This is a genomic window from Paramagnetospirillum magnetotacticum MS-1, assembly GCF_000829825.1.
In the GTDB taxonomy this organism is placed as follows: domain Bacteria; phylum Pseudomonadota; class Alphaproteobacteria; order Rhodospirillales; family Magnetospirillaceae; genus Phaeospirillum; species Phaeospirillum magnetotacticum.
In genome coordinates this window covers 1-56,283 of the sequence record NZ_JXSL01000009.1, presented here as the reverse complement: position 1 = coordinate 56,283, position 56,283 = coordinate 1, and the positions used below count along the sequence as shown (strand labels likewise).

Here is a 56,283-nt window from a genome sequence, read left to right as displayed (position 1 = left end):
ATTTCCGACGCCGATCTGACCTCCACGACCCTTTCGGACGCCGATCTGTCGGCCCTTCTGGCCGAAGCGACGGAGGAGGAGGAGTTCGACGCCCAACTGGACGTGGACGAGACCGCGCCCAAGCCCGATTTTTCCTTCAAAACGGCCATGAGTGATGACGACATCGCTGCCCTACTGGCGGAGAGCGAGGAAGACGGGGACGATGAGGCCGGGGACGATGAGGCCGGGGACGATGAGGCCGGGGACGATGAGGACGGGGGCGATGAGGATTTGACCCCGGCCGCCGACCTGCCCGAGATCGGGACGGGGATGGGGTTTTCCGATGATGACTTGGCGGCCCTGTCGGATCAGGCGGCGCCCTGTGAACCCGATGGCCCGCCGCCCTCCTTATTCGATCTGGGCGGCGCCATGAGTGACGACGAAATCGACGCCCTGCTGGAAGAAAACGACGAGGAGCCGCTGGCCGAGGAGGATCTGCCCGAGATCGGCGGCAGCGGAACCGGCTTTTCCGAAGACGATATGCGGGCCATGCTGGCCGAGGCCGAGGAGGCCCCCGCTGTGTCCTCCGACGCCGAACTGGCCGAAGTGGCTGCGGCGGTCGAGGCCGCCATGGCCAAGCTTGAGGCCGAGGACGATTCGGATATCTCCCTGGCGCCACCCCGGCCAGCTCCCCCGGTCCGGCCCTTCACTGGCCGGGTGGAAATCTCCCTGGCTCCGCCCAAGAAGTAGGACGCGTCCCTATTTCTCCATTCCCGGCAGCGTGACCGTCACCCGCAGCCCGCCACCCGGCCGGTCGCCCAGCGTGATATCACCGCCATGGGCGCGGATGGCGGCGCGGGCCACGGCCAGGCCTAGGCCGGTGCCGCCAGTCTCACGCGAGCGAGAGGTCTCCAGCCGTACGAAGGGGGCAAAGACCCTTTCGCGCGCCTCTTCCGGGATGCCCGGCCCCTGATCCTCGATGGTGATCCGGGCGTCTTGCCCCAGGCTGGTCAGGGAGAGCGCGGCCGAGCCGCCATATTTGACGGCATTGTCCATGAGATTAGCCAAGGCCCGCTTCAGCGCCACGGGCCGGGCATCCAGCACCAGGGATTGCGGCCCGTCATAGCTGCATCGCCCTCCCAATTCTTCCATATCCTCGACCATGCCCTGAATCATGGCGGCAAGGTCCAGGCGGATGCTGGGCTCCCTGGCCGCGTCGTCGCGGGCGAAGGCCAGGGTCGAGGCGATCATGGCCTCCATCTCTTCCAGGTCGCAAAGCATTTTGGCCCGCTGGTCGTCGTCTTCCATGAACTCGGCCCGAAGGCGCAGCCGGGTGATGGGCGTCTTCAGGTCATGGCTGATGGCCGCCAGCATCTGGGTACGGTCCTGGACGAAGCGGGTGATGCGGCCTTGCATGACGTTGAAGGCCTGGGCGGCCTGGCGCACTTCCCTGGGCCCGGTCTCGGCCAGAGCGGGGGCGGAAACATTTATCCCCAGCCGCTCGGCCGCCTGGGCGAAGGCGGCGAAGGGCCGCGTGGCGCGGCGCACCGCCAGAAGGGCGAACAAGGTGACCAGCACCAGGGCGATGATCAAGGGCGCCACGAAGCGCGGGCGCCACAAAGGATCGCCCAGATCCAAGGGCGCCAGCACGTTCAGCCAGGACCCGTCCTTGAGATGGACCGAGACGCGCAGCGCCGGGCCGATCACCCGTCCGCCGCCACCCGGACCGCCTGCGGGTGGGCCGCCAAAGCCCGGACGACTTTCGCTGGGGGGGCCGAAGCCGGGCCCCGGCCCCTCGCCGGGGCCGCGCATATGACGCCCGCCGCCACCGCCGCCGCGCCCCATGCCGGTATTGGGGCCGTAGCCCAGAGGGCCGGGGCGGGTGGAGACCTTGACCTCGCGCCCCTCCAATCCCTCTTCCAGGGCCGAGCGCACATAGGCGGTCAGCCCGAAATTCTCGTCGTCGAGCGCCACCGGCTGGGTGCCCCAGCCGACACGGAAATTAGCCGTGTCCTGGCTGGAGAGCGTGTCCTGGCGTTGTTCGGGGGGCAATTGCTCGGCCAGGGTGACCAGGGCCGCCACCCGTTCCGCCGCGTTGCGTCCGCCGATGGTTTCCAAGGCCTCCTGGCGTTGGATGTCGAACAGCACCACCGCCGTTGCCGCCGAGATCATCAGGGCGGCCACGAGAACCAGAGCGGTGCGGCCCACCACGCTGTCGGGCAGAAACCTTTTGAGGAGGGGGCTCATAGATGTTCCACTTCGGGCGTGAAGAGATAGCCTCCGCCACGCACCGTCTTGATGATCTGGGGATCGCGGGCATCATCGCCGATGCGCCGTCTCAGCCGGCTGACCTGAATATCGATGGAGCGGTCGAAGGGCACCGCCGAGCGCCCGCGCGCGAAGTCCAGCAACTGGTCGCGTGACAGCACGCGGCGGGGATGCTCGACAAAGACCTGCAATAGGCCGAACTCGCCCGCCGACAGAGCAACCATCACGCCGTCGGGAGACAGCAGGTCGCGGCTGGACAGATCCAGGGTCCACCCCAGAAATCGCAGTCTCGTACCACCGGGCTTTGCCGGTGCGTCCTCGGACGCCTGGGTCCGGCGCAGCACCGCCTTGATGCGGGCCAGTAATTCACGGGGGTTGAAGGGCTTGGGCAGATAATCATCGGCGCCCATTTCCAGGCCGACGATGCGGTCGGTGTCCTCGCCCATGGCGGTCAGCATGACGATGGGCACGCCCGAGCGGCTCTCGCGCATGCGGCGGCACAGCGACAGGCCGTCCTCGCCCGGCAGCATCAGGTCGAGGACCACCAGATCGATGCGGCGCTCGTCCAGCATCTTCATCATCTCGACGCCGTCCTTGGCGGCACTGACCCGAAGATTGTGCCGCATCAGGAACTTGGTCAGGAGATCGCGGATTTCGCGGTCGTCGTCCACGACCAGGATATGGGGATTTGTCACGTCCATGGCTTCTTTATACCCTTTGCGGGGCGTGCCGTCGGTTGCTTTTCGGTAACCGAAGGTAACAGGCCAAGCATCGTTTCTGGGCACTGGAACGGGGGACGGAAACCGGGTAAACAGGGCTCCCCGGAAGATAAGAGTTTCAATCGCCGTGAGCCCGCAAGACAAACTGGTCATCGCCCTGCCCAAGGGCCGCATCCTCGACGAGGCCATGCCCCTGGTCCGCGCCGCCGGTATCCTCCCCGAACCCGCCTTCGATGATCCGAAGAGCCGGCTGTTGCGCTTTGCCACCAACCATCCCCATATCGACATCATCCGGGTACGCTCGTTCGACGTCGCCACCTTCGTGGCCTTCGGAGCCGCCCATCTGGGAGTGGCTGGCAACGACGTGCTGATGGAATTCGACTATCCCGAAATCTATGCGCCGCTCGATCTGGGCATCGGGGCCTGCCGCCTGTCGGTGGCCGAGCCCGATGATCTGGCCGCCTCGGACGATCCGACGCGTTGGAGCCATGTGCGCATCGCCACCAAATATCCGGAAGTGACCCGGCGTCATTTCGCGGCGCGCGGCGTCCAGGCCGAATGTGTCAAGCTTAACGGCGCCATGGAGCTTGCCCCCTCGCTGGGCCTGTGCACCCGCATCGTCGATCTGGTGTCGTCGGGGGCCACCTTGAAGGCCAACGGATTGAAGGAAGTCGAGGTGATCGCCGAGGTGACCTCGCGCCTGATCGTCAACCGCGCCGCGCTCAAGACCCGTCCCGACGAGATGACCGGCTGGATCGAGTCTTTTCGCAAGGCCTGTGGCAGCAAGGTTGGCGGAGGCTGATGGTGCAAAGCCTCGATTCCCGCTCTGACGACTTCGAAACCGCCTTCCTGGCCCTTTTGGCCATGAAGCGCGAGGTGGACGAGGACGTGGATCAGGCGGTGGCCGCCATTCTGGCCGAGGTCCGGACACGCGGCGATGCCGCTTTGATCGACTACACCAAGCGTTTCGACCGGCTGGAACTGACCCCGGCCAGCTTGCGCGTTACTGCCGCCGAGGTGGAAGCCGCCTATGCATCATGTGATCCCGATCTGATCAGGGCCCTGGAACTGGCCGCGGACCGCATCCGCGCCTTCCACGCCCGTCAGGTTCCCGCCGACGATTCCTTCACCGATGCCGCCGGGGTGCGGCTGGGTTTGCGCTGGGGTCCGGTTTCGGCAGCCGGTCTTTATGTGCCGGGCGGCACCGCCGCCTATCCTTCCTCGGTGCTGATGAACGCCATTCCCGCCAAGGCGGCGGGCGTGCCCCGGCTGGTGATGGTGGTGCCCAGCCCCGACGGCAAGCTCAACCCCCTGGTCCTGGCCGCCGCCAAGGTGGCCGGGGTGGACGAGATCTATCGCGTGGGCGGTGCCCAGGCGGTGGGCGCCCTGGCCTATGGTACCGAGACCATCCGGCCGGTGGACAAGATCGTCGGGCCCGGCAATGCTTTCGTCGCCGCCGCCAAGCGCCGGGTGTTCGGCACGGTGGGCATCGACATGATCGCCGGGCCGTCGGAAATCCTGGTGGTGGCCGACCGCTTCAACGATCCCGCCTGGATCGCCGCCGATCTGCTGAGTCAGGCCGAGCACGACACCGCGGCGCAAAGCATCCTGATCACCGATGATGCCGATTTCGGCCGCCAAGTGGCGGCGGCGGTGGAGTCTCATCTCAAGACCCTGCCGCGCGCCAAGATCGCGCGGGAAAGCTGGGACAATCACGGCGCGGTCATCGTGGTGCCCGATCTGGACGTCTCGCTGCCGCTGATCGACCGCATCGCGCCCGAGCATCTGGAACTGGCGGTGGAGGACCCCGACGCCCTGGCCGCCAAGGTCAAACATGCGGGCGCCATCTTCCTGGGCCGCTATACCCCGGAAGCCGTGGGCGATTATATCGGTGGCCCCAACCATGTGCTGCCCACGGCGCGTTCGGCCCGTTTCTCCTCGGGTCTGGGCGTGCTGGACTTCATGAAGCGCACCACGCTTTTGGGCTGTGACGCCCAGTCTTTGCGTGCCATCGGCCCGGCGGCGGTGCGTCTGGCCGAGGCCGAAGGGCTGGGGGCCCACGGACTGTCCGTGGCGCTCCGGCTCAATTCAGGGGTGGGCTGATGCCGCACCGCCAGAAGCTGGTCAAGATCGAACTGGTGGAAAAGCATCTGGTCCGGCGCGCCGCCGAGGTGGAGCACGAACGCGCCGTCGCCCTATACGACCTTTTGGAAGAGAATTATTTCGCTCCCAACGGCGATTTCGTCGGCCCCTATGCCCTTTACATCCGGCTGGAAGACACGCGGCTGATTTTCGACGTGCGCAAGGAGGACGAAACCCCGCTGGTCCAGGTGCCCTTGCCGCTGAAAACCTTCCAGTCCATCGTCAAGGACTACTTCCTGATCTGCGAGAGCTATTTCGCCGCCATCAAGAAGTCCACCCCCAGCCAGATCGAAGCCATCGACATGGGCCGCAGGGGTTTGCATAACGAGGGCTCGGAACTGCTGCGCGAACGCCTGGGGGGCAAGATCGATATCGATTTCGATACGGCCCGTCGCCTGTTCACCCTCATCTGCATCCTCCATATCAGGGGGTAGGATGGGGGATCTGCCGTCCGCCGTTCTGTTCTGCTGCACCATGAACGCGGTGCGGTCGCCCATGGCGGAAGGCATCATGAAGCGCATCCACGGCAAGCGCATTTATGTTTATTCCGTGGGCGTGCGGCGCGGCGAACCCGATCCTTTCGTGGTCCAGGTGATGGACGAGATCGGCATCGACGTTTCCAAGCACCGCCCCCGCCTGTTCGAGGAATTGGAGGATGACAGCTTCGACGTGGTGGTGTCGCTGTCGCCCGAGGCCCAGCACAAGGCGGTGGATCTGACCCGGCACAATGCCTGCGAGGTGGAGTTCTGGCCCACCTTCGATCCCACCCTGATCGAGGGCAGCCGCGAGGTTCGTCTGGATGCCTATCGGGCAGTGCGCGACGAACTGGAGCGCCATATCCGCAAACGCTTCCCGGCCTCGGGCATGGCGCGGGAATAATAACCGCTCCCATGCTCGAAAAGGCTTGACCAAAACCTTAGCTGCGCTCACTTATCTTCGCGCGCGCAAAACCCAGTTCGGAGGCCAAATGGCGAAAGAGGATGTGATCGAGTTTTCTGGGACGGTGACGGAATTGCTTCCGAACGCCATGTTCCGGGTGAAGCTCGACAATGACCATGAGATTCTTGCCCACACGTCCGGCAAGATGCGCAAGAACCGCATTCGCGTGCTGGCTGGTGATCGGGTTAACGTCGAAATGACGCCCTATGACCTGACCAAGGGCCGCATCACCTTCCGCTATAAGTAATCTCGGCGGGCCAACCCATTGACCCGCCTTGAGCCCTCAATCGCCGGGCGCTTCGCTCGGGCTTCGCGGCATAAGCCGCGGCGCGCTTCGCGCTTGCCTCCGGTCCAACGAACCGCCAAGCGGTTCCTTGTTCCGTCGGAGTAACATCATGGCCGTTCTGGTGTTGGCGTCGGCTTCGCCTCGGCGCCTCGACCTGCTTCGCCAGATCGCCATAACGCCCGAAACCGTCGATCCCGCCCATGTGGACGAGACGCCCCTCAAGGGCGAATTGCCGGTTCCCCATGCCCGCCGTCTGGCCGAGGCCAAGGCCCTGGCCGTGGCCGCCCGTCATCCGGGGGCCTTCGTCCTGGCCGCCGATACGGTGGTGTCTTGCGGGCGGCGCATCCTGCCCAAGGCCGAGGACGAGGCCACCGCGCGCCAGTGCCTGGAAATGCTGTCGGGACGCCGCCACCGGGTGGTGGGCGGCATCTGCCTGATCGCTCCCGATGGCCGCATCGGGCGCCGCACCGTGACCACCTCCGTGACCTTCAAGCGCCTCTCCCATGCCGAGATTGCGGACTATCTGGCCTCGGGTGAGTGGGATGGCAAGGCGGGAGGTTACGCCATCCAGGGTCTGGCGGCGCGCTATGTGCGCGATATCCAGGGCTCCTATTCCAACATCGTCGGCCTGTCGCTGTTCGAGACGGCGCAGTTGCTGGACGGGTTCGGCTTCGCTCCGTGAGCGAATCGATCGACATTCTCGTCTCCTCCGGCCCGGGTGAGGCCCGCTATCTGGTGCTGGCCGAGGGCCGCCCGGTGGAACTGGTGGTGGACCGTCCGTCCCTCCTGCTGGGCTCGGTGTTCCGGGGACGCGTCACCGCCCTGGACAAGGGCCTGGATGCCGCTTTCGTGAATCTTGGGGCGGGGGCCTGTCCCGGCTTTTTGCCCGGCGCCAAAGCATTGGGCCTGTCCGAGGGCGCCGTTGTGGTCGTGCGGGTGCGGGGCGAGGCCCAGGGCGGCAAAGGGCCGCTATTGACCCCACAGGAGGGCTTTCCACCCGAAGGTGAAGCACCGGCTCTTCTGCGCCGATCCGAGCCCTTGGAGCGGCTGCGCGCGGCCTTTCCCCAGGCCCGCCTGGTGACCGAAGCCCATCACGAGGTGGACGAGGCTATGGCTGCCGCCCTGGACCCGGTGGCGCCCCTGCCCGGCGGAGGGCGTCTGGTCATCGAACAGACGGCGGCGCTGACCGCCATCGACGTGGATTCGGCGGGTGGCCGTCCCGCCGAGGTCAATGCCGCCGCCGTGACGGAAATCGCCCGCCAGATGCGCCTGCGCAATCTGGGTGGGCAGGTGGTGGTGGATTTCATCTCGGGCCGCGACCGCAAGCCCCTGTTCCGGCTGGTCGAAGCCCTGCGCCAAGCGGTGGCCGCCGATCCGGTTCCCACCCATGTCTTCGGTCTGTCGCCGCTGGGTCTGGTGGAACTGACCCGCGAACGCCGCGGGCCGTCTTTGGCCGAACTGCTCTGCCGCCGCTCGCTGTCCGCCTCGCCCGAGACCCTGGCCCTGGCCGCCCTGCGCTCGCTGCTGGCCGAGGTTCTGGCCCGGCCGGGAGCGCGGCTCGGCATCTGCGCCGCGCCCCCGGTGGCCGCCGCCCTGGCGATCATGAGTGCCGAGCGGACCGAGGCCGAACGCCTGCTGGGCCGCCCCCTGGTGGTGTGCGCCGAGGCGGACCGCCTGCCCGAGGACGTCCTGATCGACGAGGTGCCATGATGAGTGATGAAAAGACCGTCGCCTGCCCCATCTGCGGCAAGGCAGCGGAGGCCCGATACAAGCCGTTCTGCTCCACCCGCTGCGCCGATGTGGACCTGCACCGCTGGCTGAACGAATCCTACCGCGCGCCCGCCGTGGAAGACCCGGAAGGCCTGCCCGAGGAAGAATGAAGTTTTTGCCTCAGGGGGGCTTGACCGATACGGCGAAAGTCGCCTATAAGCGCCTCCTCTTCGCCGCGAGGCGTGCGAGGCCCAGGTAGCTCAGTTGGTAGAGCATGCGACTGAAAATCGCAGTGTCGGTGGTTCGATTCCGCCCCTGGGCACCACTTCAAGCCCCTGAACGGTAACGCCGTTCGGGGGCTTTCCATTTTCGGCGCCGAGATGAGCGGAAGGGCTGTGGCCCTGTCTGTGGTTTGGGGCGCGTCTCCACAAAAATGAAGGGCGCCAGTGGCACCCTTTTGGAGGTGTCCGGGAGGAGTGGGACGATCATGGTCGTCCGGCCCCGGCTGCCTGGCGACTTTCACAGACGCTGACAGTCTGCCGGTTCATTACATCAAAGACAGACCAGATGGTCAAATTAATTATTTATTGTGCCGCGATGTCGGCAGGAAGGAGGCTGTAGAAGTTTATTAACTATAGGAATAATAATGAGAAAAATCGACACGCCTCTTACGGTTTTGCGAAAATGAGGGTGTTGACAAAAACCGACCAGACGGACTATTAATTATGAGCATCTGATCGGGAGTGGCGGTGTTGGGTCTACGGGTGATCGATTTCAGCACATTGCTGCCGGGGCCCTTGGCCTCGCTGGTCCTGGCCGAATCCGGGGCCGACGTGCTGAAGGTGGAGCGTCCAGGCATGGGCGACGAAAGCCGCCATATGTCGGAGGCGCTCTTCGCCATGCTCAACCGCGGCAAGCGCAGCATTGCCCTTGACCTCAACACGCCTAAGGGGCGCGACGCGGCCTTGTCGCTGATCCGTGATGCCGATGTCCTGATCGAACAATTCCGCCCCGGTGTCATGACCCGGCTTGGCCTGGGCTGGGAGGATCTGCGCCAGATCAATCCACGCCTCATTTACTGTTCCATAACCGGCTACGGCCAGACCGGTCCCCTGGCTTCGGTTGCCGGGCATGATTTGAATTATCAGGCTGAGGCGGGGCTATTGGATTCCTGCCATGGTCTGCCTCATGTGCTGGTGGCCGATATCATGGGAGGGGCCTATCCGGCGGTGCTGAACATCCTTCTGGCCCTGGCGCGCCGGGATCGGGATGGCCGCGGCTGTCACCTGGACGTGGCCATGGCCGATAACGTCTTTCCCGCCATGATCCTGGATCTGGCCGAGCGGGGAGGGGCGGGGGCTTCCCAGGTGAACCGGGATTTCTTTATGGGCGCCTCGCCCCGCTATCGCCTATATACGACCAGGGATGGCCGCCGCATGGCTGTGGGGGCGGTGGAAGGCCGCTTCTGGGCCCGGCTTTGCGAGCTTGTGGACCTGCCGGAGGCGTTGCGCGACGACCGCCGGGACCCCAAGGCTACCGCCGACGCCCTGGCCCAGCGCTTAGCAAGCCGGGACGCCGCCCAGTGGGACGCGGTCTTCGCCGGTCATGACGTGTGCTGCAATCAGGTGAAGACGCCGGAGGAGGCCTTCGCCTCGCCCCATTTCGCCGGGCGCGGCGTCTTCTCACATTCCGTGCTGGCCCCTGGCCGGTCGGAGGCTTGGCCCGCCTTGCCATTGCCCCTGGCCTCCTCGCTTCGCGATCCGGAGCGCATCCGCAAGGCGCCGGCATTAGGCGAGGATCAGGGCCATGGCTGGCTCGGAAATGTTTGACCGCGCGGTCGAGGTTATGCACCCTGGCGGCAGCGTCCCGTCCGGGGCGCGTGATGGCAAGGAGAGGGCAAGGCATGGCGCGGACGCGGTCGCAGGATTACGAGTCCATCAAGATCACCATCTTGGACCGGGCGGCCGAGTTGTTCGCGCGCAAGGGTTTCGCCGATACCTCCATCGTGGAGATCTCCGAAGCCAGCGGGTTGTCGAAGTCGGGCATCTATCACTACTTCAAATCAAAGAACGACGTCTTGAACACCCTGGTGTCCGAGCATGTGGAGAAGGTCTTCGACGTGGTGGGCGCCGCGTTGCAGACCTCCCTGGACCCGGTCAAGCAGTTCGAGGCCCTGACCGCCATGCTGTTGGAGACCTACAGCCATTCCAAGCACCGGCACGCGGTGATGATGAACGATCTGGACAGCCTGAAGGAGCGCGAGCGCGAGCGGGTGGTCGATCTGGAGCGCCGGGTCGTGAAGTTCACCGAAGGGGTGATCGAGAGGGTCAATCCCGGCCTGCTGGCCGATCCCGCCTTCCGCCGTCCGGCGGTGATGCTGTTTTTCGGTATGATCAACTGGACCTATACGTGGTTCGACGCCAATCGGGGAATGAATCCCCGGCAATTGGCCGCAATGGCGTCCGGTATTTTCCTGAACGGCCTTCTGGCCACCAGACTCGAGGATATCAACGACGATAACTGACCCGTGACGCGCAGGCGTCCATTCATAGACACGCGACGCTAAAAACAAGACCGAACGGTCGGACAATCAATTTGCGGCGTCGACCAAGGCTAGGGAGGTAGACGTGTCCAAGATAGAACATTGCCATCCTGATGTGGAATTGCTGGACCGGGACGCGATCCTGGCGATCCAGCGCAGAAAGCTTACGGCCCTGGGTACGCGCCTGGCCGATTCGCCCGAATGGGTTGCCCATTTCGCCAAGGCGGGGATGAAGCCCACCGATCTGGTGGATCACGCCGCCCTGGCGGCGTCGCCGACCCTGGAGAAGGTTGATCTGCGGGATCGATACCCCTTTCCCATGTTGACCGCGAATATGGGCCAGGTCCGCCGCTTCATCGCCACTTCGGGCACGACCGGCCTGCCGGTGATGTTCGGCATGACGGCCCGTGATCTGGACCATCTCCTGGCCAGCCAGATGTGCCGCATCCTCAAGGCGGCGGGGGTCAATCCTTCCGACCGCTTTTACCAGGGCTACGGCTACGGCCTTTGGGTGGGGGGGCTGGCCTTGGACGTGGGGCTGAAGGCCTTTGGCGCCACCAACTTTCCCCTGGGGCCGGGACGGTCGGAACTGGCGGTGACCTATCTCAAGGATCACGGCTACACCGCCTGCTCCATGTCGCCCTTGTGGCTCATGACCCTGGTCAATGCGGCCCGCGACATGGGAATCGATCCCAAGACCGAGTGGAAGCTGCGTGTCGGGCTGTTCGGCGGCCAATCGGTTTCGGCCAAATTCCGCGACGAATTGGAGGCCGCCCTGCCTGCCGGATTCGCCGCCCAGAACATCTACGGCACGACCGAGGCTGGCGGCCCGGTTGTGGGCATATCGTGTCCCTATTCCCACGACCGCGACGAGATGCATCTGATCAACGAGGACACCATCATCACCGAGGTCTTGGACCCCAAGACCATGAAGCCGGTGGCGCCCGGCGAGGTGGGGGAACTGGTGGTCACCACCTTGGACAAGGAAGCCAGTCCGGTGGTGCGCTGGCGCACTCATGATCTGGTGCGCCTGTCCGACCACCCCTACGATTGCCCGTGCGGGCGCAAGGGCATGCCGCTCATCGGCCGCATCATCGGCCGCAACGACGACATGCTGAAGGTGCGTGGCGTGATCGTCTTTCCGACCCAGATCGAAGACATCATCGCCAATACCGAGGGCACCGTCAAAGAAGCCTGGCACATCGAGATCGACCGCGAGGACAAGATCCTCGAGGAGATCACCGTCGAGATGGAAAAGGCCCGGGGCTGCAACCTGTCCCAAGCCGATCTCGCCGCCAAGGTGCAACACCTCATCCATTCGCGCCTCGGCATCCGCGTCAACGTGGTCTGCCGCGACCAGGGAACCTTGCCCCGCTACGAGGCCAAGGCCGTGCGCGTTCATATCAAGAAATAATGGAACATGGAGGCTGGAGCATGCTGAAGAAACTGTTGGGGGCCGCAGGAGCGGTCCTGTGCACGGCTGCCGCCCTGGCGACGACCCAGGCCAGTGCCGCCGATCCCATCAAGATCGGGGCCGTTCTGGCGGTCACCGGGCCGGTGGCCTATATCGGCGATCCCGAGGCTAAGACCCTGGAAATGCTGGTGGAACAGCTCAATGCCAAGGGCGGGCTGCTGGGGCGGCCGGTCAAGCTGATCGTTTATGACGACGGCGGCGATGCTGCAATGGCTCGCGGCCATGCGGTGCGTCTGGTGGAAAGCGACAAGGTGGACGCCATCATCGGCGCCAGCACCAGCGGCTCGTCCCTGGCCATGATCCCCCTGGCCGAGCGTGGCGAGACGCCCATGATCTCCCTGGCCGGGGCCGAGGGCATCGTGCTGCCGGTAAAGAAATGGGCGTTCAAGACGCCGCAGACCGACCGCATGATGGTGCTGCGCGTCTTCGAGGATCTGAAGTCGCGTGGCCTGACCAAGATCGCCCTGATCACCGGGGCCGACGGCTTCGGCAAGTCGGGCCGCGACATCACCGTCGAGATCGCGCAGGCCAACGGCATCACCGTTCTCCTCGACGAGGTGTTCTTCCCCAAGGACGTGGATATGGGGGCCCAGTTGGCCAAGGTCCGCGCCAATGCGGATGTGCAGGCGGTGTTCGTCATCGGCGCGGGGCCTGGACCGGCCATCCTCACCAAGAATTACCGGCAGCTGGGCATGACATTGCCGCTTTACCAGTCGCACGGCGTTGCCTCGCAAAGCTTCCTCGACATGGCTGGGCCTGCGGCGGAAGGGGTGCGACTGCCCGCCTCGGCCATGCTGGTCGCCGAGGACCTGCCCGCCTATGACGGCCAAAAGCCGGTATCTTTGCAATACATCCAGGCCTATCAGGCCAAATACGGCAAGGTGCCCTCGCCGTTCGGCGGCTATGCCTATGACGCCTTCCATCTTCTGGCCGACGCCATCCGCCGCGCCAATTCGGTGGATCACGCCAAGGTCAGGGATGCCCTCGAAGAAACCCGCAATCTGTCCGGTACGGGCGGCATCTTCAATATGTCGGCGCAAGATCACCTGGGTCTGGACCTGACCGCCTTCCGCATCGCCGAGGCCAGAGGGGGAGCATGGCGGCTGGCGGGCACTGGCAAATAATCGTCCCATTGCCGCTTCCAAAGGTGGCCGCGTACCGGGGCTTCCCGGTTCGCGGCCCACCCGTTCAGCCGGAGTGAAAGCGGGCGAATTCCGCCACCGGAACCCGCTCACTGACCAGGGCGTTCTCGGGCGCCGAGGTATCGGCATGCCCCAGGGCCAGACCGCAGACAACCACCTCGGTCTCGGGAATGCCGAGAATGGGGCGGATCAGGCGATGGAAGCGGGCGAAGGCCTGCTGGGGACAGGTGTGAAGGCCGTAGCCTCGGGCCGCCAGCATGAGCGATTGCAAGAAGGCGCCCAGGTCGATCCAGGCGCTCTGCCCATGGCGGCGGTCGAGGGTGAGGATCATTCCGATGGGCGCGTCGAAGAACAGGTAGTTGCGGCCCAGCTGATCCTTCATGCGCTGGCGGTCGTCGCGGCCGATTCCCAGGCTGCGGTAAAGGTCGAGGCCCAGCTTGCGGCGCCGGGACAAGAACGGCTCGAACCATTCGGGCGGGTAGTAGGTGTAGTCGTCGCCATGGCCGGGTTCATCCTCCCGATGGGCTTGCAACAGGCGCTGACAAAGGCGGTCGCGGGCTTCGCCCTCCAGAACATGGACGGTCCAGGGCTGGATGTTGGAGCCGCTGGGGGCCCGCGCGGCCAGGGCCAGGATGGCTTCCACCGTGAGGCGCGGCACCGGGGTGGGAAGGAAGGCACGCATGCTGGCGCGGCTGGTCAGGGCGTCGAAGATGGTGAGGGGCGTGGAAGGTGAGGGTTCCATGAGACATCCTTATCGCCAAGCGGAAAGCACATAAAAAGTCCACGCGGACGGTTAATTCGTACCCGAAGCTGCGTGCGCGACGCAACCATGGAAAAGGGCAACCGAAGCGTTGACGGTAGGGCAGGGGGCCATTATAGTCAATTAAACGACCAATCGGTCGGACTATTAATTGGCTTATGGCTTGCCACCGGCGGCGTTGCGAAACCGGAGAGAGACCAATGAAGAGAGAAACCGACTATGGATATGCCCTGAAGGAGACCTATGGTCCCGAGGACATCGCCGGCTTCGACTACTCGAAGGATCTGGCCGATCCGGGGCAATATCCCTATACCCGCGGCTACTTCCCCAAGGGCTACCGCTCGCGCATGTGGACCCAGCGCATGACCGCCGGTCTCGGCACCTCGGTGGCCGCCAATCAGGTGCTGAAGAAGTACCGGGAGATGGGCCAGACCGGCGGCATCTGCGTCATCAGTGACCGGGTGTTCTCCGATTGCATCGATCCCGACCATCCTCTGGGCCGCCGTGAGGTCGGAGTGCTGGGCTGGCCCGGATGCTCGCTGCTGGAGTTCGAGGAACTGATGGACGGCATTCCGCTGACCGGCCAGTCCATCACCTTGCTGGGGTCTTCGGCGCCGTCGGTCCTGCGTCTGGCCTATATCGTGGCCCTGGCCCAGAAGCGTGGCATCGACCCGTCCGAAGTTCACGGCAGCTGTATGGAATCGCCGTTCGAGAACTATTTCGGCCAGACCGATGTCAGCCCGTTCGATCTGAACCTGAAGCTGTTTTTGGACGCGGGCGAATATGTGCTGAAGAACAAGATCCGCATGCGGGCCTCCATCATCTCGCAGCACTTCCAGGAATCGGGTGGCAATTCGGCTCAGGCGCTGGCCGTCTGCCTGTCCATGATCAAGGAGATCTGCGGCCGCTTGATCAACGAGCGCGGCCTGGATTTCGACACCACCTCGCTGTTTCCCTATGAACTGGTCAGCGTCGGCACCCGCTTCTTCGACGAGATCGCCAAGATCCGGGCGCTCAGGCGTATGTATGCCCGCATGGCCAAAGAGGAATTCCACGCCAAGACCGAGAAGGCGTGCCAATTGCTCATCGCCATCCACACATCGGGCCGCACCATGACTTTCCAGCAGCCCCTGAACAATGTGGTGCGTTGCGCCATCCAGACGCTGGCGGGCGTCATCGGCGGCTGTACTGCGCTCGACAACGCCACGCTAGACAATGCCCATTCCGAGCCCTCGGCCCTGGCGGCGCGCATGTCGCTGAACACCCAGCACATCGTGGCCTATGAATCGGGCGCCGCCGATGTGGTGGATCCCCTGGCCGGTTCCTATTACGTGGAGGCGCTCACCAACAAGGTGGAGGAAGAGGGCTACCGCATCTACAACGAGATCCAGGGCATGGGCGGCATGATCGCCGCCCTGGAACGGGGCTATATCCAGGACATGCTGTCCGCCGAGGCCGCCAAGAAGTTCCAGGAGATCGACAACAAGGAACGCCTGGTGGTGGGCGTGAACCATCTGGTCATCCCGCCCGAGGAGGATTTCGAGATCCCCATTCAGGAGGTCCATTCCCAGGATTCGGAATTGATCGCCAACCGCATGGCCGAATGGAAGAAGACCCGCGACCAGGCGGCGCTGAAGGCCACCCTGACCCAACTCTACCGGGACGGCCAGAAGGGCGACCGCTTCAATCTGATGCCCTCCATCATCGAGGCGGTGAAGGCCTATGCCAGCGTGGGCGAGGTCATGGGCACCATCCGTCTGGCGCGCGGACTGACCTACGATCCGTTCGACATGATCTCGTGCCCCTACGACTACCAATGAAAGGAACGGCCATGAGCAAGGGAAAAGGTATCAAGGTCATCATCTCCATGATCGGCCTGGACGGGCACACCACCGGCGGCGAGATCGTGGCCCGCGTGCTGCGCGATGCCGGTTTCGAGGTCATCTATCTGGGCGCCACCCAGACGCCGGAAATGATCCTCAAGGCCGCCATTCAGGAGGATGTGGACGCCATCGGCATCAGCTCGCATGCCTCGAACTTCAACCAGATCGAATATCTGGTGGAACTGCTGAAGGATAACGGCATGAGCGATGTGCCGGTGATCTGTGGCGGCAATATCCCCAAGCATGTGGCCGCGCATCTGAAGGGCAACGGCATCGCCGAGGTCTTTCCGCCGGGCAGTTCCAGCGCCCAGATCATCGACTATGTCGCCGCCAATGCCAGGGGCGCCGAGCGGAAATCCGCCTGATCGCCCTGGCCGCCGGGAGGATTGCATGACCAAGCGCGACAAGAACGAGATCGCGGCGACGCGGGCCGCCCTGGCCCTGGGCGATATCCGCGTCTGCGCCCGTCTCATCAGCCGGGTGGAGCGCGAGGAAGAGGGGCTGGTCCATCTGCTCCAGGCCCTTTACAAGGCGGGGGGCCGAGCGCAGGTAATCGGCGTGACCGGCCCGCCCGGCGCGGGCAAGAGTTCCCTGGTCAGCCAGATGATCCGGGTGTGGCGCAAGCGCGGTAAAAAGGTGGCGGTGTTGGCCGTGGACCCGTCCAGCCCCTTCTCGGGCGGAGCCGTGCTGGGCGATCGCCTGCGCATGGCCGACCACACCTGCGATGACGGCGTATTCATCCGGTCCATGGCGTCGCGCGGGCAACTGGGCGGGTTGGCCAAGGCCGCCGGTGATGCGCTGACCGTGCTGGACGCCATGAACTGGGACGTCATCATCATCGAGACCGTGGGGGTGGGGCAGAACGAAACCGCCATCATCCGCCATGCCGATCTGGTGGTGCTGGTGCAGACGCCCATGGGCGGCGGCGACGTTCAGGCGGCCAAGGCCGGTATCAACGAGATCGGCGACATCTACGTGGTCAACAAGGGCGATCACCCCGAGGCCGACCGGACGGTGAGCCAGATCCGCGACATGGTCACGCTCGGCCATCATCTTCATCCCGAGACGGCCTGGATTCCCCCGGTGCTCAAGACCCAGTCGCTTCTTGGCCAGGGCGCCGAGGAACTGGCCGACACCGTGCAGTCATGGTTCGATCATGTGCGCGACCATCCGGACTCGGCGCGGATGCGCGCCCGTCAGAGGGTCAGGCACCGCACGGCCGAGATCATCCGCGACAGGCTGGACAAACGACTGCTCAAGGGCAGGGAGCAGATCGTGGAATCCCTGATCGACCAGGTGGTGAGCCGTGACCGCGATCCCTATGCCCTGGCGGACAGCCTGTTGGCTGCCTTGGGAAACGGGCCGGAGCCGCAGGATTGCCTAATTCCCGTGATGGCCGACTGAGGTTCCACTGGGCCGGTGATGGCTTGGCTCGGCGCGGGAAACCGGCGGGGCTGTGTTGACCGTCCCCGTCACACCATCACGTCATGAGCCGCCAGCGAACGAGAGGCTGGAAAGTGGACACAGGCGGTGGTGCCTTTGCCTTCCTTACTGTCGATGGACAAGGTGCCGCCATGCAGTTCCATCAGCGACTTCGTAATGGGCAGGCCGAGGCCAACGCCTTCCCGCTCCTTGCGCAATATCCGTTGCCCCCCTTGTTCAAAGGGCATCAGAACACGGTCCAGATCATGGGCAGAAATGCCGATGCCGGTATCACGCACGCAGATCGTCACGCCGCTTTGATCATGGGAGGCGGTCAGGGTAACGGCCCCGCCTGCCGGGGTGAATTTCAGGGCGTTGCCAAGCAGATTGAGGAGTATCCGTTGGATGGCCGTCAGGTCTCCGCGCATGTGAGGCAGATCATCGGGCACTGATGCTGTCAGGTTGATTTCGGAATTTTCCGCCTGGGATGACAGCAGCCGCATGGACGTGACGATCACATCGCTGATATTGACGTTGCTCTCGCGCAAGGTTGTCCGCCCAGCTTCGATCACCGACATGTCGAGCACCTGGCCAATCAGCGCCAGCAGGTGCTGGCCGCTATTGACGATGATCCCGATATATTCCTTGTAGCGATCATTGCCCAGGCTACCCCACATCTCGTCCGCCATGATCTGGGCGAAACCCAGAACGGCATTGAGCGGAGTGCGCAACTCGTGGCTCATATTGGCCAGGAACTCAGACTTGGCGCGGTTGGCGGACTCCGCAATATTCTTGGCCTCTTTCAGTTCCCCCTGGGTTGAGCGCAGACTGTCAATGCTGGCTTCCAAATCTTTTTGAGTGTTCCGCAGATCGGTCTCGTCGATGAAGGTGAGGATGGCCCCCGCCGTCTGCTCCCGCAGATCGCGATAGGGGAAGATCCCCATGCGGTAGATGCGTCCCTCGGCGTCGATGATCTCTTCGTGGGACAAACCGCTGGAAACCACGGTAACCAGAAGGTTGCGCAGATCCTTGACGTGAAATTGGCTGGGTACGGCGGTGATCAACTGGCCAGCGTCGGAAGGCAACAACCCGAACAGCCGCGCCGCCTGAGGGGTAAAGCGGGTGATGCGCAGCCCCTTGTCCACCACCAGCATGGGAAAGCCGACATTGTCCTGGATATTCTGGAGGTCGGCGTTGGCGGCGGCCAGTTCCGAGGTGCGGACCTGCAGTTCCTCGTTGACCGTGGTCAGTTCCTCGTTGGTGGATTGCAGTTCCTCGTTGGAGGTTTCCAACTCCTCATTGGAGGATTGCAGTTCCTCGTTGGCGGCCTGCATTTCCTCGTTAAGGGCCTGAAGCTCTTCGTTTGAGGTCTCAAGCTCCTCCACCACGGTCTGGAGATGCTCGCGCGTCGCGGTCAGCTCCTGCTCCAGCTCGATCAGGCGGATTTCGTTGCCCGGCGAGGTGGTTGCCTCCACTGCGCCGCCCTCGGAGATAAGCTCGATCTTCTCGCAACTGACCAGGAACAGCAGCTCGCGCCCGGATTCAACATGCAACGGCCGCACCACCAGCCGCGACATCACATCCCCCTCGCGGGTTCGTAATTGGCGCTTGCTGCCCATGGCGACGGTGCTGGTCTCACGGGACCGGTGCACCAGGGCGCGAAGATCGATGCGGAAATCGTCGGCGATCAGCTTGCCGAGATTCTGGTTGGGGCGGCCCTGAGGAAAGCGGACAAAACCGTCCACGTCGCCGTGATAGTAAACGATATCCAGATTCTCATTGATGGCCACGCTGGCTGGCATGCAGGCTTCGACAAAGCCATCGCGTACGATGGATTCGATGGAGGCGCCCCCCAATGGCAGCATTGTCTCCGAGGATTCTGTGGGCTTGAGCCGGAAGGCTCCGAAGACCGGGTTGGCGGAGCGCGGCCCGCCCATGCGCTTTTGGAAAATCTTCGACGTGGTCTTGATGGAGCGGAACAGGTCGGTGCAGCGCCCCACCGATTCCGACTTGCCCAGAAACAGGTGGCCCTCCGGGTTCAGGGCGTAATGGAACACCTGGAAGATGCGGTCCTGGAGGTCGGAATTGAAATAGATCAGCACATTGCGGCAACTGATAATATCGACCTTGACGAAGGGCGGGTCCTTGATCAGGTCCTGGCGGGCGAACACCACCATCTCGCGGATGGGCTTCTTGATCTGATAATTTTGCCCCATGGCGTCGAAGTATTTCGACACATACGCCTTGTCCAGTCCATCCACCGTGGTGGCCGAATATGTTCCTTTACGGGCATGGCGCATGGCGTCCATGTCGATATCCGTGGCGAAGACCTGGATTTTGTAAGACTTGCAGGCATCGCCGAGAAGATCGGTCAGCATCATGGCGAAGGAATAGGCTTCCTCACCCGTGGCGCAGGCTGGCACCCAGATGCGGATGGAATCGCCGGGACGCTTGGTCATCAGCAGTTCCGACAGGGTCAGCTTGATATCCTCGAACGCCTTGGTATCGCGGAAGAACGAGGTCACCGAGATCAGGATGTCCTTGCACAGCAGGTCCAGTTCGGCGGGTTGGCGCTGGACAAAGTCCAGATAGGCCACCAGGGTCTCGATGCGGTTGGCGGCCATGCGCCGCTCCAGGCGGCGGCGGACGGTGTTCAGCTTGTACTGGGTAAAATCCACCTCGGTACGCTTGCGGACCAGCAGGAAGATTTCGTTGATGGTGTCCTGGGTCTTGGTCTCTTCCGACTTCTGGTTAACCACCGGTCGGGGAAAGCGCGAGATGGAGGACAGTTCCGGGCCAATGGAATCGGGAGGCAGCGTCTGATCGACACAGCCGGAATCGATGGCAGCCTTGGGCATGCCGTCATATTTGGCGGTTTCGGGCTCCTGAGCCACGGTCAGTCCGCCGCTGGCCTTGATGGCGCGCATGCCATGTGCGCCATCACTGCCGGTGCCCGACAGGATCACGCCGATGGCGTGCTGGCCGCGGTCCTCGGCCAAGGAGGCGAAGAAGACGTCCACCGAGGGCTTCGGACCCAACGGCGCCGAAGGCTCGCGCAGCCACAGGGTCGAGTTCTTGACCCGGACATCCTTGTTGGGCGGCGTGATGTAGATGGTGTTGGCGACCAGGACGGTGCCGTCCTTGATCTCTTCCACCGGCAGCTTGGTCTCGCGCGCCAGCAATTGCACCATCATGGAGCGATAGGCTGGCGACAGATGCTGGACGATGACATAGGCCATGTTGGCCTCGGTCGGCAGATGGGCCACGAAGGGCGGCAGCGCCTCCAGGCCGCCCGCCGAGGCGCCGATGCCGACCACGTAGAGGTTGCTGCGACGTCCTCGGGTTTTCTTGGAGACTTCTCCCTCCGCACCGAGCTTTGTCGATGAGCGCACCGCCACCGAAGTGCCGCCCGCTTCTTTCGGCTTACGCGCCATGTCCAACTCCCCTGCGGCCATCTTCATTGTAAAATGGCGGTGCGGCTTAAGCGTCCCATCATATAATCTATAAAAAGTGTTCGCCATGTTGTTTGTAGCTGTGCGAATCTGATGTGGGGATAGAGAGCAATTAAATAAGCCGCAAGATGGACATTAGGAATAATCGGGAGAAAACCAAGGCGCAGTTGGAGGCCGAACTTCATGCCATGAGCATGGAGCTGGCGGCGCTTCGCCGCCAGACGCCCGAGGCCATGGCCGAAGCCCAACGGCACATGGCCGGTACCCTGCACAACCTCCATGTCCACCAGGAAGAGCTTCGGACGCAGAACGAGCAACTCCGCCAAGCCCAGGACAACATCGAAAAGGTCAGCCATCGGTATCAGGATCTTTTTGAATATTCTCCGGCTGGCTATTTCATCATCGACGATAAGCTCACGGTGATCGACGCCAACATCGCCGGGATGGGAATGCTGGCCCGCACCAAGAGCCGCATCACGGGCAAGCCGTTTCTTCTCTTCGTCGAGAAAGACAGCCGCCATGACCTGGACGCCCATTTCGCCACGGTGCGAAGCGTCGGGAGGGCCTCCTCCGAGCTATGGCTGTCTCCCGACCAACGCCCGCCCTTTCCGGTGATCCTGGAAAGCGTCCGGTTGGGTGAGGGATGGGGAGACGGCTGGCGGTGCCTCAGCACCGCTTTGGACATCACCAGCCGCAAGCAGGCGGAAATCGCCCTGCAGGAGTCGGAGACGCGCTTTCGCGCCATCTTTGAACAAAGCCCACTGGCTATCCAGATCGTCGATGCCGCATCGGTTCCGCGGATGTCAAACCGGTCCTGGGTTAAATTGTGGGGGCAGACCGTCACGGCTCCCACCGCTGAAGGCGGGCATCCCGTCCTCGACCGGATCGGCGCGGAGCGTCTGCTTTCCGAAGGCCTGGCCGGGCGCAGCCTGGAAATTCCAGCCATCCACGTCACCGTCGATACTGGGCGGGGTGAGGAGCGCTGGGTGCACGGCTATGCCTATCCGATTCGGGGAAGGAACGATTCCGTTCCCGAGGTGGTGCTGGTTCACGAGGACATCACCGAGCAAAAGCGTTCGGAGCGGGAGCTCCAGATCAGCCAATCGCTGATCAACGCCCTGCTGAATGCCTCGATCGACGCCATCATGCTCTTTAAAATCGACGGGGCCATTCTCGCCGCCAACACCGTCATGGCAGAGCGATTTTGCACGACGGTCGAATGCCTCCTCGGCGACTGCGTCTGGACTCTCCTTCCTCCGGATCTGGCAGAAAGCCGAAGACAAGCCTGTCTGGGCGTGCTGGAAAGTGGGATTCCAGCTCATGTTCTGGATCACCAGGGGGAGCTCTTCCTCGACAATTTCATCTTCCCTGTTACGGGTCCTGATGGACGAATCGACAAATTGGCGGTGTTTTCCCGTGACATCAGCGACCAGAAGCGCGCCGAGGCCAAGATCACCAGCTATGTCGCTGAAATCGAGCGCTCCAATTCTGAACTGGAGCAATTCGCCTATGTCGCCAGCCACGATCTGCGAGAACCGCTGCGGATGGTCAGCAGTTATCTGAGTCTTCTGGAACGCCGTTACGGAGCTCTGCTCGACCAGGACGGCCACGACTTCATCGGCTATGCCCGTGACGGCGCCAAGCGTATGGACCAACTGGTTCTTGGCCTCTTGGAGTTCTCACGCATCACCCGGCATGGTGACCCCATAACGGCCATGCCGGTCCTGCCAGCCATTCAACTGGCGCTGACCAATCTCGGCATGGGCGTCAGCGAGTGTGGAGCGGCCATTCACATCGACGAATCGCTGCTGTCGTGCGGGATCATGGGGGACCCGGTTCAGATCATGAGGCTCTTTCAGAACCTGATCGGAAACGCCCTCAAATACAGGAAGTCTGAGGTCGCTCCGGCCATCAGCATCGGTGGGCGACTCCGCGACGGTGGCTGGGAATTCAGCATAAGCGATAACGGGATCGGCATTGCCACCGAGTATTTCGAGCGTATCTTCGGCATTTTTCAGCGCCTCCATACCCGAGATCAGTACGAAGGTACCGGGATCGGCCTCGCCATCTGCAAGAAGATCGTCGAGCGACATGGCGGGAGCATTTGGCTGGAATCTCAGCCCGATATGGGAACGACGTTCTTCTTCACCCTTCAGGGCGGTTCCATTAAGACCTGATCCGCGCATGGCCGAACTTGGATCACACGAGCCAATCGCTCCTATCACCCGCCACACTCCCGGCACACGGCGCAGCCGGTAGGGGCGGAAGGGTGCCGCGCCGAGGTCCAAGTCCTTCGACAAGAAGACCGATGCCGAGAAGTGGGCGCGTGATCTGGAAGCCGAGGTTGATCGGCGTGGCGTGTTACGGAGCCGGGCGGCGAAACCATCAATTGATGATTCGCAAACAAACCATGACCAGCACCCCAGTTGCCAGGGCGGCTGGAATTACGGCCTTTTTGCTTGCGCCACGCTTTAGCAGCGTGCCCGTTAACACCAGACCCATTCCAGCCAAGAATATGAAGCCACCGATGACGACGACGAGACCGGCATAGAGGACTGCAGAACTGTCGGACTGGTATGAAAAATAGGTCGATGGGAAGGTCGCCAGCATCAGGGCCACGGCCACAATCCCCAGCACCTGCAGCAGCTTTCCAAATGCCAATCCAATGCCATCACCCCGTTCGAGCCAGCGCCCTGCTTGGACGATCGCCAGACCGAACGCCAACCATGCGATGCCACTGAACATCACGGATGTCGGCAGAAGGGGGCCCTGGGAAACGCTGGCATACAATAGGACGTAATCTGCACGGATATCCAGTGGCTCAAGCCGATGATCATTCTCGCGATCGAAACCGGGATGCGTCGGGGCGAGCAACTGTCCATGCGATGGGCAGACATCGACCTGGACCGACGGGTTGTTCATCTGTCGATGACCAAGAACGGCAGCCCTCGGGATGTCCCGCTGTCCACGCTCGCGGTCGAAACCCTGCGCGGACTCTATGCCGCCAGCGACCGCCACCCCGAGGTGGTGTTCAATGTCAGCCCCAACGCGGTTCGTCTCGCTTGGAACCGACTGCGCATCCGCGCTGGTATCCCCGACATCAACTTCCATGACCTGCGTCACGAGGGCGTCTCACGTCTTTTCGAGAAGGGCTTCGACATGATGGAGGTCGCGACCATCTCCGGTCACAAGACCCTGTCCATGCTGCGACGCTACACCCATCTGCGAGCCGAAGACTTGGCCCAGCGCCTGGGGTGATCCCGACCTGACCAAGTTTCCAGCGCCCCGAATCGCCCTGCCATCCTGACCGATGGCGGGGCGTTCTGTTTTCTGGGCAGCCCACTCCGCTGGGAGGTCGAAGTCCTAGAAAATTCAAGAGTGTCCGGCCCTGGTGGCGGCTGATCCGACGGCCTTTTACCATCCTCCTTGCACAGCCGAATCATTACATCTTCATCAAAACACTCGCTCTGTAATGCCCTGAGGAGGGTGCGGACAGTTGGTTCCGCCAGAGTATAGCTCATGGAAGATGTGGCAATAGAGCCACACAATGACCACTAGCCGAAGAAAAATATCGCCGATGTTGCTCCGATTCGGCGGAAGAAGTAAAATTAACATGCTTGAGATGAAAGCGTCATGGCCGCGCCAGAGGATTTATCCTTGTAAACGGACCGCCCGAGTAGTTCTCACAAGATCGGCGAACGATCCGCTGGTCTACATAGCGGCCCCGTTTACAAAGGCGACCTGGGATCATGACCGGGCGTATCAGCCAGCCGCAGGCGAAGGGATTAGTCGTCGCGTCGCCAAGAACGATGGAACGAAGTTCGTCACAGCGCGCCCTGACTGCTCACCGGCCTATCCCGTCGAGAGACGATGGCAACGAGACACCCCGCTGATGGCGGGGGGTAAAAGGATATGGGTTGCGGAATTGCCGTGCCCATGGCCTCCAGCCTGTCGGCGCATAGCTGGCTGGGGGTGTGCGTTCTCCCGAACGCGACCGGACTGTCCCTCGGGACGGGATCGGAACCTGATGCCGGAACTTCGGAGTCCCGCCGGCTGCTCGGTCTGATTCGTGACTGATGCTGGGTTCTTATGCGCAACCGTCGAACGGTGACACCTCCCTTGAGCGCCGACCCTAGCTTGGCGCTCAGGGGGGAGAAGAACCATCCCCGGTTTGTTCCTGTAGCACCTCACCGACGAGATAGCTAACGATCGTCAATCGCCCTCACCAGACCCGCCCGCGAGCATTTCGAGACGCTCAAGCAGCCTCATGACCGTCGTTGCCTGCCACTTGACCAAACCGCCTCGCGATGTGCCATGTCCCAGTTCGTTCAATCTTCGTGCGATTGCGCCATGGGACGCGCCGTCGCCCAGCTCATCCCGGATCGAGGCGAGGGTCGGCGCCATCCTCTTGGCAAACTCATCAGCATGACGGGTGCGAGCTTTTTTGGCCGCCGCGACAGCGTGATCCGTTGGCTCATTCCCGGTGGCAGGCTGGTCAGAGCGATTGATTCTCCTGGCGACCTTAGATGCGACAGCTCCCGCGATCATGAATTGGCGTGCGTCGGTCGGAATTTTCAGCACATCCAGCCCCAACTTCCCGTCGATGACGGTTACTCCCAGGCTGGTAAGCCGAGCATACGTGGCAATCGCCTTGTTCTTGTCTCCTATGAGTCCGAGGAACTTGAAAACGTCGGAGACCACCAGGATGCCGTCCAATTCACGTGCCGACTGCCCACCTGTCCATGACGAAGAATGGATCGAGCCGCGACGTGCCGCTGTCCACCAGGGCGGTGGAGACGCTATCAGGGTTGATGCAACAACCTGATCGTGATCCAGAGAAAGTCTTTATGGTGTCCGAGAACGCCGTCCGTCTTGCATGGGATCGCCTGCGGAACCGCATCGGTCTGGAGAACATCAACTTCCATGACCTGCGTCATGAAGGCGTGTCGCGATTGTTCGAGAAGGGGCTGGATGTGATGGAGGTGTCTGCCATCAGCGGTCACAAGACCCTGACCATGTTGAAGCGGTACACCCACCTGCGGGCCGAGGATTTGGCGCTACGATTAGGTTGATGCATCAACCTGTCTGGATTAGAACCTCGTCGATCTTGGTGAACCCGCTGCCGACGCCCAACTGAGACGCGTGGACCGTCACCGAGCCATAATCGCGTTAAAAAGGCTCGGACTAAAGCCCGCATTGAGGAGCCCTGTATGGGGCTGGTGACGTTCACGATGACGGCGGCGGTCTGAGGTGGGCTTTGGTTCGATTATCGGTCATGGAAAGGATGATGAGGTCGTCAACGTGATCGATATCCACCTATTGCCAGATGATAGGGAGAAATTGAGCCTCATCCATCGCAAACTGGTTTTGAAAACCACTCTTGTAGACGCAATGCATCTCTTGATGAAGGCGATTTGGTTATCAAGACTCAAAATGACGCCAGATTAGATGTTTGATTTTGCCGTAAGGCATTTTAAAGCATTCAAAACATCGAAGACGTCATCATAAGGCGGATTTTACGCCGTAAAGTCGCTCATTGAGCATTCGTGAAGCGCTAAAAATTCATCTAGAGCAATGATTATTTCCGGCTCAAGATGTGTTGATCGAGATATTGCCCTTCCAATACTCGTGTCTAACACATTTGAAACGCCCAGCGCACGCATCAACGGCGCAGTTTTTAACGCACCACCTTTTTTGACGTAACCTTTTGCGTTCATCATAGCGATGATGCGTTTTTTTCCGTCGATGGTTAGCTTTCCATCAGATGTGGAAACAGACGGCTTTGGTGTTATGGCTGATGCTGGAGACGGCGGCGGAGCCACAGATCGACCACCAGATGAATGAGATGGTGCGGAAGTGGTTGGAGGCGGCAAAGGTACGATGGTCATCCCAAACTCGGCTTCCAGAAATACCCGAAAGCCATCTCGCTCGACGGCATCAGCTTTGCGCCACTCACGTTTCAGCGCATCGAGGCGGTTGGGTAGTTGTATCAACCCGGCGGCGGCGCATGCGGCACGCACGCTCGTATACGTCCCTGCGATCAGGTCGGCATAGAAGGAAGGCTGGTCGCGTTCTAGGCGACCACGCCAATATGCTGCATCACGTTTCTTGGGCTTGGGCATAAGCGCAGGATAGATGCATCAATCCATCAATGGCAATGCCAGACTGGAGCGGGGGCGTCTGTGAACTTCCCACTTCTTCACCCTTTCTTCCCCGCCTGTGCATGAAACGGTGAAGTTATCTCGGTTGGAATGTGATGCATTGATGCATCAACCCGCCCACACCACCTCCATTCCCATCCTGGACGTCGCCAGAGACGATCCGATCACCGGCAGCAGCGGTGTGACAGCAGATGATATCCAAAACCTGCCACGGGTCTCGGGAGTGGGGCGGCGGTGTGTCTCATGTTGCGTGGGGTGCAGCCAAACTTCGGTCTGAAGGGCTGGTATCAGATTGGGGCAGCAGTCGGATGCGGCGCTGGGGTTGGTCGGCTCCACCTGACCCAACTCGGTTATTCTCCTGGGCATGGTGCACATGGCAGTGTGAAGTGGAACGTTGATCCTTCACCGGGTATTGACTCCACCCAGATACGCCCGCGATGACGCTCAATGATCTTCTTGCAAACCGCCAGCCCAATGCCTGTTCCATCGTATTTCTCTCTCGTGTGGAGGCGCTGGAAAATGCCAAAGACGCGCTCAAAATACTCCGAGGCAATGCCTATGCCGTTGTCGCCAATACTGAACTGCCAATAACCATCTAGGGGGCGACCACCAATTTGAATAACGGGGTCAGAGTCAGGCTTTCGGTATTTGAGCGAGTTGCCGATCAGGTTCTGGAAAAGTCTCATGATTTGAGTGGGATCGCCTAACACCCAGGAGGGATAGATTACGTCGTCGGTGGTTATGGTCGCCGAGTTGTCCTTGATCGTCATCCCCAGATTGGTGAGGGCCAATTGCACCGAAGGCATAATCGGCATGGGAACGATTGGGTCGCCCTTGCGCTCGATACGGGACAGATCGAGTAAATCAAGCACAAGCAGGTCCATACGCTTGGCGCCGTCGCGGGCGAAGCCAATGAACTCTAAGCCATCACCGTCGAGACGATCACCGTAGCGCCTCTCTAGCAAGGACAGGTAGCTGCTGATCATGCGCAGGGGTTCACGGAGATCGTGGCTCGCGACGTAGGCAAACTGCTCCAGTTCAGCGTTTGAGCGCTCCACCTCGGTAATATAGGTAGCTATCTTGGCTTCAGAATTCACCTTATCGGTGATATCACGAGAAAAAACAGCAAGCCTATCTGCCCTGCCGTCAGGACCTGCTACGGGATATATGCTGTTGTCAAAGTAGCTGGAGCCTCTGTGATCTAGGATATGGTTGGGAACACCGTTTTCTAGAACCGCTAGGCTTGCCCGGCGTCGGCTTTCCGCAACATCAGGCGGGAAAAGATCCCACAAGGACGTTCCGACTAACTGTTCTGCCGCGCAGCCAAAGCGATCCGCCATGACGTCATTGACCGCCAGTAACGTTCCATCAGGCTGAAATAGCATGACTGCGTCTGCGGACGCATTGAGTATGCTTCGGATCAAGATCTCTTTTTGGGTGTGATCAAAGAGCTGACGTTCCAACTCCTCAGTTTTCTCTTCAACCATTTTGCCCAACCGGGCAACTTCTGTATCCGATTCCATTCGCAGCAACCCGACGGCGACCAGCACATTGCCCAGCCCAGACGCGGCAAAATAGGCTGCTTGAAATCCGACGAGCCCGACAAACTCACGGATAGGCCCCTCAATATACAAGGCACCGATGCTGCGTGGTATTAGCAGTGCAGCCCAAACACCAGCCACCACCTCAAGCATCATCGCTCCTTGGGAAGCATGGCGCTGGCGGTAGCGGTGGATGATGACGGATACGTGAAAAAAAACCGGAATACGAAGCAGGGATATGACTGCTATTCGCGCATTGATGTTATCTTCAGCTGCGTAATAGTATGTGTACCCAGCTAGATACAGAAGCATAAATAAAACATAAACGGCAATGAACCGGCGATCAAAGCGACCAAAGATTCCGCTGGTTCCGGCATGGAGCGCCAGTGCAGACACCATCACCATGAAGTTTCCGCCGATGATTGCCAGCATGGGCGGCAGGACACCTCTATGGACAATAGCGATTACGCCAATCCCATAAGCGGCGGCAGAAAGCGAAAACAGGCCCCAATGCCGGAGGCTGCGGCTAGGACTGGCATAGGATATAATGATGATCGCTGCCGCCAAGGACGCTATGGCGGACGAGAAAGCCATCGTGCCTACGTCAAGTTTGAGCATTCATTGCCCTCAAAGTGAACCAAATTGCCCCAAAGGACCGATCTATAGCCACCCGAGCCCTATACCTATGGCACGCATCTTCCTGCCATTGGAAATAGAGTAAGCCAAGCTGCGGACGACTGACACGACCCAAATGTCACGAAGTTTGACATATGTCATGGGGATGGGTTTCTGGCCGACGTTCTTTCCGGTAGTGGCACCCTTGAGCCATTCGCTCTGATCACATCCATACCCCCAGCACATCGGCGCAACCGGCTGGATTCAAACCAGCGGCTGACCCCGCCCACGTCGCGCACTTCCCGTTTGACACAGGCGACAGCCCGGCGTTGACTCGAGGCAACAGAACCCCAAGATGTGACTAAGGGAGCGCGTCATGGCGATAGAGTGGAATGATCGCCTTGCGATTGACAAGGGCATCATCGACCAGGACCATCGGGTGTTGATCGACCTTTGCTCCACCTTCATCAGGCTAAAGGAAAGTGCGGGAAAGGCTGAACTGGCTAGGGTTATTGCTGACCTTGAACATTATGCCCGCTCTCATTTCTGGCGGGAGAGCGAACTACAGCGCCGGATTGGTTTCTGCTATGCCGAACAACAGACCGATGAGCATCGGCAATTGGTCGCCAGCCTCGGCGAGGTCGCAGTGCGGTTCTTCCACGCCAAGGAAGCCGAGGCGGTGCGGGCGGTGAGTAACGAACTCGGTAAACTGCTGCATAGCTGGTTGATCGACCACATTCTCAAGTCTGACATTCACATGGTCGCCTATCGCACTGAGATCGCCGCCATGGCGAAAGACATGACGCCCATGGATGGTGCCGACAAGGGGGCGGCAGTAAGAACGATCGGCAGCGACGTGCTTTATAACCTGTCCATCGATAACGGGGTCATTGATGACGACCATCATCACCTGATTGAGTTGATCAACGACTTTATCTTGGGAACCTCTGAAGCTGTTGGGCATGCGTATTTGGATGCGACCCTCATAAAGCTGCAGGCCTATACCCAATCCCATTTCTCGCGAGAAGAGGACCTGCAAGCCGCCGTTGGCTTTCCCTTCGCCGTCGCTCATAAGCAGGCACACCAATCCCTGATTGCCTCGCTGGGGGGCTTCCAGGCTCAACTCTCTCGGTAATCCCCCCGTTTTTAACGGGGTTGGAACATAGAACTCACGCGGCCAATTTCAGTTTCTGGGCGGGTGTGATGCCGCCGATGGCCATATTGGGTCTGTCGTTGTTGTAGGTCCATAGCCAATCCGTGGCGTGATCTTGCACCTCCTGGATGGTTTCGAAGAGGAACTGGCCCAGCCATTCGTGGCGGACCGTCCGGTTGTAGCGCTCCACATAGGCGTTCTGCTGGGGCTTGCCGGGCTGGATATGCTGGAGAGCAATCCCTCGTTTTTCAGCCCATTTCATCAACGTGCCGCTGATGTATTCCGGGCCGTTATCGACCCGAATGGCTTTGGGGCTGCCACGCCATTCGATGATCCGGTTCAGCATGCGTACGACCCGTTCGGCGGGTAGCGAGAAATCCACCTCGATGCCGAGCCCTTCGCGGTTGAAGTCGTCGAGCACGTTGAGCAGCCTGAAGGCCCTCCCGTCCTCCAGCCGGTCAGCCATGAAATCCATGGACCACACCTGGTTGAGCTCGGCGAACATCTTCTTCAGCCGCCGGTTCTCATCCTCAAGGCCCTTCATCTCCGAGATCATGGACGCGTCCATGCCTCCGTACTTGGCCCGCCATTTGTAAAAGGTCGCGCTGCTCATCTGGTGCTCGCGGCACAGGTTCAGCACCGGAATGCCGTCCTCCGCCTGGCGCAGGATCGCCATGATCTGGGCATCCGTAAATCGGCTCTTCTTCATTCGAATCTCCTCGTTCCGTGAACCGAGAAAATTCTACGTTCCGATCCCTCTATTTCCAGGGGGGATTCCGCCCTTCGGGTGAGCGGCATCGACCCGGCTAAGGCGAAGGAAGCCGCGAAGCCTGCCACGACCCTTAACGAATTGATCGACCGATACTTGGAGGCCGCTGACGCTGGAATTTTGGTTGGGCGGGCGGGAACGCCTAAGAAGGCTTCCACCATCGAGACCGACAAGTACAGGGTCAACGCTCTGGTCCGTCCGGCCTTGGGCAAGTTGGCCCTGGCCGACATTGACCGCAAGGTGATCGAGAAGTTCATGAACGACGTGGCCTTGGGCAAAATCAAAAGCATCGGGGCCAAGACAGCCAAGAATCGGGGGCGGACCAACACCAGGGGAGGTAGAGGGGCGGCCACTCGTACCATTGGGCTGTTGGGCGGAATACTCGCCTTCGGCGTCAAGGAGGGAGAGATACCCTCCAACCCTGTCATCGGCATCAAGAGGTTTAAGGATACGAAAAATGAGCGTTTCCTGAGCGGTGAAGAGTTGGCGAAGCTGGGCGATGTGCTCCGGCAAGCGGAAGCCAACTTCCGGGCTTGGGAGGTGGCCCGGAAGGCTTGGGAAGGTGATGGACGCCAGGGAAAGGCCCCAGTGCGCCCCAGCAACGCCGAGGCACCCGCCGCCATCGGCGTGATCAGATTGTTGGCGTTGACCGGGATGCGCCGTGGCGAAGCCTTGGCGCTCGACTGGGGCGAGGTGGATTTCGAGTATGGCCTTCTCCAACTTGCCGACTCCAAGACGGGACGGAAGTCAGTGCCCCTCGGTGCTGCCGCCCGGCAATTGCTAGCCGCCATTCCGAAGCCCGAAGGCGGCGGGCTGGTATTCCGTGGACCTTCGGGTGGACCCGTGGGTGGGTTGCCGCACATCTGGGAGCGGATCAGGAAGCGGGCTGGTCTGGACGGGGTCCGCCTCCACGATCTTCGCCACAGCTACGCCGCTGTCGGCGCATCAGGCGGCCAGTCGCTGCCGATCCTCGGGGCAATCCTGGGCCACAGCGACACGGCGACGACTCAGAGGTACGCGCATTTGACGGCCAGCCCTGTCCAGGCAGCCGCCGACCTGATCTCCAAGAACATCGCGGCGGCCCTGGATGGCCGACCGGCGGCCAAGCCGAAGCGCCTTCGGGTCGTGACGTAGAAGACAACCCGCATCTCGTCAGAAGGTGGCCGTCCTCCGGGGCGGCCATTTTCATTTCCGCCGCCCATCAGCGATGCGAACGGCGTGGCAAAGTCATGCGAAGATTACACGAAACTATTGATATCAAACTATTTTTTGTTGAAATGACGGTCGTGTTGCGGGATCGTTCTCACATCTCCAAGGAGGCCCCCATGGATGTGATGAATGAACCCCTGACGTGGACCGAGCCGGTGACGGCCAAGAAGCTGAACCTTGCCTTACCGACCTTGCGCAAGCTGGTGGATCAGGGGAGCGGGCCGCCGTGCATCCTGGTCAACGGAAGGCGTCGGTATCGCCCGACCAGCGTCATGGCTTGGCTGGAGGCGCTGGAAAAGGTCGAGGCTGCATAAAGTAAAGCCCTCGGTGGTCTTCCAACACCGAGGGCTCTGGCGGGCACAACGAGGCAAAGTTGAAACCGCAACACGAGCAAAATCATGTCTGAAAGCAGTGAAAAAGACAAGCAAAAGTTTGTGAAAGTTCCGGTTACTCTTATGGCCTCGACCTTTATTCCGATTCATCACCGCGTTTATATGGCTTGCTCCTTCTGCGCTATGCGTGGAGAGGGGGCTATTGCTGTTGATGTGGTGTCAAAGCTGACCAAGGCCCACCGGAATACCGTCACCCCTATCTTGCGCTCTCTAGAGGCCGCCGGTGCCATCACCCGCACCAACCCCGAGCGCGACGAACGTGGTCGCCGGGCCGTGGGCGACTACGCGATCAATCTGGCCGCCGACCTTGATGCCATCGTGACCGCCCGCAAGGTGAAGCGGGGTGGTCGATCCATGCACAAAAAACCCCATGAAATTGTGCGTGGCTCCATGCACAAGAATGCCGCCGAAATTGTGCATGGCGATGCTCCGTCCATGCACAAAAATGACGGTGTTTTTGTGCAGCACCATGCACAAGAAACTGGGGTTTTTTGTGCAGTAATAGAAGAGAGAGAATCTACCACCAATACCATCTTGCCGCCGGAAGCCGATGGTGGCGGTGATGGTGAATTGCCCATCACGATCCTCCCCGCCGATGCCGACGAAAACGGTTGCTGGGATGACGTGGCGCGTGAGGGCGAGACCGCCACCGCCGATCCATTCGTCCTGGCGGTCCTTCTTGGGGAAATGAATCACTTCGAAGAACGAGATGCCTGGGATCGGGCAATTGCCTTCCTAGCGGCGTCTGAGTTCATGGAGTTGGAGGAGGCCATGGCGGTCGCCAGGGAGGCGGTCCATTCCATGGTGGCCGACTATGGTTCATTCCACTCGAAGTCCACCACGGCCCCGAACGAGGCTCGTGCCGGTATCATAGCCGCCATCAACAGGGGGGGGCCTTCCGAGCAACTGACCTCCCGCGCCGCTACCATCCTTGAGGTTGCCAAGGCCCAGGCCGATTCGATCCGCAACGAGCGTCACGCCATCGAGGACGGGAAACGCAAGGCTGAGGCCCTGACCCAGGCCAAGGCGGGCCTGGAGAAGGCAGTCACGGCGTTTGCCGCCGCCGCCGGTGCCCAGGTGGCCCCGATCCTCGCCCAGGCGGACAAGCTGGTGGCCGAGGCGGAGCCCAGCATGGGAGCGATCAAGGCCCTTGAGGCCGTCACCGAGGCGGCCCAAGAAGCCATTGCCGAGGCCGCCAAGGGGCAGCGGATCGCAAGCCCTCCGTCCTACTTGAGGGCGATCCACAAGCGCAAGACCGACCACCAGAATGGAGGATCGAAGGCGGCATAGACGAGAACGAGACGGCTGATTCCTGTTCCCGCAACGAGGCCCGTGCAAATCGAACAGGACGAAGAAGATGAAGCAGAATCTCAAGGCCGCCGAGGGCCGCATCTCGGAACTGACCGCCACCATCCAGGACTTGGCCTCGCGCCGTGACGGGCTTCTGGCCGAAGCCGGGCGGTTGGAACGCGAAACCCAGGTGGGCGTGCTGAGTCGCTTGTTGGCGGGCGGAGCCCATCAGGCTGTCGTCGCCAACCGCGCTAAGGCCGTCCGGTTGCGGGAACAGGCCAACGACCATGACACCGCCATTCATGAAGCTCAGGGCTTGCTTGCTGAGGCGGAGGCCGACTTGGAAAGCGCCATGGGCTTCGACCGTGCCCGCCGTGCCCATGAACTGGCCCAGAACATTGTGAACGGACGCGCCGCCCTGGAGTCGATCCTCCGCCAGCTTGTCGCCCAGCTTGCCGCCGACAGGGCGGCCTCCGACGAACTGGCGGCCCTGACCAAGCTCGGCGTCCATTCCAACATGCACGTCGAGGCCGTCCTTCTGACGCTCAAGGCCGTGATGGCCGCCGAAGACATTGGCATCGCGTTCTTGGAGCGGAAGCTTCTGGCGCTGACCCCCGGCGATACCCTTGTGGGGACCGGGCGGTCGATGGTCATGGGTGTCGCCGCCGCCGACTACTTGCCGCCGCGGGGTTTGGCCGAAAAGCCGGGAAACACCGGCATCGCCAACACCTCAACCGGCGAGCCGTGGAACGGCAAAGCGACCGGCCACAAGCTTCGCCAGGATGGCTCCTCCGCCGGGTGGGCCGCGTGATGGCCGCCGCCACCATCGCCATGACGGCGCCGATCACGAAGACCGACGCCGCCGAGCGTTTGGTCTTCGGCTGGGCCAGCGTCATCGAAGAGAACGGCCAGCCCGTGGTGGATCGCCAGGGCGACGTGATCACCGAGGCGGAACTGGAAAAGGCCGCATACGATTTTGCCGAGAACGCCCGCGCCGCCGGGGAGATGCATACCAACATCGGCGTGGGCGAACTCGTCGAGTCCGTGGTGCTGACGAAGCAAAAGCAGCAGGCGATGGGCATCGACCTGGGCAGGGTGGGTTGGTGGATCGGATTCAGGGTGACGCCGGATGTGTTCGAGAAAGTGGCCTCCGGCGTCTATCGCGCTTTCTCCATCGGCGGCACCGGCCAGCGGGTCGCCATCAATCAGTCGGAGATCAACACCATGACCGCCAAATCGTTCGGCGAAGTCCTCGCCAAGAAGCACCGCGTCCGCACCGCCGGAGCGCCGAGGACGCCCCAGAGCGCCCCCAAGGCCATGACCACCCCCCAGACGCCTTCCGCGCCCCTGGCGCCCCCGGAAAGCCCGCTGATCAAGACCGAGATGGCCGAGGCCGCTCGGGTCTCTGGGAAGCCTCAGAACGGCACGGGTGATGTTGTCGGCAAGGTGGCCGAGCCGCCCCTGATCCGTGCCGCCATGGCCGCCGCCGCAGCCGCGAGACGCTGACCACCGTTGGCCTTGGCGTTCGCTCCGCCGGGCCAGCCGCCGCCCATCCGTTGCGATTGCGGATGGGCGGCACTCATTATTGAAACCCCATGGAGGCCGCCTTGCCCCGCAAAAAGACCACCCCAGCCAAGCCCACCGGGCGTCCCCGTTTCGAGCCGACCCGCGAGCAACGGGCGGCGGTGACCACGCTGGCCGCCGCTGGATTCTCCGCCGAGAAAATAGCGGTCGCCTTGACCGCCGCCGGGGCTCCCGTCTGCGGCAACACCGTCCGCAAGGTATTCGCTGCGGAACTCGCTGGCGGTGTGGCCCAGGTAGAGGCGCTGGCCGTCCGCACCCTGGTCCAGGCCATGCAGCGCGGCAGCGTCCCCGCTGCAACGTTTTGGCTAAAATATCGGAGCGGATGGCGGGACGGCATCGTCGTTGCCGTGGAGCCCTCTGCCGGGTCTCCGGAAGCTCAGGTCGCCGCCTTGGCCGGTGTCCGCCACTGTCTTTCCGAATTGGCCGAAGCGCGGCGTAACGGGACGATTTTCGGTGAGGAGATTGCGGCCATGTCCGCCGCGCTGTCGGTGCGACACTAGGTCTGGTCGCGTCAGGCAACAATCCCTGGGTCCAGCATGGTAGCCGCCCTCACAAGATCGAACGCTGGCTTCCGCCAAGTTAGGTGGGACTACGGGGGGTTGAATTTTTTTCGCGTATTTGATTATCTGGCTTGGCAATCGCGGGAGGGGAACATGAAGAAAATTTCGTTATTGTTGGCAGTTGGCGCGCTTTCAGGTTGTGCCGGTAAGATCGACTATATGCCTCCTACAAGCTACCGAGAGAATGAATCAATGGCCGTTCTGTCGGCTCAGAAGGATGATGTTTGGAAAAAACTTGTTAGCAATCTTGGGAAGAAATTTTTTGTAATTAATAATATTGATAAAGAATCTGGCCTGATAAATGTAAGCTACACAGGCGACCCTGAGGCTTATGTTGATTGTGGAACTATTAGTTCTTATGTCAAGAATGCACGAGGCGAGAGGACGTATACCTTTCCTGGATCAAAGGCATTTCAGCAATATGAAGTGATGACTGACAATCTTTATCAGTTTCAGCGTGAAATGAACCTGGAAGGGCGTGTAAATATCGTCGTGCAAGAGATCGATAAAAAAAGCACTCAAGTTCAGGTTAACACAAGATACATTTTGAGCAGAAAAATTAATGTTACGAGCGTTCAGGGGCAAACTAGGAGCATTAGTGACAATTCAAGCTTTAATTATGGCTCCACGGGAGTCTTCTCTGGATCGGGTCAGAACTTGCAGTGCGTCTCCACAGGAAAGATGGAGCGCGATATCATTTCCCTTGTGAAGAATTAGGGCTATTTGCGTGGCAATAGACTGGCCGTCATAATGTGAAGAGCTAGGCGTCTAACATGGCGGCCAACCTTTCACGAGCGGCGGACAGGGTCAGCAGGTCCGAGGGCCCCATGCCCTCGGCCTGACCCATGGTGGCATCGGAGGCGCGGAGCAGTTCCACCACCTCATTATGATCAAGCTGGATCAGATCCCGCTCGGCATGGCTAACGGCTGCTCCGATCTCACCGATGATAGTGTTCATGGCATCCTCTCTGATGATGGCCGCAGGATACCGCCACCCGCCCTGCCCGCACCAACATAGATTTGCGAAATCAATGTGTTAGCTTCGCATAATTATGCGAATCGGGGACGATGAGTGGTCATTCCTTCAAGATCACCGCACCCCAGGCAAGAGCATGGGCTATCGGGTGCATTTGGTACGCCCGTGGTACGCCGACACTTGGATGTAGTAGGAAATTGGCGCAACCGGCTGGATTCGAACCAGCGGCCTCTGCCTTCGGAGGGCAGCGCTCTATCCAGCTGAGCTACGGCTGCGCGGATCTCGGTGAACGAGAGGCGAGGGTTATAGCGCAGGTGTGAGGCGGGGGGAAGGGGGGAGTTGCTGATGCGAGCAACGCCCTCCTTCGGCATCGGCCGTCGGTTCGAATCCAGCCGGTTGCGCCTGCTGTGGCTGGGGTGTGGCAGTGCCGCCCCCCTTAAGATTCCCTTGCAAGACGACGCAGCCCACCTCATCGCTGCCGTCGGCGTCATTGATGACCGTTGTGCCTCCGTCAGCCGCCACTCGGCTGGAGCGTCCGCTACGGCCCAGTTGTGCCAGGAGCGGACTCCTGTTGCCCTAATGCAACTTGAACCAGTCAGGGTAGAGCAGCGTGTACACGTAGAAGAAATCGACAACGGCGATCAGCAGCGTCAGGATCAGCAGCACGGCATAGTCTAGGCCAAGCACGATCCTGGCCCCCGACAAGCGCCCAGACACGAACTGCGCATAGCCGAATGCCGCTAGTCCCAACAGCAGGCCGGGTAGTGCGCCCTCCAATCCGTCCAGGATGTAGAGCTTGAGATAGCCGTGATACAGGATTCCGCCCTTCGTCTGCCACGGGAAGTTCTCGAAGAAGTTTCGGACACCCAGTACCAGCGTTGTCACTATACCAACGAGGCCCAATCCGGCCGTCAGCAGGCGCCAGGCGCGCGGCGTCCGTCGTTCTCCACCAGAGACAATCATCCGCGCACCTGCGCCACAAGGCCCGCATAGGCCGGGTTGACGGTCACGGCTATAGTCTCCTCACGGTATGTTTCACGCGCTTCTCCGTCACGAAATCTGGGTCGCCCCAAGCCAAAGCAGCAGCAGCGGTAGTCCAGGGAACACGAGCCATTTCCAGCGAGCCCATGGTCCAGCCTCGGCTTTGCCCCAGGCCGGAGCCGACGCCGCCAGCGCTCGCCCGGTCAGCCAGAGCGCCAGTGCTGCTGTCAGGCTGGAGGCAATTCCCACATTGATGACCAACAATCCGCTCAGGATCACCGCTGCCGCCAGCGCCTTTAGCCCTTGCCCCAGCCGCACGGCCACCGCCTCGCCGAATGCGGCCAACTCGGTCTCGCCCCCCGCGTTGCTCCTGTCACTGACGAGAACATCGGTTCCGATTGGCACCAGCAGGGCCAGCAGCGCCATCACCGCCAGGAATAGGGCAGGCCAGTTGATCCAATATGCCAGCACCTCACGCCCCGCATCGTCGAGCGTAGTCATGCTGATATGCCCCAGAACGCCCGCTCCCAGCGCCGCGCATAGGGTGGCGGCGCAGACGAACGCAGTCCAGATCGCCAGCAAAGGACGCCATCCCAGATAGGCTCCCCTCATCCCCTTGATGCCAGCCTTCCAAAGCCCGTCCTCGCCCCTGGCGGTTTCGATGCAGGCGAACAGGGCGACGAACAGCAAGGCGCAGCACAGCCAGCCCACCATGAAAATCCACCCCAGCATCAACCAGCCGCCGATGCGGGCGCCGAGCGCCACGCTGACCGCCTGGAACAGGGTGGCACCCAGGGACAGGAGCAGATAGCTGACCGCCGCGCTGGGCAGGCCCCATATCCCCGCCTTGATCACCTTGAGGCGTCGGCCAGCCAGAAGACGCCAGCCGTCAAGGAGCCCGGCCTCTCCATCCGTCTGGGTCACAGCCGTCCAAATGACGGCGAAGACCAAGGCGTCGGTCAGATAGGACAAGAAGATGAAGGCGGCGGATGCTCCGCCCAGTTGGACAAGGTCGAGGCTCCAGCGAAGCGCCAGGATCAGGAGGGCGGCGCCGATGAAGAACATCGGATTGCGGCGCCACAAGGTCCAGGCTTGTTGGAACCAAACGCTGCTGGCGGAAATCGGTATGGCAATTCCTGTCATTGTCCGGCCCTCCCGCCGTTGGACGCCGGATTGCCCATGCCGGACTGGAGCCAATCCCGGATGGCTTCGGCGGCCTTGGGCCGGGTCTTGCCGATCTCGCTGGCTACGTCGCGCCACAGCCGCACAATAAACCTGTCAGAATTCAGGTAGGCTTCCACCCGCTTCATACCGCTCAAGGCCAGGCTGCGATCAGTGTCGGAAAGATTGAGTCGGGTGGCCTGGGCAGGATCCTGGTACAGGGCGTGCGACGGGTTCGACTTGGCCCAGGCCGCGCAGATGCGTTCCAGCCTTTCCCATCCGCCGACGCCGCGAACCATGGCCGTCAGTCCCATCTGGATGGCGCCGCCCTGGGACAGGCCGGTTTCCCACAGGGCCTTGTCCAGTTCCTCTGCGGCCTGCCGAGGATGAATGCCCTCGACCTGGGCCACCCGTTTGGCAATCTCTTGGCGTTCGGTAATGGAAAATCGGCTTGCCCCCAGACCGAAGGCGCCCGCGACCTTGTCCAGGATATCGGCCTGCTGGTCCGATATGCCCTGGACCGCCCAGTCCCAATGTTTTCCCTTGGCTGCCAGCGGTGCCGCCTTGGGCTGCAATGCCTTCATACGGGCCAGCCGGTCCCGGTCGGAAGGATGATCCGACAGGAAAGCCATGGCGCGCTGAGTCATAACGTCCTGGACGTTGGAGTGCGTGCCCTCCGCCATATGCTCCCAAGTGGCGACCGCCTTGGCCGAATCAAATCCGGCGCGGGACATCAGTTCCAGGCCAAGCACATCGGCCTCGGCCTCAAGGATACGACTTTTCGGGTCGAGGAACGCCAACTTCAAATCCTTGACCATCTCCTGCTCGCGCAGCGCACCGATTTTGAGACTCTTGGCCATGGTCCAGGCCAGCCCCTGGGCCAGCCAGCCGCGCCCCATGGATTCACGGGTGTGTTGCAAGATGGCGTGGGAGACTTCATGCGCCAGGATGGTGGCAAGCATGTCGCGGTCGTCGCCCAGCACCTGATCCGACAGCAAGCCCGACAGCACAATGATCCGGCCGCCGGGCATGCAATACGCGTTGATTTCGCCGGTATCGGCCAAATGCCATTCCCAGTTCCAATCGGTGGTCTGTGGGTACAGATCCTTGGCGGCGACGATCAGCGGTTCGGCTACCGAGCCGACCAACTCGGTCATATAGGCATCGCTGTCGAGAGCGCCGCGGGAATGGTATTCCCGAAGCCGCTGGACATAGCCATAGGCGGAGACTTCATTGGCCACTTGGGCGCTGGTCATGCGAAGGCGCCACCTGTCCTTTATCAGGGCACCCTCTGCCCCGCCCTCGGCGCGCTGCTCTTTCTCAAGCCCGCTGACAAGCAAAAGCGCCAAGGCCGCCAAGACAACCCCCGGCAACAGCCATTTCGGCACTGCGTTCATAGCTCCCCCCGAAGCCAAGGCCCAAACCCACCAAATCGTCCATATCCCATAAGGACGATCAGAAATTTGATGGAACATGATGCTTATCGGAGAGTCAATTGGGCTTGATCGAATAGGGACGGGATGACGGGAAAGATGCTTGCGTTACCGTACTCGCGTATAAGTTATCGCCTCGGGATAGCCGGATGGCCGCGCCATGAAAAACGTCTTGAGCGATACTGTCAGAAATTTGCCTACCGCCCTCAGCCGGTCGATCCGGCGATTCTCGACGGATGAAGTCCTGGTGAGGGCCAGTTCACTGGCCTTTGCCAGTATGCTTTCAATGGTGCCGGTAGCGGCGGTCAGTCTCGTGATTTTTTCCAGTTTCCCCGAATTCATCGCATACGCATCCCATCTCAAGGGCTTGATAATCAGAACATTCCTTCCGGGGATTGGGGGCGTTCTGGAGTCTCACATCGATGAATTCATCGCCAATGCAAGCTCCCTGTCGATCATCGGGATATGTTCCCTGATGAGTTCCAGTGCATTTCTGATGTTTGAGATCCGTTCGACATTCAGCCGGATTTTCGGGTCTTTCCCGCGATCGTCGGTTGCGGAAAGGATCTTCGAACTGATCGCTTTCTTGACTTCGGGGCCGATCGCAATCGCCGGGGTGGGGTGGGGCGCCGCCATGATCCTGGAGAGATACGGCGTCGATCTCGGAGCCATATCGGCATCATGGCAATCCTACGGAATTGCCTTCGGGGCCTTCTTCCTGATTCTCGTCATATGCTCACCCAGGGGAACATCGGTTACCGCCTGCCTGGTCGGATCAGTCGTCGGATGTACAGTTTATTCTTTGGCGCAATTCGCCTTCATCAAATACATCTCGCTGCCCGTCCTGCCGAACCTGATCTATGGCGCCATGGCCATAATTCCGCTTCTACAGATGTGGCTGCTCGTGTTGTGGGTAATTATAATACTCTCGGCGACCTTGGCTGCTGAGTTGAGCGCAGGAGAGATTGCTAATCGAATTGACTAGTCGGTATTTATTGATTTCTCAAATCTTACAATCACATCGTCAATAAAGTGGACCCGGACACGATCCCCATCGATGATCGCAGCTTCGATATTCATGCCATGCGGGTAGAGGACGAGGCGGCCATCAAGCCTGAATGATCCGGAAACCCAGTCCCTTGCATTGCCTACGCGCGTTTCTCGCGGGGCATCAATCTTGGAGACCACCCCTTCGAGTACAGTTCCCTTGCCAGCGTCATAGGCATCGGCCAGAGCCAGTGCTTCGGCACGCTCAAAATATCTCAGCACAGCTAAACCAGCAGCCCATAAGCAGAACCCAAGCGCCACCGGTGGAAGAGACTTACAGATGTTTTCGTGGATCCTCGCCCTGAGTGGCCATAACACACCCCATGCAACCAATAACATAGCCGCCAGAAGCGAAAAGCCGATCGGCGCGTCGAATACGCCAACCTGGGCTGTGCGCAAATCATATACCACCGCATACACAAGAGCCTCCCGAGACATCACTTTAAATTTTAGACGATAATGCGGGATGATAGGCCAAAAGTCGAAGAGAGGTGGTCAGTGCCAAGGAGGGATGGTCGGTTGTTACGCTGCCGCTGACTGTGGTGCTTCTGCCGGGGCTATTGGCCGGAGTGGCCGAATTCAGTCAGACGCTCCAGCCGCACAATGTCTACATCTATACTCGTGACCCGCACTTTCTGTCCCTCTGCAATACCTGCCAAGTCGATGGGCGAAAGGTGACCGTATCGGACCCGGGTTCCGGCAACCTCGAAGTTGCCGCTCATCCAACCCGTCCGCCCGTTGGCCGGCCGGAAGGGCAAGGAGAGATTGGCAATGGGGCCTTCCGAGACCTTGGCTTGCCCGGCCTCGAACGCCTCAATCAGGGCCAGCGTTTCCTGGCGGTCGGTGTAGCTGATGAAGGCGGCGGCCAGGGCCGCCACCACTCCCCCCGAGGTGACGGCGAGGAGGATTGCCCGCCACTCCGCGACGTTCTTCTTCACGCAGATGCGTATACCGCTCCGTAGGACCAGGGCCAGGCTGGCGATAGCTGCGAAGGTGATGGCCAGCGTGTAGACGCCCCTATCCGCGTTATGGATGTCGAAGACCAGTTCGTAGTTCATTTGCCCACTCAGGCGCTTATTTCGGGGGGAGACAATAGCCGGGCTGGGCACACCATTCTCGCGCTCGAGCTTCTTCCTCGGCGGCCACTGCAGGGGAAACCATCTCGGTTTTCAGCCAATGCACGTCCTTCTCTAATTTGCTGTTACCCGCCATTTGAGAGATCAGGTACCAGCGATACTTCGTCGCCCAGTCAAGATTGGCGTCGGTTCCCCGTTCCTCATAAATTCTCTGCAATTCAGTGGCGCAGGGTTTGCCTTGCAGCGCTGCCTTGGCGAACCATTCGATTGACCTCTGTTGATGGCCAAGACGGCATTGGGCGTCACCGTCGCCCTGTTGCGCCATCTCTGTTAACCGCTTGATCTCCTGTTCGTAGGAAAGCCAAGCCGCATCCCGTTCGCTTTGCTGCATGTGCTGGTCCCATAGAACGTACAGCACCGCCAAGGCCATGACCCCGATCATGACCCGTTTCATAGGGATCGCCCCGCTAGGCCCCGCCAGCGCTTGCCCGGCCCAGGCCATCAAGAAGCCAACCAGTGTCATTGGCAAGGCGAAGATGATCATGAACACCATCGTGTACATGTCGTCCGACGGATGAGTGCCCAGCTTGCCATATAGGCTGATGGCCCAGGCACCTCCCACCAGAAACAGGACAAATCCTATGAGGGTCAGGCCGCCGGATGAAGCACTGCGCAGGGGAGAGGGGCTGTTTGGCTCCATATTTCACCGATTCCCTTGTAAAGGGGGCTGAGGCCGCTGACGCCGCAAGGAATGAGTCCTCCAGACCGGTTAGTCGGTCTTGCGATAGTAATGAGTGACCTTGGCGGCGGCCTCCTCGAAAGCGGCGGCCCACTTGTCCTTGGGCTGACAGCCCCCACGCCATAGCCATACTATGGCCACCCAAAACTATACCAAGAGCATAGAAATGCCAAGGCGAACGATGCTTGAGGCATCCAGCGCGACATACGAAGAATACCCTGTTGGAGTCGTTCTAGATCGTGGCGAGGTTACAAGAAGAGACAGAACATTTACATACGAAAGTTTGCACCTGCGATAGGCAGCTGTAGTGGACGTCAACGACCGGGTTGGGTCAGGTAGAGCCGGTTGGCCCCGGCGCGGTGGATGACCGCCCTACCTCCGACAACCGCCGTTCAGTTTAAATTTTGCCGCGTCCCATGCGACACCACATGAGATGCGCCATCCCACTCCCGAGACCCGTGGCAGGTTTTGGATATCATCTGCTGCCACCGCTGCTGCCGGTGATCGGATCGTCTCTGGCGACGTCCAGGATGGGAATGGAGGTAGTGTGGGCGGGTTGATGCATCAATCCATCGTATTCCGACCGAGATAACTTCACCGTTTCATGCGCAGGCGGGGAAGAAAGGGTGAAGAAGTGGGAAGTTCACAGACGCCCCCGCTCCAGTCTGGCCTTGCCATTGATGGGTTGATGCATCTATTCTGCGCTCATGGCCAAGCCCAAGAAACGTAATGCAGCATATTGGCGTGGTCGCCTAGAACGCGAAAAGCCTACCTTCTATGCCGACCTGATCGCAGGGAAGCATACGAGCGTTCGTGCCGCATGTGCCGCTGCCGGGTTGATACATCTACCCAACCGCCTCGATGCGCTGAAACGTGAGTGGCGCAAAGCTGATGCCGTCGAGCGAGACGAGTTTCTGGCATTTGCAGGCATCACGGTTGCAGCGCCGCTGTCACCGTCTCGTGCAATTGGCGCTCCATCATCATCGACATCGCCGCCACCTACCCCACCAGCGGCTCCAACCGCCCCATCTGTTACGCCAAAGCCGCCGATAGCACCGTCACCAATCGCAGCTCCACGTCCTGGCGCACCAATCGCTGGCACTGACCGAAAGTTAACAGCAAGCGGCAAGGCGCGTCTTCAAACCGTCATGAAGCGGATGGGGCATGGTGAACCAGGACATTGGAAGCCTGGTCCGCTGATGCTTGAGCTTGGCTTCAAGCCATTGAATGCCAGCCTCGGCAACGCCTTTGCGCGTGGCACCAGAGTCAAAGCTACACTTATCGCCGCACTTGAGGGCTGGTTGGCGCTTCACGAATGATAATTAGACATCACTTCCGATCATTGAATTTCAACACAATAAATCAGAAAAATCTTGATCTAATAGACGCTGAATTTGCGTTAAAGTGAATTCAAGGCATCGCCCATCGATCAGTGAGCCCTTTGACAGCGTAAAATGCCGCTTTAAGATGACATCGTGGGTGGTTTGATTGCTTTAAATGGCTTTCTAGCAAAATCAAAACCCTATTAGGGCATCAATTTTAGCCTTGATGACCAAAACATCTTCATCAACAGAGCATTGTTCATACAAGAGTGGTTTTCAAAACCAGTTTGCGATAGATGAGGCTCAATTTCTCCCTATCATCTGGCAATAGGTCGATATCGATCCCGTTGACGACCTCATCATCCTTTCCGTGGCCGACTATCGAACCAAAGCCCACCTCAGACCGCCGCCGTCATCGTGAACGTCACCAGCCCCATACAGGGCTCCTCAATGCGGGATTCTGCGCAAGCCGTTTTAATGCGATTAGGAGTCATCTTCATGTCCGCCGCTACACTGGTAGCAGACACCCATCAAACGCCAGCCAGTGACTCTCTGGTGAGGTTTGGCGCGCAATCCGCTGAACGGGTATGGTCATGAAGACCGGAACGGAAGGTTTTGGGTTTCCCGACGTGACACCCGCCATCGCTGATGCTGGTCTTTGACACACCGCGAGAGCGAAGAGCGCGAAGCGCGCTGCGCGTACCGCGGCATCTGCCATCACAATCTTGAAAGCATTCCCAATCCACACCGCATAGATCTCAACACCGCGAGCAAAGATAAAAATGAAACAGAACTCAACGGCGCCGCAACACCGGCGAAGCCGGTGGCAGCATGGCGCCGTAATCATTGAAAAGCTACACTCCGTAGGATACGTAACGCTACAATGCACTACAGATACTACAATATACTACGGCGACAGCTGCGGCGTAATAAGCCTGAAATTTCAATGCTTTGATCAATAGTACCGTGCGGTTTGCCGTGCGGGTCATCGTGCGGTCAACCCAGCGGTTTGCCATGCGGCATTCAGGCTTTCCGCGGCATGTCCTTCTTGGCTTTCAGGAGACGAACAATACGCCTGGAAACTGTGTCAGGATCAAGCCGCTGCCCCGTCATTTTCATGAACTCTCTGGCGATATCGGTCGGACTGACCTTGATGTCGTCAGCGACGGTCAATCCGGTATAGCGCATGGCGGCGACCTTGCGAGCCAACCAAAGCTGCTCCCACTCGGCCGCCTGCTTCTGGATCTGAGGTGTTCGATGCCTACCCAGCCATTGCCCGAAACGCTTGGCTTCCTTTCGCCACTCGACCAGTGCTGAACGCACCTTGGCAGGGCGCAGCATGGCAAGGTCCCAAACTTCATCTAGCTCCAGGCCGAGTGCGGTGATCTTCTTATCGAATCCCCATTCCGCAGTTGCGAAGTCGGCCGCCTTCTCTAAGTCGAATCCGTCAGCAAAGATCGGCTGCACGTTTTTAGAGCAGCGATCCGAGGAAAAGTTCTGGTTTCCAAGCCAATCCAGATCAAGCACCTGAAGATCAATCGCGAAATGCCCATCTATTTCTGACCATTCCGGAGACTTCGGGTGGACAACTTTTATCCGGGGTCGGTATATTGGCGCGATCTCTCGGCGTGAATTTAGCTCCATTGCCAGTGCAAAATACTTACCGCGGAGACCATCGAATACTGCACGATCATGGCGGTTACAGTCCATGTCATTCGCTATACGACGCATGCCGTCGAGGATCATGTCTGTTGGGCGCTTTGAAAGGTCTGCGGCTTTTGGTTCTGGTAGAACGTAGGTCGATGGCTTCTTCGTCAGTGGCTTGGACGGCGAGCTGATTGAATGGCTTTCGGTCAGAGGGATTGGATCGTCAAACATGGTCAAACCTTCTTCGGCGTGATGGTATCAGCGATCTGACGCGCAAGATCACGCGCCACTGACGGATGAAATGGGTGTTTGATGGTTTCGATGCTGGTGATCAGGCTCAGGACGAAGCCGTTTCCTTTGCGTCGGTAGGTGATGTCATCACCCGTGATGGTTCTTGCGTCCCCTGCGCAGCCCTGCCCCATCGCGATGGATAGTGTGTCGGCGTCTTGCATGGCTAACTGGAGCCGAACAGCCTGGTTGTCAGGTCGGTCGATGCTGACCATTACGACTGGCGTTTCATTGTCCGGCCCTATGGCGCGTATGACCTTGAAACCAGGAAGACCAAAACAGCCGGTATCAGACCACTCCCGAACGATGATCTGGTCCAGCCAATCGGACACGGTGACACCTTCACGTTCCGCCATCAGGCGAAGCTGTCTGGCGCGCACGGCGTCAATGGTAAGTCCGCTTTGATGTGGGCGGCGTGCCATGCGATCTCCGTTTGCAATGCACGTGCATTTGATGACTCGATTCCGACCCAGAGTCAAGCCGCTCTACAAGGATGTGCTGAAAATGGTCGCGGATCAGCCGCCATCCGGGCCAGCAAGTGCTGGATTTTCTAGGACTTCGATCTGCCCCAGCTATAGCAGCACGAGTGTGAGCGATAGGCGGCGTTGCCCAGTCCGGCCCTATAACTTTAGTTTCAATCCGTCACTTGATCACACCGCCCTCAGTGTGCAATGAAGCGGCCCCAAGGGAAGGGAGTGGGTCATGAAAGCTGTTGCCCTTGGCGACCTTTATCAGAGCGATGGTCGGAGCCGGACGGTTTGGTCGGTGGACAGCATCATCGACGTCCCGAAATCTGGAACCATGGTGCGGCTGACCAAGATCGATGGTTATGGCTCGGTGACGGTCCACGCGTCTCAGTTGGGCGTCGGCAGCGGGTTCACCAAGATCGACGAGGTTCTAATCCAGACAGGTTGATGCATCAACCCAACCGCAGTGCCAAGTCCTCGGCCCGCAGATGGGTGTACCGCTTCAACATGGTCAGGGTCTTGTGACCGCTGATGGCAGACACCTCCATCACATCCAGCCCCTTCTCGAACAACCGAGACACGCCTTCATGACGCAGGTCATGGAAGTTGATGTTCTCCAGACCGATGCGGTTCCGCAGGCGATCCCATGCGAGACGGACGGCGTTCTCGGACACCATAAAGACCTTCTCTGGATCACGATCAGGTTGTTGCATCAACCCCGATAGCGTCTCCACCGCCCTGGTTGACAGCGGCACGTCGCGGCTCGATCCATTCTTGGTCATGGACAGGTGGGCAACCCGACGATCAAGATCAATGTCGGACCACCGGAGCGATAGCATCTCTCCACGGCGCATGCTGGTTTCCACCGCCAGCACCACCATGGGCTTGAGCCAACGGATTCGACCACGGTCGCAGGCAGCAAGAATCCGCTGCTCCTCATCACCTTCCAGACGGCGGTCACGACCACGGGGAAGGCTTGGGCGACGAACAAGCTTGGCGGGATTGCGAACCAGATAGATGTTCCAGTCCTTCATGGCGGTGTCGATGGCTTGGCTGATGGTGGCGATCTCCCTGACCACCGCCGCCGGACCAACGGACTGGAGACGCTCATCACGATAGGCGGCAATGTCAGAACTGGAAAGAAGCGCCAAGGTCCGATGCATGATGTCATGACGCAGCATGGCATTGATCCGGAACACCTCGATCTTGGCACCACGCTTCCTGGGCGTCACCTCTTCGCGATACCGGGTCATGATGTCGGCGAGAGTGGTATCCTCGGCGAGCTTGGTGTCGGGAAGGAACCCGCACCGATCAACCTCGGCTTCCAGATCACGCGCCCACTTCTCGGCATCGGTCTTCTTGTCGAAGGATTTGGACCTCGGCGCGGTGCCCTTCCGCCGCACCATCGCCTGCCACCTACCCCGGAGTTTCCTGATCGTCGCCATCGTCATCACCATCGTTGAGGTTGTCGATGACTGATTCTTGGACGCCGCGATCAGGAAGTGAAGGAAAAGTCCATGTGGGTGTGCCTGGATCGTGCCGCTGGCACACTTTGAGACTAAAATGCGGATGGCTTGGAACACATCGGCGCTAAGCCAGGCTTATGATTGGCTTGTTCCTGACGATGTCTTAGGCTTTTACTTTCGGAGGGCAGCGCTCTATCCAGCTGAGCTACGGCTGCGCGGGTCTCGGGTGAACGAGAGGCGAGGGTTATAGCGCAAGGCGGCAGCGGTGGGAAGGGGGGAGTTGCGGGTCGGAGCAACGCCCTCCTCCGGCATCGGCTGCTGGTTCGAATCGAGCCGGTTGCGCCGATGTGCCAGGGGTGTGGCGGGGACGTCATCGCCAATTGCTCAAATGATGTGGTAGAGGCGTCCTCCGAAACCCGTCCCAGTCTAATCCACCACGGCATCAAGCAGCATGGTCTTAAACAGAGTGACAAAGTTCTGGTCTAGATGGCGTGACATCTGATCAGTCATGATGCCCAGAGCAACCTCCGCCGCCATGGGCGGCTTATAGACTCGGCGGTCGGTAAGCGCGCTGAACACATCAACGATAGATGCCATGCGAGCCAGATCATTAAGCTGGGCCCCCTTGAGACCGAATGGATAGCCAGTGCCGTCAATCTTCTCATGATGCTGGGCACCGATAACGATCACAGGCTTGGGAATGTCTTGGGCGAGGTCCAGAAACTTAATAGTCTCGGTGACGTGGGATTTCATTACCGAGAACTCCTCTTCCGTGAGGCGTCCCGGCTTGTTCAGCACCTCATGCGGGATGGAGATCTTGCCTGTATCATGCAGCAAGCCGCCGCTAGCCAGCACCAATTGGTCCGCCTGTGGCAGGCCAAGGGTATGACCGAATAATGACAACAATGTCGCCACCCGCATAGAGTGAGCGTAGGAGTAGTTGTCGTGCTCACGAACACCGCTCAGGATGCCCCTGAAGTCGTTGTTAGCGACGGCATCGATCAACGGACCGCAGGCGTCCTTGACAGACTCGAACGGTACCGGCTCACCTGCTGCGATGAAATCGGAGATATTGTTAAAGACCTCTACAGTGCCCTTGAGTGCTGTCCTTGCCCTTACCGGCAGGTTCTCCCAGTTGGCTTCCACCTGCTTGTTGATCATAGAAGTGACGAGATTGATCAGAGAACTGCGCCGGAACGGCTTGGCTAGGTAGCCATCGGCCCCACATTGACGCAATGTCTCGGAGATTACAGATGGTTCACGCTTCGAGGTAATCACGACAGGGATAGCAGCCAGCGCCGGTTCGCGCCTCACTTGGGTGATCAAATCACAACCACCTCTGGGCGCTATCTGTTCGTCCACCAAAATCAATTCCGGCGGAGCAGCGCGCAAACCATGTAGCGCGCGCTCAGCATCCGGATATTCATTAACCCGATAAAGCGACACCAGAACTTGCGCAACTTGGGTTCGAAAGCCCGCATTGGCATCTATGACGGCGATCAGGGCGACTTGTCTGGTAGGTGATAGCATTTGTGGTCAGCCAAATTGAGGGACAGCTTCATGCTGATTGGGGGGGGGTATTAGTCTAAGTGCCACATTCTACCCATTTATGCCCTCGCAGCAGCGGCTAGCCGAACATCGCGTCGATGTCGTTCTGACTAATTCCGATGCCATCGAGTTGTGGTCCGTTTAAAAGCCGAGCGTCGCCTTCGCGAAGGTCTTCCTTTGGCGAAGATGTATCATTAGCGGCAGCCTCTTCACCCCAGATGGCGATCATGGCGTTAACGCGCTGCTCGACATATTTGAGGGTATTGACCACCTTGGTGATTCGCTGGCCCGTGATGTCTTGGAAATTGCAGGCTTCCAATATCGCCGTCATCTTTTCCGAAATGTCGTTGAGGATACCGCCTGCATAGGCGTTGGACACGTGGGATCGCAGTTCCTGCGCCATGGTATCCACTGCCTCAACCGAATCGAGAATGGACTGGGTGGCGTCCTCGGTCGCGGCAACCACAGCATCCAATTCGTTGGCAACGATGGTTATGTGGTCGTCACTACCCGCAGGCCCTGAAGGCCGGATGGCGGCAATCTCTAACTTGGTTTCTGCAATGCATTTCGCGAGGCCGTGTAATTCCGCCTTGAGAAGAACCACCGCCGCATCGTCACTGCTATCAGTGACAGGCTCCCCGACGAGGGGATTGGTCGCCACGCTAGGTTGCTTGAGGGCCGCAACGTTGCTGCGAAGCGATGAAATTTCTCCCCGCATGTCGGTGATCATTGCAACCAAGGCATCGAGCGTTGCCTCAGGCTTCGCCTTTGCTCTCCGCTCGTGCATTTGGCGCTCAGCCGAATACATGGGCCGGGAAGTGGCTGGCAGATGAGGAGGAACCATCAGAGACCCTCTTAGAAACTGTCGAATCAAAACGGAGGTCTGCTTCAGAACCTTCCTGTGACCCCACTGCTTATCCGGGCAGGTTCGTTGATCAAGCGGTCGAGACACGCAATCACGCGTTCGGAAGCGCCCCCAACCTCGCCTATGAGGCGGATGGCTTCTTCCGCATTTCCGCCATTGAATGCCTTTACCACGGACATGCCGGTCTGATGAACATCTCGGTGACAGCCTTCTAATTCAACGAAGGCGGGATGATGTCGGAACGGCATCGAACCTGGGCCGAAATACCATTTTCCAAGCCGGCAGGTCTGTTCGCTGGAAAGCTCTTCCGCCTTCAGCGTGATCTTGCCGATGACCATATCGACCAGACGCTTTTTCCAGATAACGTGATCAGCCTTGGCGATTGTGATGATCTTGTTGGGAATCTCTTGATCATTAAGCAGGGTCAACAGCGAGCCGATCTCTGCCTCAACGCCTGAAAGGGCATTCGTGCTTTTTTCGATGGCTTGCGCATTCTGCTGGCCCAAATACGCCACCTTTTGGATGCCACTGGAGATTTCATTAGCGGCAGCGGCTTGCTGTGACAGGATGTGCGATACCTCTGCCATACGCTCCGTCGTATTGCTGACGAGATCGCTGATCTCGCCCATACGGCGATCCATGGTCTCCATTGAATGCCTGCCAGTGGCGATAGCTTCAGTACCTTGGCTCATCGTGGTGACGATCCCTGCCATTTCCTGGCGAAGGGTGTTGATGCGCTCCCCAATGTCGAGGGTAGCCCGTGCCGTCTGATTGGCGAGGTTCTTGACCTCATTGGCTACGACAGCAAAGCCTTTTCCTGCTTCACCAGCCCTGGCCGCCTCAATGGTGGCGTTCAAGGCGAGAAGGTTGGTCTGGGCCGCGATATCCTCAATGGAAGACAGGATGTCTCCAATGGCTTCTGACGCCTTAGCCAAATCAGCAACCTTATGGGCGGCTTCGCGAACAACGGCTTCAATCGTGGCGAATTCTACCATGGCTTCCGAAACGACCTGCCGCCCAGCCTCGGTAACCGAGTGGGCTTCAGTGGACAGCCCAGCAACACCTTCACTTTGGTGGCTAATTTCCTGGATGCTGGACACCAATTCTTCGGTTGCAGCAGCCATGCCCTGCGCCTCGTCACGGGCGCTGTGAATGCCGGTGATGATACTGGCGTTAGCAATGGCACCTTCGTTGATGGTCATCGAGATTGACACTGCGTCTTTGAGCATGCGGCTGGTGAACATTCCCAGCTTCGAATTGCTTTCGCCCATGACTCCCAGCGTAGTATTCACGTCTTGAGAGTAGCGAATGAACTCTCCTCGCAAGCCCTTGCCGACGATGTTGCGGTAAAAGCGGCCTTCGGCGGCGGCGTGCATTGCCGCATCCGCTTCCTTCGCGAAAGCCTCGGTCTGATCCAACAAGCGATTTATGTTGCGAAGCAGCTCGCCGATCGTGCCATGGCCACGGATGCCTAACACCCGAACCCTGAGACGGCCTTCAGCGGCTTGGCTCAGAACCGCAACACCTTTGCTCAGGCTGGCATTGGTCCGCCGCAGCCACATCGCTGCCAGCATCAATATCACGGATGCCGCCAGCACCACGGCAGTAATGCCTGAGGCTCCTCTTGACATGTCCCAGATCGTCGCTACCACCATCAGCACCAATGCGATGACGACTGCGGCCAGCGCCTTAGAGGCTGAAGACAAACTGCTCATAGCTCACTCCCTTCTCAGCGAGAATGGTCAGCAGCAGATTGGTCGCCGCCTCGATCCCAGCCTTTCGGTCGGCATGCCGCCCTTCTTCTTCCAGAAGTCGGGCATACAACGGCTCAATGACGTCGATGGCTTTGCGATCTGGAGATCGACGATTGGAGTGGTAGCCGACCATGTTGCCGCTGTCGTCAAGATCGCCCGTCACATGAGCGTAAACCCAGTAGTAGTCGCCGTTCTTACAGCGATTGACCACGTAGGCGAACAGTTCCTTGCCCTGGGAGATGGTGTCCCATAGCAGCTTGAACACGCATCGGGGCATAGCCGGATGCCGGATCATGTTATGTGGTTTTCCGATCAACTCGGCTTCCGCGTATCCTGAGATGCGAATAAAAACGTCATTACAATAGGTCATTCGCCCCTGAAGATCCGTCTTGCTGACGATGATCTCATTGTCGCGGAAGCTGCGCTCACTTCCGCTAATGCCGCTGGCCATGCAGTTAGCCTTCCTTGACAAACCCGTTCTAAGGGCATTTGCTGCTTTCTTGACATTGGTCATATCACGGACGGATGGTTTGCCACAACCTGACGGCTCGGCGGTGCCCCATGTCAAGAAACCACGTTAGGTGTGGGCGTATGGGTACCGATACCGCTTCAGCAGCGATTCCCCAGTGGACCCCTGAAATGTCAGTGGGCAATGACACGCTGGACTCCGACCACAAGGCATTTTTTGACATTGCTCGGCTGCTTTACGATTCGCTTTCAGCGAAGCAGGACCAGGGAATGATCATCACCAGCACTCTCATGATCCTAGAAGAGTATGTAGATGGGCATTTCCTTCGCGAGGAAAAGGCGCTGAAGGCGGTCGGCTATTCGCAGCTGGCGGAACATCACCATAAACACCGCAAGTTTCAAGCCAGGGTGAGGGCAATTTCCGAAACGTATCAAAGTGGTACCAAGTCAGCGGCGGACGACCTTCCCAACCTCGTCATCCAATGGCTTACTCATCACATTCTCAATGAGGACATGCAGTATAAACGGTGGATTCGAGATTTCGCCGTTGATCCTCGCCCTCTCGCTTTCCTGGCAATGGAAGCAGTAGGATAATACCGATCTGATCGTATTGATGCCATCTGCTTGCGGTTCTTTTTCCGTTAGCCGAATATCGAATTTATAATCGATGATCTTTACTGGCAGAACGACAATGCAGTTTGGATATCATCTGCTGTCACCCTTGCTGCCGGTGGTCGGATCGTCTCTGGCGACGCCCTGGCTGGGAAGGGCGGTGTTGTGGTTCAGGTTGATACATCAATCCATCACATTCCAACCGAGATAACTTCACCGTTTCATGCGCAGGCGGGGAAGAAAGGGTGAAGAAGTGGGAAGTTCACAGACGCCCGACACGAGTCTGGCATTGCCATCGATGGATTGATGCATCTATCCTGCGCTTATGCCCAAGCCCAAGAAACGTGATGCAGCATATTGGCGCGGTCGCCTAGAACGCGACCAGCCCTCCTTCTATGCCGATCTGATCGCAGGGACGTATACGAGCGTGCGTGCCGCATGTGCCGCTGCCGGGTTAATACAACTACCGAACCGCCTCGATGCGCTGAAACGTGAGTGGCGCAAAGCTGATGCCGTCGAGCGAGATGGCTTTCGGGTATTTCTGGAAGCCGAGTTTGGGATGACCATCGTACCCTTGCCGCCTCCAACCACTTCCGCACCATCTCATTCATCTGGTGGTCGATCTGTGGCTCCGCCGCCGTCTCCAGCATCAGCCATAACACCAAAGCCGTCTGTTTCCACATCTGATGGAAAGCTAACCATCGACGGAAAAAAACGCATCATCGCTATGATGAACGCAAAAGGTTACGTCAAAAAAGGTGGTGCGTTAAAAACTGCGCCGTTGATGCGTGCGCTGGGCGTTTCAAATGTGTTAGACACGAGTATTGGAAGGGCAATATCTCGATCAACACATCTTGAGCCGGAAATAATCATTGCTCTAGATGAATTTTTAGCGCTTCACGAATGCTCAATGAGCGACTTTACGGCGTAAAAGCCGTCTTATGATGACGTCTTCGATGTTTTGAATGCTTTAAAATGCCTTACGGCAAAATCAAACATCTAATCTGGCTTCATTTTGAGTCTTGATGACCAAATCATCTTCATCAAAAGCGCATTGCGTCTACAAGAGTGGTTTTCAAAACCATTTTGCGATGGATGAGACTCAATTTCTCCCTATCATCTGGCAATAGGTGGATATCGATCACGTTGACGACCTCATCATCCTTTCCATGACCGACTATCGAGCCAAAGCCCACCTCAGACCGCCGCCGTCATCGTGAACGTCACCAGCGCCATATAGGGTGTCTGAATGCGGGTTTTAGTCCGAGCCGTTTTAACGCGATTAGGAGTCACTTTCCCGCCCACCGCTACATGGGTAGCGGACGCCCCGCAAACGCCAGCCAGTGACTCTCTGGCGAGGTTTGGCGCGCAATCCGCTGAACGGGTATGGCCATGAAGACCGGAACGGAAGGTATTGGATCTTCCGATGCGGCAACCGCCATCGCTGATGTTGGTCTTTGACACACCGCGAGAGCGAAGAGCGCGAAGCGCGCTGCGCGTACCGCGGCATCTACCATCACAATCTTGAAAGCATTCCCAATCCACACCGCATAGATCTCAACACCGCGAGCAAAGATAAAAATGAAACAGAACTCAACGGCGCCGCAACACCGGCGAAGCCGGTGGCAGCATGGCGCCGTAATCATTGAAAAGCTACACTCCGTAGGATACGTAACGCTACGGTAATCCCCCCTGGAAATAGAGGGATCGGAACGTAGAATTTTCTCGGTTCACGGAACGAGGAGATTCGAATGAAGAAGAGCCGATTTACGGATGCCCAGATCATGGCGATCCTGCGCCAGGCGGAGGACGGCATTCCGGTGCTGAACCTGTGCCGCGAGCACCAGATGAGCAGCGCGACCTTTTACAAATGGCGGGCCAAGTACGGAGGCATGGACGCGTCCATGATCTCGGAGATGAAGGGCCTTGAGGATGAGAACCGGCGGCTGAAGAAGATGTTCGCCGAGCTCAGCCTGCAAAACGAGCTGCTGCGTGAGGCCCTGGGAAAAAAATGAGCCGGCCATCCCAGCGCCGGGAGATGGCCGAGACAGCGGTGGCGCGACGGGGCATCAGCATTGCTTTGGCATGCCGGACCTTCGGGCTGAGCGAGACGTGCTATCGCTACAGTCCCAAGCTCCGCCCCGAGAACGAGGAGATCGCCGATCTGTTGGTCGGACTGACAACGTCCCGCAGGACGTGGGGCTTCGGGCTGTGCTTCTTGTACCTGCGCAACGTCCGGGGCCATGGCTGGAACCACAAGCGGGTCTACCGGATCTATCGGGAGTTGGAATTGAACCTGCGCATCAAACCCCGCAAGCGGCTCAAGCGCGACAAGCCCGAGGAACTGACGGTGCCCGATGTCCCCAACCAGGTGTGGTCCATGGATTTCATGGCTGACCGGCTGGAGGACGGGAGGGCCTTCAGGCTGCTCAACGTGCTCG

General features: G+C 59.8%; 57 protein-coding genes, 2 tRNA genes and 1 pseudogene (1 of these 60 only partly in view). 36 read left to right on the top strand and 24 right to left on the bottom strand.

The window, feature by feature from the left end; all coding sequences use genetic code 11:
• A protein-coding gene (locus tag CCC_RS00685; protein WP_009868951.1) for an adenylate/guanylate cyclase domain-containing protein crosses the window boundary here: on the top strand, window positions 1–729 show its 3' end. It extends 2,937 nt beyond the left edge of the window; 729 of the gene's 3,666 nt are visible here — the last part of the coding sequence; its start codon lies off the left edge, out of view; the stop codon is at window positions 727–729.
• A 9-nt stretch (window positions 730–738) separates the two neighbouring features.
• Here the strand turns inward: CCC_RS00685 and CCC_RS00680 are convergent, their stop codons facing one another.
• Both CCC_RS00680 and CCC_RS00675 read right to left on the bottom strand, forming a co-directional pair.
• The gene (locus tag CCC_RS00680) at window positions 739–2,226 is read right to left on the bottom strand and encodes an ATP-binding protein (protein ID WP_009868952.1); all 1,488 of its coding nucleotides are present in this window, start codon (window positions 2,224–2,226) and stop codon (window positions 739–741) included.
• A complete protein-coding gene (locus tag CCC_RS00675) occupies window positions 2,223–2,948 on the bottom strand; it encodes a response regulator (protein ID WP_009868953.1) in 726 nt (241 codons plus the stop codon). Before CCC_RS00675 ends, CCC_RS00680 begins: the two co-directional genes overlap by 4 nt.
• A gap of 145 nt (window positions 2,949–3,093) precedes the next feature.
• Between CCC_RS00675 and hisG the strand changes: the two genes are divergently transcribed.
• From hisG to CCC_RS00615, 13 genes are all read left to right on the top strand, one after another.
• A complete protein-coding gene (gene hisG, locus CCC_RS00670) occupies window positions 3,094–3,768 on the top strand; it encodes an ATP phosphoribosyltransferase (protein ID WP_009868954.1) in 675 nt (224 codons plus the stop codon).
• On the top strand, window positions 3,768–5,069 hold the full coding sequence (gene hisD / locus CCC_RS00665) for a histidinol dehydrogenase (protein ID WP_009868955.1): 1,302 nt from the start codon (window positions 3,768–3,770) through the stop codon (window positions 5,067–5,069). Before hisG ends, hisD begins: the two co-directional genes overlap by 1 nt.
• Complete coding sequence (locus CCC_RS00660; RefSeq protein ID WP_009868956.1) at window positions 5,069–5,542, top strand: UPF0262 family protein; 474 nt, start codon at window positions 5,069–5,071, stop codon at window positions 5,540–5,542. Before hisD ends, CCC_RS00660 begins: the two co-directional genes overlap by 1 nt.
• A gap of 1 nt (window position 5,543) precedes the next feature.
• The gene (locus CCC_RS00655; RefSeq protein ID WP_009868957.1) at window positions 5,544–5,987 is read left to right on the top strand and encodes an arsenate reductase ArsC; all 444 of its coding nucleotides are present in this window, start codon (window positions 5,544–5,546) and stop codon (window positions 5,985–5,987) included.
• Window positions 5,988–6,075: 88 nt separating this feature from the next.
• Window positions 6,076–6,294: a translation initiation factor IF-1 gene (gene infA, locus CCC_RS00650; protein ID WP_008617671.1), complete on the top strand. Its 219-nt coding sequence runs from the start codon at window positions 6,076–6,078 to the stop codon at window positions 6,292–6,294.
• Between the two features lie 148 nt (window positions 6,295–6,442).
• The gene (locus CCC_RS00645; protein WP_009868958.1) at window positions 6,443–7,015 is read left to right on the top strand and encodes a Maf family protein; all 573 of its coding nucleotides are present in this window, start codon (window positions 6,443–6,445) and stop codon (window positions 7,013–7,015) included.
• Window positions 7,012–8,043 (top strand): ribonuclease E/G, encoded by a 1,032-nt coding sequence (locus CCC_RS00640; protein WP_009868959.1) that lies wholly within the window; start codon window positions 7,012–7,014, stop codon window positions 8,041–8,043. The genes CCC_RS00645 and CCC_RS00640 overlap by 4 nt, the downstream gene beginning before the upstream one ends.
• A complete protein-coding gene (locus tag CCC_RS21485) occupies window positions 8,040–8,213 on the top strand; it encodes a DNA gyrase inhibitor YacG (RefSeq protein ID WP_082036441.1) in 174 nt (57 codons plus the stop codon). Before CCC_RS00640 ends, CCC_RS21485 begins: the two co-directional genes overlap by 4 nt.
• Before the next feature lie 79 nt (window positions 8,214–8,292).
• Window positions 8,293–8,368: transfer RNA gene (locus tag CCC_RS00635), tRNA-Phe, on the top strand.
• 439 nt (window positions 8,369–8,807) lie between these two features.
• Entirely contained in the window at window positions 8,808–9,872 is a 1,065-nt protein-coding gene (locus CCC_RS00630; RefSeq protein ID WP_201773271.1) for a CaiB/BaiF CoA transferase family protein, read from the top strand.
• A gap of 74 nt (window positions 9,873–9,946) precedes the next feature.
• Window positions 9,947–10,567, top strand: coding sequence for a TetR/AcrR family transcriptional regulator (locus CCC_RS00625; RefSeq protein ID WP_009868962.1), 621 nt, complete (start codon window positions 9,947–9,949; stop codon window positions 10,565–10,567).
• Between the two features lie 103 nt (window positions 10,568–10,670).
• The gene (locus CCC_RS00620; RefSeq protein ID WP_201773270.1) at window positions 10,671–11,999 is read left to right on the top strand and encodes a phenylacetate--CoA ligase family protein; all 1,329 of its coding nucleotides are present in this window, start codon (window positions 10,671–10,673) and stop codon (window positions 11,997–11,999) included.
• A 20-nt stretch (window positions 12,000–12,019) separates the two neighbouring features.
• A complete protein-coding gene (locus CCC_RS00615; protein WP_041039348.1) occupies window positions 12,020–13,183 on the top strand; it encodes an ABC transporter substrate-binding protein in 1,164 nt (387 codons plus the stop codon).
• 64 nt (window positions 13,184–13,247) lie between these two features.
• Here the strand turns inward: CCC_RS00615 and CCC_RS00610 are convergent, their stop codons facing one another.
• A complete protein-coding gene (locus tag CCC_RS00610; protein ID WP_009867603.1) occupies window positions 13,248–13,943 on the bottom strand; it encodes a nitroreductase in 696 nt (231 codons plus the stop codon).
• A 218-nt stretch (window positions 13,944–14,161) separates the two neighbouring features.
• On the opposite strand from CCC_RS00610, the gene CCC_RS00605 reads away from it, so the two are divergent.
• The 3 genes from CCC_RS00605 to meaB are packed head-to-tail and all read left to right on the top strand — an operon-like array spanning window position 14,162 to window position 17,248.
• Window positions 14,162–15,781: a methylmalonyl-CoA mutase family protein gene (locus CCC_RS00605; protein ID WP_009867604.1), complete on the top strand. Its 1,620-nt coding sequence runs from the start codon at window positions 14,162–14,164 to the stop codon at window positions 15,779–15,781.
• An 11-nt stretch (window positions 15,782–15,792) separates the two neighbouring features.
• The gene (locus CCC_RS00600) at window positions 15,793–16,209 is read left to right on the top strand and encodes a cobalamin B12-binding domain-containing protein (protein ID WP_009867605.1); all 417 of its coding nucleotides are present in this window, start codon (window positions 15,793–15,795) and stop codon (window positions 16,207–16,209) included.
• Between the two features lie 25 nt (window positions 16,210–16,234).
• Window positions 16,235–17,248, top strand: coding sequence for a methylmalonyl Co-A mutase-associated GTPase MeaB (gene meaB, locus CCC_RS00595; protein ID WP_009867606.1), 1,014 nt, complete (start codon window positions 16,235–16,237; stop codon window positions 17,246–17,248).
• A gap of 68 nt (window positions 17,249–17,316) precedes the next feature.
• On the opposite strand, the gene CCC_RS00590 is transcribed toward meaB, so the two are convergent.
• Window positions 17,317–20,700 carry a chemotaxis protein CheB gene (locus tag CCC_RS00590; RefSeq protein WP_160295486.1) on the bottom strand — a complete coding sequence of 1,128 codons (3,384 nt, stop codon included), beginning with the start codon at window positions 20,698–20,700 and terminating at the stop codon, window positions 17,317–17,319.
• 206 nt (window positions 20,701–20,906) lie between these two features.
• Between CCC_RS00590 and CCC_RS21480 the strand changes: the two genes are divergently transcribed.
• Window positions 20,907–22,895, top strand: a complete 1,989-nt coding sequence (locus CCC_RS21480; protein WP_160295485.1) for a PAS domain-containing sensor histidine kinase — start codon at window positions 20,907–20,909, stop codon at window positions 22,893–22,895.
• A gap of 208 nt (window positions 22,896–23,103) precedes the next feature.
• Here the strand turns inward: CCC_RS21480 and CCC_RS00580 are convergent, their stop codons facing one another.
• Complete coding sequence (locus tag CCC_RS00580) at window positions 23,104–23,463, bottom strand: hypothetical protein (protein ID WP_041039200.1); 360 nt, start codon at window positions 23,461–23,463, stop codon at window positions 23,104–23,106.
• An 84-nt stretch (window positions 23,464–23,547) separates the two neighbouring features.
• Between CCC_RS00580 and CCC_RS00575 the strand changes: the two genes are divergently transcribed.
• On the top strand, window positions 23,548–23,976 hold the full coding sequence (locus CCC_RS00575) for a site-specific integrase (protein WP_009868273.1): 429 nt from the start codon (window positions 23,548–23,550) through the stop codon (window positions 23,974–23,976).
• A 954-nt stretch (window positions 23,977–24,930) separates the two neighbouring features.
• Here CCC_RS00575 and CCC_RS00570 read toward each other — a convergent pair.
• Window positions 24,931–25,434, bottom strand: a complete 504-nt coding sequence (locus tag CCC_RS00570; RefSeq protein ID WP_041039198.1) for a serine integrase family protein — start codon at window positions 25,432–25,434, stop codon at window positions 24,931–24,933.
• Window positions 25,435–25,439: 5 nt separating this feature from the next.
• On the opposite strand from CCC_RS00570, the gene CCC_RS00565 reads away from it, so the two are divergent.
• Window positions 25,440–25,790 (top strand): site-specific integrase, encoded by a 351-nt coding sequence (locus tag CCC_RS00565; protein ID WP_201773269.1) that lies wholly within the window; start codon window positions 25,440–25,442, stop codon window positions 25,788–25,790.
• Between the two features lie 444 nt (window positions 25,791–26,234).
• Here the strand turns inward: CCC_RS00565 and CCC_RS21960 are convergent, their stop codons facing one another.
• Both CCC_RS21960 and CCC_RS21475 read right to left on the bottom strand, forming a co-directional pair.
• Window positions 26,235–26,840, bottom strand: a complete 606-nt coding sequence (locus tag CCC_RS21960) for a hypothetical protein (RefSeq protein ID WP_152619649.1) — start codon at window positions 26,838–26,840, stop codon at window positions 26,235–26,237.
• Window positions 26,841–27,229: 389 nt separating this feature from the next.
• Window positions 27,230–29,038: a sensor histidine kinase gene (locus tag CCC_RS21475; RefSeq protein WP_236686256.1), complete on the bottom strand. Its 1,809-nt coding sequence runs from the start codon at window positions 29,036–29,038 to the stop codon at window positions 27,230–27,232.
• 373 nt (window positions 29,039–29,411) lie between these two features.
• On the opposite strand from CCC_RS21475, the gene CCC_RS20935 reads away from it, so the two are divergent.
• Entirely contained in the window at window positions 29,412–30,170 is a 759-nt protein-coding gene (locus CCC_RS20935; protein WP_052472841.1) for a bacteriohemerythrin, read from the top strand.
• A 34-nt stretch (window positions 30,171–30,204) separates the two neighbouring features.
• Here CCC_RS20935 and CCC_RS00545 read toward each other — a convergent pair whose 3' ends face one another.
• Entirely contained in the window at window positions 30,205–30,897 is a 693-nt protein-coding gene (locus CCC_RS00545) for an IS3 family transposase (RefSeq protein WP_009868276.1), read from the bottom strand.
• A gap of 78 nt (window positions 30,898–30,975) precedes the next feature.
• Between CCC_RS00545 and CCC_RS00540 the strand changes: the two genes are divergently transcribed.
• The 7 genes from CCC_RS00540 to CCC_RS21955 all read left to right on the top strand — a co-directional run bounded on the left by CCC_RS00540 (window position 30,976) and on the right by CCC_RS21955 (window position 36,709).
• Window positions 30,976–32,091, top strand: a complete 1,116-nt coding sequence (locus tag CCC_RS00540; RefSeq protein ID WP_009868277.1) for a tyrosine-type recombinase/integrase — start codon at window positions 30,976–30,978, stop codon at window positions 32,089–32,091.
• Window positions 32,092–32,282: 191 nt separating this feature from the next.
• Window positions 32,283–32,480: a helix-turn-helix domain-containing protein gene (locus tag CCC_RS00535; RefSeq protein WP_041039194.1), complete on the top strand. Its 198-nt coding sequence runs from the start codon at window positions 32,283–32,285 to the stop codon at window positions 32,478–32,480.
• Between the two features lie 84 nt (window positions 32,481–32,564).
• Window positions 32,565–33,848 (top strand): hypothetical protein, encoded by a 1,284-nt coding sequence (locus CCC_RS00530; RefSeq protein WP_152619656.1) that lies wholly within the window; start codon window positions 32,565–32,567, stop codon window positions 33,846–33,848.
• A gap of 67 nt (window positions 33,849–33,915) precedes the next feature.
• On the top strand, window positions 33,916–34,659 hold the full coding sequence (locus tag CCC_RS00525) for a hypothetical protein (RefSeq protein WP_009868281.1): 744 nt from the start codon (window positions 33,916–33,918) through the stop codon (window positions 34,657–34,659).
• Entirely contained in the window at window positions 34,659–35,354 is a 696-nt protein-coding gene (locus CCC_RS20930; RefSeq protein WP_152619668.1) for an XkdF-like putative serine protease domain-containing protein, read from the top strand. Before CCC_RS00525 ends, CCC_RS20930 begins: the two co-directional genes overlap by 1 nt.
• Window positions 35,355–35,455: 101 nt before the next feature.
• On the top strand, window positions 35,456–35,932 hold the full coding sequence (locus CCC_RS00515) for a hypothetical protein (RefSeq protein ID WP_152619655.1): 477 nt from the start codon (window positions 35,456–35,458) through the stop codon (window positions 35,930–35,932).
• Window positions 35,933–36,085: 153 nt separating this feature from the next.
• Complete coding sequence (locus tag CCC_RS21955) at window positions 36,086–36,709, top strand: hypothetical protein (RefSeq protein ID WP_152619654.1); 624 nt, start codon at window positions 36,086–36,088, stop codon at window positions 36,707–36,709.
• 43 nt (window positions 36,710–36,752) lie between these two features.
• Here CCC_RS21955 and CCC_RS00510 read toward each other — a convergent pair whose 3' ends face one another.
• The 5 genes from CCC_RS00510 to CCC_RS00490 form a co-directional block, all read right to left on the bottom strand.
• On the bottom strand, window positions 36,753–36,950 hold the full coding sequence (locus tag CCC_RS00510; RefSeq protein WP_009868284.1) for a hypothetical protein: 198 nt from the start codon (window positions 36,948–36,950) through the stop codon (window positions 36,753–36,755).
• A gap of 216 nt (window positions 36,951–37,166) precedes the next feature.
• A tRNA-Arg gene (locus tag CCC_RS00505) sits at window positions 37,167–37,243 on the bottom strand.
• Window positions 37,244–37,544: 301 nt separating this feature from the next.
• Window positions 37,545–37,931 (bottom strand): hypothetical protein, encoded by a 387-nt coding sequence (locus tag CCC_RS00500; protein ID WP_152619653.1) that lies wholly within the window; start codon window positions 37,929–37,931, stop codon window positions 37,545–37,547.
• 87 nt (window positions 37,932–38,018) lie between these two features.
• Window positions 38,019–39,092, bottom strand: a complete 1,074-nt coding sequence (locus CCC_RS00495; protein ID WP_152619652.1) for a hypothetical protein — start codon at window positions 39,090–39,092, stop codon at window positions 38,019–38,021.
• On the bottom strand, window positions 39,089–40,366 hold the full coding sequence (locus CCC_RS00490) for a M48 family metallopeptidase (protein WP_041039185.1): 1,278 nt from the start codon (window positions 40,364–40,366) through the stop codon (window positions 39,089–39,091). Before CCC_RS00490 ends, CCC_RS00495 begins: the two co-directional genes overlap by 4 nt.
• A 337-nt stretch (window positions 40,367–40,703) precedes the next feature.
• Here CCC_RS00490 and CCC_RS00485 point away from each other — a divergent pair, with 337 nt between their 5' ends.
• The gene (locus CCC_RS00485) at window positions 40,704–41,528 is read left to right on the top strand and encodes a YihY family inner membrane protein (RefSeq protein ID WP_041039183.1); all 825 of its coding nucleotides are present in this window, start codon (window positions 40,704–40,706) and stop codon (window positions 41,526–41,528) included.
• On the opposite strand, the gene CCC_RS00480 is transcribed toward CCC_RS00485, so the two are convergent.
• From CCC_RS00480 to CCC_RS00470, 3 genes are all read right to left on the bottom strand, one after another.
• Window positions 41,525–42,010, bottom strand: a complete 486-nt coding sequence (locus tag CCC_RS00480) for a hypothetical protein (RefSeq protein WP_041039181.1) — start codon at window positions 42,008–42,010, stop codon at window positions 41,525–41,527. The two genes, CCC_RS00485 and CCC_RS00480, sit on opposite strands and share 4 nt — an antisense overlap.
• A gap of 137 nt (window positions 42,011–42,147) precedes the next feature.
• Window positions 42,148–42,648, bottom strand: coding sequence for a hypothetical protein (locus tag CCC_RS00475; RefSeq protein ID WP_009867573.1), 501 nt, complete (start codon window positions 42,646–42,648; stop codon window positions 42,148–42,150).
• Window positions 42,649–42,664: 16 nt separating this feature from the next.
• Window positions 42,665–43,366, bottom strand: coding sequence for an SEL1-like repeat protein (locus tag CCC_RS00470; RefSeq protein WP_041039178.1), 702 nt, complete (start codon window positions 43,364–43,366; stop codon window positions 42,665–42,667).
• A gap of 746 nt (window positions 43,367–44,112) precedes the next feature.
• Here CCC_RS00470 and CCC_RS21950 point away from each other — a divergent pair.
• Window positions 44,113–44,724: a hypothetical protein gene (locus CCC_RS21950; RefSeq protein WP_152619651.1), complete on the top strand. Its 612-nt coding sequence runs from the start codon at window positions 44,113–44,115 to the stop codon at window positions 44,722–44,724.
• A gap of 661 nt (window positions 44,725–45,385) precedes the next feature.
• Complete coding sequence (locus tag CCC_RS21945) at window positions 45,386–45,577, top strand: hypothetical protein (protein ID WP_152619650.1); 192 nt, start codon at window positions 45,386–45,388, stop codon at window positions 45,575–45,577.
• Window positions 45,578–45,750: 173 nt separating this feature from the next.
• On the opposite strand, the gene CCC_RS00465 is transcribed toward CCC_RS21945, so the two are convergent.
• Both CCC_RS00465 and CCC_RS00460 read right to left on the bottom strand, forming a co-directional pair.
• Window positions 45,751–46,605, bottom strand: coding sequence for a hypothetical protein (locus CCC_RS00465; protein ID WP_041039176.1), 855 nt, complete (start codon window positions 46,603–46,605; stop codon window positions 45,751–45,753).
• Window positions 46,606–46,607: 2 nt separating this feature from the next.
• A complete protein-coding gene (locus tag CCC_RS00460) occupies window positions 46,608–47,084 on the bottom strand; it encodes a hypothetical protein (protein WP_041039174.1) in 477 nt (158 codons plus the stop codon).
• 280 nt (window positions 47,085–47,364) lie between these two features.
• Between CCC_RS00460 and CCC_RS00455 the strand changes: the two genes are divergently transcribed.
• The gene (locus CCC_RS00455) at window positions 47,365–47,577 is read left to right on the top strand and encodes a hypothetical protein (protein ID WP_041039172.1); all 213 of its coding nucleotides are present in this window, start codon (window positions 47,365–47,367) and stop codon (window positions 47,575–47,577) included.
• Window positions 47,578–47,581: 4 nt separating this feature from the next.
• On the opposite strand, the gene CCC_RS00450 is transcribed toward CCC_RS00455, so the two are convergent.
• The 5 genes from CCC_RS00450 to CCC_RS00430 all read right to left on the bottom strand — a co-directional run bounded on the left by CCC_RS00450 (window position 47,582) and on the right by CCC_RS00430 (window position 53,213).
• Window positions 47,582–48,712 carry a site-specific integrase gene (locus CCC_RS00450; RefSeq protein ID WP_201773268.1) on the bottom strand — a complete coding sequence of 377 codons (1,131 nt, stop codon included), beginning with the start codon at window positions 48,710–48,712 and terminating at the stop codon, window positions 47,582–47,584.
• A gap of 309 nt (window positions 48,713–49,021) precedes the next feature.
• On the bottom strand, window positions 49,022–50,125 hold the full coding sequence (locus CCC_RS00445; protein WP_041039170.1) for a response regulator: 1,104 nt from the start codon (window positions 50,123–50,125) through the stop codon (window positions 49,022–49,024).
• A 97-nt stretch (window positions 50,126–50,222) separates the two neighbouring features.
• Window positions 50,223–50,987, bottom strand: a complete 765-nt coding sequence (locus CCC_RS00440; RefSeq protein WP_082036434.1) for a protein phosphatase CheZ — start codon at window positions 50,985–50,987, stop codon at window positions 50,223–50,225.
• Window positions 50,988–51,031: 44 nt separating this feature from the next.
• Entirely contained in the window at window positions 51,032–52,723 is a 1,692-nt protein-coding gene (locus CCC_RS00435; protein WP_052472840.1) for a methyl-accepting chemotaxis protein, read from the bottom strand.
• Window positions 52,698–53,213 carry a PAS domain-containing protein gene (locus CCC_RS00430; protein WP_041039166.1) on the bottom strand — a complete coding sequence of 172 codons (516 nt, stop codon included), beginning with the start codon at window positions 53,211–53,213 and terminating at the stop codon, window positions 52,698–52,700. Before CCC_RS00430 ends, CCC_RS00435 begins: the two co-directional genes overlap by 26 nt.
• Before the next feature lie 140 nt (window positions 53,214–53,353).
• Between CCC_RS00430 and CCC_RS00425 the strand changes: the two genes are divergently transcribed.
• The 4 genes and pseudogenes from CCC_RS00425 to CCC_RS21470 form a co-directional block, all read left to right on the top strand.
• Complete coding sequence (locus CCC_RS00425) at window positions 53,354–53,824, top strand: bacteriohemerythrin (protein WP_041039163.1); 471 nt, start codon at window positions 53,354–53,356, stop codon at window positions 53,822–53,824.
• A gap of 343 nt (window positions 53,825–54,167) precedes the next feature.
• A complete protein-coding gene (locus tag CCC_RS21940; protein ID WP_152619649.1) occupies window positions 54,168–54,773 on the top strand; it encodes a hypothetical protein in 606 nt (201 codons plus the stop codon).
• A 526-nt stretch (window positions 54,774–55,299) separates the two neighbouring features.
• Window positions 55,300–55,491 (top strand): hypothetical protein, encoded by a 192-nt coding sequence (locus tag CCC_RS21935; protein ID WP_152619648.1) that lies wholly within the window; start codon window positions 55,300–55,302, stop codon window positions 55,489–55,491.
• 102 nt (window positions 55,492–55,593) lie between these two features.
• A pseudogene (locus tag CCC_RS21470) lies at window positions 55,594–56,283 on the top strand (transposase); the annotation flags it as partial.

Bases quoted from the DNA above. Each gene is read 5' to 3' on its own strand.
- CCC_RS00680 (WP_009868952.1), bottom strand. From the start codon at position 2,226: ATGAGCCCCCTCCTCAAAAGGTTTCTGCCCGACAGCGTGGTGGGCCGC.
- CCC_RS00675 (WP_009868953.1), bottom strand. From the start codon at position 2,948: ATGGACGTGACAAATCCCCATATCCTGGTCGTGGACGACGACCGCGAA.
- hisD (WP_009868955.1), top strand. From the start codon at position 3,768: ATGGTGCAAAGCCTCGATTCCCGCTCTGACGACTTCGAAACCGCCTTC.
- CCC_RS00660 (WP_009868956.1), top strand. From the start codon at position 5,069: ATGCCGCACCGCCAGAAGCTGGTCAAGATCGAACTGGTGGAAAAGCAT.
- CCC_RS00655 (WP_009868957.1), top strand. From the start codon at position 5,544: ATGGGGGATCTGCCGTCCGCCGTTCTGTTCTGCTGCACCATGAACGCG.
- infA (WP_008617671.1), top strand. From the start codon at position 6,076: ATGGCGAAAGAGGATGTGATCGAGTTTTCTGGGACGGTGACGGAATTG.
- CCC_RS00645 (WP_009868958.1), top strand. From the start codon at position 6,443: ATGGCCGTTCTGGTGTTGGCGTCGGCTTCGCCTCGGCGCCTCGACCTG.
- CCC_RS21485 (WP_082036441.1), top strand. From the start codon at position 8,040: ATGATGAGTGATGAAAAGACCGTCGCCTGCCCCATCTGCGGCAAGGCA.
- CCC_RS00625 (WP_009868962.1), top strand. From the start codon at position 9,947: ATGGCGCGGACGCGGTCGCAGGATTACGAGTCCATCAAGATCACCATC.
- CCC_RS00615 (WP_041039348.1), top strand. From the start codon at position 12,020: ATGCTGAAGAAACTGTTGGGGGCCGCAGGAGCGGTCCTGTGCACGGCT.
- CCC_RS00610 (WP_009867603.1), bottom strand. From the start codon at position 13,943: ATGGAACCCTCACCTTCCACGCCCCTCACCATCTTCGACGCCCTGACC.
- CCC_RS00605 (WP_009867604.1), top strand. From the start codon at position 14,162: ATGAAGAGAGAAACCGACTATGGATATGCCCTGAAGGAGACCTATGGT.
- CCC_RS00600 (WP_009867605.1), top strand. From the start codon at position 15,793: ATGAGCAAGGGAAAAGGTATCAAGGTCATCATCTCCATGATCGGCCTG.
- meaB (WP_009867606.1), top strand. From the start codon at position 16,235: ATGACCAAGCGCGACAAGAACGAGATCGCGGCGACGCGGGCCGCCCTG.
- CCC_RS00590 (WP_160295486.1), bottom strand. From the start codon at position 20,700: ATGGCGCGTAAGCCGAAAGAAGCGGGCGGCACTTCGGTGGCGGTGCGC.
- CCC_RS21480 (WP_160295485.1), top strand. From the start codon at position 20,907: ATGAGCATGGAGCTGGCGGCGCTTCGCCGCCAGACGCCCGAGGCCATG.
- CCC_RS00580 (WP_041039200.1), bottom strand. From the start codon at position 23,463: ATGTTCAGTGGCATCGCATGGTTGGCGTTCGGTCTGGCGATCGTCCAA.
- CCC_RS00575 (WP_009868273.1), top strand. From the start codon at position 23,548: ATGATCATTCTCGCGATCGAAACCGGGATGCGTCGGGGCGAGCAACTG.
- CCC_RS21960 (WP_152619649.1), bottom strand. From the start codon at position 26,840: ATGCCCAAGCCCAAGAAACGTGATGCAGCATATTGGCGTGGTCGCCTA.
- CCC_RS21475 (WP_236686256.1), bottom strand. From the start codon at position 29,038: ATGCTCAAACTTGACGTAGGCACGATGGCTTTCTCGTCCGCCATAGCG.
- CCC_RS20935 (WP_052472841.1), top strand. From the start codon at position 29,412: ATGGCGATAGAGTGGAATGATCGCCTTGCGATTGACAAGGGCATCATC.
- CCC_RS00545 (WP_009868276.1), bottom strand. From the start codon at position 30,897: ATGAAGAAGAGCCGATTTACGGATGCCCAGATCATGGCGATCCTGCGC.
- CCC_RS00535 (WP_041039194.1), top strand. From the start codon at position 32,283: ATGGATGTGATGAATGAACCCCTGACGTGGACCGAGCCGGTGACGGCC.
- CCC_RS00530 (WP_152619656.1), top strand. From the start codon at position 32,565: ATGTCTGAAAGCAGTGAAAAAGACAAGCAAAAGTTTGTGAAAGTTCCG.
- CCC_RS00525 (WP_009868281.1), top strand. From the start codon at position 33,916: ATGAAGCAGAATCTCAAGGCCGCCGAGGGCCGCATCTCGGAACTGACC.
- CCC_RS20930 (WP_152619668.1), top strand. From the start codon at position 34,659: ATGGCCGCCGCCACCATCGCCATGACGGCGCCGATCACGAAGACCGAC.
- CCC_RS21955 (WP_152619654.1), top strand. From the start codon at position 36,086: ATGAAGAAAATTTCGTTATTGTTGGCAGTTGGCGCGCTTTCAGGTTGT.
- CCC_RS00510 (WP_009868284.1), bottom strand. From the start codon at position 36,950: ATGAACACTATCATCGGTGAGATCGGAGCAGCCGTTAGCCATGCCGAG.
- CCC_RS00500 (WP_152619653.1), bottom strand. From the start codon at position 37,931: ATGATTGTCTCTGGTGGAGAACGACGGACGCCGCGCGCCTGGCGCCTG.
- CCC_RS00495 (WP_152619652.1), bottom strand. From the start codon at position 39,092: ATGACAGGAATTGCCATACCGATTTCCGCCAGCAGCGTTTGGTTCCAA.
- CCC_RS00490 (WP_041039185.1), bottom strand. From the start codon at position 40,366: ATGACCAGCGCCCAAGTGGCCAATGAAGTCTCCGCCTATGGCTATGTC.
- CCC_RS00485 (WP_041039183.1), top strand. From the start codon at position 40,704: ATGAAAAACGTCTTGAGCGATACTGTCAGAAATTTGCCTACCGCCCTC.
- CCC_RS00475 (WP_009867573.1), bottom strand. From the start codon at position 42,648: ATGAACTACGAACTGGTCTTCGACATCCATAACGCGGATAGGGGCGTC.
- CCC_RS00470 (WP_041039178.1), bottom strand. From the start codon at position 43,366: ATGGAGCCAAACAGCCCCTCTCCCCTGCGCAGTGCTTCATCCGGCGGC.
- CCC_RS21950 (WP_152619651.1), top strand. From the start codon at position 44,113: ATGGCCAAGCCCAAGAAACGTAATGCAGCATATTGGCGTGGTCGCCTA.
- CCC_RS00465 (WP_041039176.1), bottom strand. From the start codon at position 46,605: ATGTTTGACGATCCAATCCCTCTGACCGAAAGCCATTCAATCAGCTCG.
- CCC_RS00460 (WP_041039174.1), bottom strand. From the start codon at position 47,084: ATGGCACGCCGCCCACATCAAAGCGGACTTACCATTGACGCCGTGCGC.
- CCC_RS00455 (WP_041039172.1), top strand. From the start codon at position 47,365: ATGAAAGCTGTTGCCCTTGGCGACCTTTATCAGAGCGATGGTCGGAGC.
- CCC_RS00445 (WP_041039170.1), bottom strand. From the start codon at position 50,125: ATGCTATCACCTACCAGACAAGTCGCCCTGATCGCCGTCATAGATGCC.
- CCC_RS00440 (WP_082036434.1), bottom strand. From the start codon at position 50,987: ATGGTTCCTCCTCATCTGCCAGCCACTTCCCGGCCCATGTATTCGGCT.
- CCC_RS00435 (WP_052472840.1), bottom strand. From the start codon at position 52,723: ATGAGCAGTTTGTCTTCAGCCTCTAAGGCGCTGGCCGCAGTCGTCATC.
- CCC_RS00430 (WP_041039166.1), bottom strand. From the start codon at position 53,213: ATGGCCAGCGGCATTAGCGGAAGTGAGCGCAGCTTCCGCGACAATGAG.
- CCC_RS00425 (WP_041039163.1), top strand. From the start codon at position 53,354: ATGGGTACCGATACCGCTTCAGCAGCGATTCCCCAGTGGACCCCTGAA.
- CCC_RS21940 (WP_152619649.1), top strand. From the start codon at position 54,168: ATGCCCAAGCCCAAGAAACGTGATGCAGCATATTGGCGCGGTCGCCTA.